Raw genomic sequence first — 57,671 nt, 5'->3', positions numbered from 1 at the left:
CTTTTAAGTGAATATGGCAAATACGATCGCCAAATTCTGTAATTAAAATTTGATAATCAAACCCCGCTGCATAGGCATGTCCTGTATCCAATAATAACCCCACCGCAGGTTTAGTAACCGCCATTAGATGACGCACTTCATCCAATTGTTGGGCTACCATCATCAAATGGTGATGATATGCCAACTTTAAACCAAACCGTTCGTATAAAATCTCTGCAAAATGTGAAAGGCGTTGACCATAATTACGCCATTGATCAACAGACAATGTTAATCGATGGGACATCTGCACATTAAGGGCATCGTCCGTCATATGGCCACACTCGCCGTAAACGAGTATTCGTGAACCACAAGATGCTAATAATTGTGCATGTGCAGTAACGGCTTCTATTTCTTGGGAAACATCTCTATTGGCTAAGAAACCACTGTACCAACCTGATGCTAACTGCAAATTATATCGATTTAATAATGACGTTAAAACGTTGGCATCAGATGGAAAAATTTTGCTAAGCTCAACCCCAGCATATCCAGCATATTGAATCTCAGATAAGCATTGTTCAGCTGTTGTATCTTTACCCAAATCGTCCAAAACCTCGTTAACCCACGATAACGGACTGATCCCCAATTTTATACTATTATGTTGCACAATTTGACCCCCTTTTAAGATTGACGCTCTATGTCAAAATTATCTAGGAAACTAAAAGTTTCCCTAGCGCCAAATTGATGGGTTCCCATCAATTTACGCCACAATAGGGGTAAGATAGATCACTTTTTTTTGTTTAAAGGTCGCCTATCATATTTGCTTGAGTTATCAATCAACCTCATAAAAAAAGGTGATACATTGATCACCTTTTTTAAAACACATTACAACTTGAAAAGATTTAATGTTCTTGCGCAGGAATTTGAATGGGAGGTTTATGCAAGAATTCTTTATCCGCTTCTAAATCTCGACCGATTGGAAAATACCACATGCACGCCACAACAATAACAAATAACAATGCTATAGCCCCACAATAAACAATTTTTTGCATGTAACTTTCTTCCTTTAAACTTCGATCGCTTGAACATCATCAAATCGATTTATGATAATAGGGTTCCAGCATTTGCATCATCTCAGTCCATTCGCGTTTTGTCAAACCACTATCTTCTTGTTGAACTTGCTCGCCATTAAGCATACGACCTAAAATTTTCATCATAGATGCCGAAAACGTTACAGCACCCCGACGATAATCTTCAAAAGCTTCACAAGCTAATGGAACCCATGCTTGAACTGTTTTTAACATGGCTTCACCATAAACACGTATTTCATATTGTGCATGTGGATCGATACGTAATTGTAAAAAGTGAAATAAATTATGTAAATTGATTTTCCAATACCACTGGCTATAGCTATTTAATGTTAAATTCATTCTGGCTAATTCTCTTGCCAAACCGTACCCCCCCTCTTGGGCAGGGTTCAACATGGTCTCATAATGATCGTAACATTGTTGTGCATCTTGTCTTAATAAAGACAAAACTTCCGCCGCCTGTTCAGAAGACAACACATCCCCTCTGCCCTGATTATTCACTTTACTTTGAGCAGCGAGAACTTCTGGCTCTGGAATATAGAATTCACGATCCATAATTGAATAACGGGCTGAATATTCATTTACACTGGCAGTACGATGACGAATCCACTGACGTGCGACAAAAATAGGCAAACGCACATGATATTTAATTTCGCACATTTCAAAAGGGGTTGTATGATGATGACGCATTAAATATCGAATTAATCCTCGATCTTCCGAAACCTTCTTTGTTCCCGCACCATAAGAAACCCGCGCTGCTTGAACAATAGAAGAATCGTCCCCCATATAATCCACCACACGAACAAAACCGTGATCTAAGACAGGTATAGGTTTATAGAGCATTGCCTCCAACCCTGGGGATACAGGACGTTTTGTTGGAATCTGAAGGTTTGATTGTGCTTCAATCTCTGCTTGTTGTTCGGAGGTAAGGGCCATAATTTGTCTCTACTATACAAAATGAAAAACACAAAACACTGATCTTAACCAAGATCAGACAATATTAGATCATACTTTTTCATACAACTAATTCTTACGAACAGCAACTATACTCATATTATTCTGATTAATCAGTTTAAAGAAATCTAAAAAATTCATATTCAATAAATTATTAATCTGTTCTGATGTAGCAAACACAAGAGAAAGTTGCATCATATTATCTGGATTGCGCAGAATATCCGCCAGTGTTTTATAAAATTGACGATCCAATTCAAAATCTTTTCCAACGGCATAAGAATCAAATTTCTTTAATGTGTCCTGCAAAATTCGCCATTTTGGTTGATCAGAACTAGCAGAAATAACACTAAATAAGTGATCTTTTAGTCCTGTGTCATACAAAGATAAGGTAAAAGATTTTAATAAAATATTACTTTTCCAATCTCCCCCTATCCATTCTGGTAAGGAAGATTTTAAATAAAACCGACTTTGTAGATTCATCCCCAGAAAATCTTTGCTAAAATATTTAAGTTGATGCAAAGCAACCAAGTGACTGTCCATATAATACGTAAAATTGGCGTGAAATGATCCCACAATGGTGGAATAACCAATTCTTTTCAAATATTCACCAAATAAACTGGTTGCTGGGGTTAAAATATATCCAAATTGTTCTCCAGAAAACTCCCCTTCCCATGTGGAAGATTGACGGGAAATATGACCATTAAATATCCCTAGTGAAAAACGCCGTTTATGAAAACGAAATCCCGTAACCCCATATGCCTTCACAGCGTAATCCGTATTCATTAAAATAGAAGCTATTCGTTCTTCTTCGTGAAACTGTCGATTATCTGACATCTCTAGTATTAATTGATCAAGATGAATCACATCCAAAAAAGACTGTTGTTTCGCCCATATCTTGGGTGCGATATCAACATTATAAAACACGTAGGGGCGTTTCTTTGCCGACCCAACACGTGATATCTGCCAAGCGCCGACACGAAATTTACCCCATTGGGTGTTAAAATATGCGCCTCTTAACGTTACCTGTTCGTATGAAATATTTAAAATATCATTTAAATTTAGAGTGTAGTTATCAGTAGCATTTTTGTTAAATAAAGGGACCGTTAAATTATTTATCGCTAATGAGGCAATCGTTCCTGAAAAAAGAGGAGAATTGATTTTTAAATCGTTTATTGACAATAATGTCATTTGCCCCCTAGCTTTTGGGAAGACTTTAACCATTCTAGCAGTGACGTGAATATCTTTATTAATAACTAAATCAACGTTATCAATATTAACAGACTGAGTTAACCAGCTGATATGAGCATTAGAAAAAGAATAATGACCCTTTGATCCTGCTAGCTGCTTTAAGCGGTCTTTGACGTGTATTAATGTCTTTTGAGCGTGGTCATGTGCAATCTGATAGGCTTTGTTTCCAACCCAAATAAATAGCGCAAAAATCACAAGGGCAAGTAATAACTTCTTTTTCATTCTTTTTATGAGCTTACTGATTGACGAACGTAATTTTATCTCAAAACTGTTTATAGATTAAATAAAGATCAAAAGCACTTTTTTATTTAACGTTTCTGTTACGAAATTAATTGATAAGTAGTAAAATCCGTTTCATTCAAAGTTTATCACTGCAAAGAACCAATGCGATTTTACACGGTCAACTTTTTTCTTGGTTTTTATTTTTCACTTTTAGAATGAAAAAGGCTATAGAAATGCAAATTTCTATAGCCTGACAAGAATTAAGATTAAATCCTGTTATTGTGCTTTAATTTGTATATCTAATTGCTTTGCAACCTGATTGCTATTTGCACCCATCATGCTGATAAAAGGCACAGCGGAAGGTGGATTAATATTAATCAATAAAGCTTTTTGTGGGTCTTGAACAATTTCGATAGCAGCTTGACATAATTGTTGAAGCACAACATCAGAGCTTTTTGCCTCTGCTCTTAATTTAATTTCTGAGATGATCCCTTCTTTTACCTGATCGACAGAAATTCCCCGTTTTTTAGCAGTATAATCAATAAAACGTTGAATAATCCCTTTACTTAATAAATTCATATTGAACCCAACGAATTTTAGATTAGGATTCAACATTAATGTCATAGGATTTTCGGACCCAAAATTAAAGGGGGCAATCATTTTAAAAGTAAGATTTAGCGCACCAAAATCTTTTATAGCAACATTGTCAAACGTATATGTCCATTGGCTGATATCTTTTTGGTATATAACATTCATCATACCAGAGAATTCTAAGGTTTTATAACCCATATCTATCAAGATTTTGACGTCCCTATCCTGATCAGAAAAATTCATTTTCAAATCATTAAGACGATAATTTGCTTTTATATCCCCTTTTGTATCTTGAGTTCCTATCACTTCAAATTTTGATAAATCTATTTTGTTACCCTCAAATCCGAAAGCAACATCAGAAAGATTAGCCGAAGTCGTCATAGCACCAAGTTTTTTCATTTCTTCGACTTGAATATCGGAAAATTGCTTGGAAAAATTGTACAAATTATCCCATTTGATTTGACTTAAATTCTTAAACGTCAAAGCAAGTAATATTTTTCCACTATCAAAAGAACCAACTTTCAAATAATTATCTGGCTTGCCATCAACGTTGTAAATATCAAGCTGATTTAACGTGATATTACCAAGTTGGTTAGTACCGTAATCCTTTATTTGAAATTGCTTTAACCCCATCGACAAATCGTTGGGTGGTTCTGATGCCAATTTAAAATCACCAATATTTAATAATGCAAAATTTACTTGGGATAAAATATTTAAGGTAGCTTTTACTTTGGCTTCTTTTGTTTGATCGCTTTGTAACTCTTGATAACGTGTTTCGATGATTTTAGAAATATCTGCAAGATTTATTTTATAAACTTGGAAATTACCAAGGGTAGCTTGATATTTATGAGTATCATCGGTACTTTTTATATCCTGTTGCTTTAGGATAATATCTGTTTTACGACCAACTCCGAAATCCTTTATTTGAAATTCGCCAAATTTCAAAACTTCATCTTTTGTAGTTGCTTGAAGCTGACCGATATTTAGTAAATCAAACTTTATTTTCGATGGATATAACTTCTCCAGATGCCCATCTTTCACAACCCATGCTCCTGGTTCAGCCTTGAAATTATCAACATCGACGTGGGCAGCACTAAATTGATTTAGATTTTCCTTGTCATGCCCAGATAATGCATTAACAGATAATTTTGATAATGAATGATCAGCACCCAACGTAATATCCACTTGATCAGCATTATAAACAGTCCCATCCTTTTGAGTATATTGGACTTTATCTAGTGTAACCTTTTGAGAAAATACGTTAATTGAGTGATTGGCAAAAGTAAGCGAGCTTCCTGGATTTGCATGCTCAATAATTTTAATTTGTTCTTGAAACTTATGTTCAACTTGCTGAGAAACATAATAATATCCCCCACCCCCAACAGACCCAACAACAACAATTATTCCACCTATTATGACTGCCTTACTCATAAAATCCCCTCCGAAATGTTATTATTCTTTTTTGTTACTCGATATTTTGCATAAGCATACAAAATACTTCCATATCAAAAACGGCATGAATATAGTACATGCCGTTTCTATTAATTGATGTTTTTATCTATAACTAACTATTTTGGTAGTTGTGTTTTAACAGTTGCATTTAAAGCATCAAAGATCTCCTTCGGAGATTTTCGCATCAAGCTTATTGCAGTGACGGGTGCCTTTGGCTGCACGTCGACCATAATCGCAGTCTTAGGATTTGTTAATACATCAATAATTGCTTGATCCCCTTGCTTTTGCAATGGAATAGGCGAATTATTCATGTCTGATTTGAAGTAATCAATCCAAGTTGCCTTTGCTTGTTCAACTGTAACACCTTTTTGTTTAGCACTACTTTCTAAAAGATGCTGCACAAGCCCCTCATTTTGTAATGTTAATTTTAATGAGACCAATGCATACTTGCTGACTATCTCTTGCGGATTATTGGCAGACAGACTTTCAGGGCCATTAAATTTAAAAGATGCTTTAACATTACCAAAATTAGTAACGTTGATATCAAGAGGATCAAAAGACCACTGGCTGGTATCGTGTTTATAATTACCTTCAATACTACCTGATAAATCCAGCGTTTTATAACCAAGCGCATTGATAGGAGCCAGTGCATAATTGGTTTGCGTGTTGATAACCATGCCATTAAATGTAGTACGGCTTTTTAAATCACCGTTACTTTCTTTGCTATTATTTGCTTCAAATTTAGCCAAGGCCCATTTCTTCCCTTGGAGTTGGGCTTCAACACCGTCTATACTGGCAAACTTCGGTTCCCCCGGAGAAGATTTAGGAGGAGTACGATGTTCGATGCTTTGAACCGCATTTGCAAATTGCATACCATCTAACTGTATCTTTCCGATCTTAAGAAAATCACCCTTGTCAGCAGCAGCGATGTTAGCAATGTTAATATTGACTTGTTTTATTAACTGATCAGACTGACGATTTAATCCATAATTTTTGATTTCGAACTGACCAATAGTGCCTGTTGTCTTATCTGGTGCGGTGAAATTAACATCTTGAATATTTAATAAATCAAAACGTGCCTTAGATGGAATAATTTTTTCAATCTTGCCGTCAGCAATAACAATCGCACCTGAATTTAAATCAAAATTATTAACGTCAATCCGACCGATATTGATTGTACCGCCGTCAATCACAGTATGAAATTTTTCGATAACGACTTTGGATAACTTATCTTCAGAATCTGGCGTAAACGCAACGCTTTCGGCGTCATATTCTTGACCCTTTGCATCCTTAAAAACAACTTTGGTTAAGGTTGCGGTTTTGGACAAAACACTAACATTCGAACCAGCATAGGTCAGCGATGCCCCTGGGGCAAGCTTTTCAATTTGCTTAATTCGATTTTGCAATGCTTGTTCTGCTTGTTGAGAGGCGTAATAGTATCCCCCACCCCCTGCAGCAGCAATAACAATAATAATACCTCCAGCGATCGCGGCTTTACTCATTCGTTTTTCCTAATAAATTATTGCGAACAATAAATAATAATATCAATTATATTTGGCATAACATGATAAACAAGTAAATCCAGCAAAAAAATATATTATGTTACTTACAATCTATAATATAAAAAAAATTACACGATCCCCCTTTTTTTACAAATCAATTACCACTATACTGTAAGTGTTGGTTTTCCAACTATGGCAATAAACGGTATATGGAATAAGCGTAGTGGACCCGGGGGCGGTACCCGGCGTCTCCACCATTTATGGGGACGAAATAGGATCGACACGCGTAGTAAAGATATATTTTTTGCTCGGTATTGTACCACCGTTATCGGGCTGTTTTTTACAAATGCCAACGATAATTTCGAGGCACACGCTGTTGCGGCCTAATAAGCCAATGTAACAAGCGCGGTTTGGGGGGCACCGGGCAACAGAAGCCCCTCGCTTGATCTATCTACTTCTATCAAGCTTTAGGTTCTTTCTTAATTTTATATTTCCCCAATTTAGAGATAATTTACGTAATGACACATTCAAATGGATCAAATAATAATGGTTTCGACGGAAATGATGGTAATCCGCCTCAAATCTTGTTACCCTATCAAGAATGGATCGAGACTGCATATCGTCAAGTTATGATCAGTGCAGTGCAGTATATCTCTATTAACGGCTTACCAAATAACCATAGTTTTTATATAACTTTTGAAACAACCTATCCTGGCGTTGACATTCCTGATCGATTAAAAGCCCAATACCCCAATGAAATCACTATTGTATTGCAGCATCAATTTTGGGATTTGATAGTTGACGAAAAAACAAAAATTATTTCGGTAGGTCTTTCTTTTGGTGGGATACCATCAACACTAGTCATTCCATTTGGATCCATTACTAACTTTGCCGATCCTGAAGCAAAACTATCCCTAGGTTTTCGACCATTGCCTGCACCTGTCTCTATAGTTACAGAGGCACCGCCCCATAAAAATGATCCAATACTTCAAAGTCACACTTCAGAGACAAAAGAAGATTCCCAAGTGGTAAGCTTAGATGCTTTTCGTAAAAAGTAATTCGTTTATTGATCACAACATAATGACTCTGAAGAGTAGAATCATTATGTTGTGTAACAACAATAAAACAAGAATAATCTTACATATAAGAAATAATATTGCAATCAAAAACCATACTTAGCACTTTTTCATTAAATTATTTGATAAATTACCAATAAAATAACAATAAATTGTCATCTATATTATCTTAAGCAATAATAACGGCGAATTCATATAAAAAGAAAATGACTTTTTAATCAATTTATAAAAAAGTGATTATATTTAACACTGTCAGTTTTAAATATTTTTACAAAATAAAAGATTATCTTTTTTTTCTAATAGAATATCCTAATAGTCATGAAATTACTTTTCATCTTATTATAAAGGTTCATATTATGTCTGCACGCATTCTTGTTTTATACTATTCTTCCTATGGCCATATTGAAACCATGGCTTATGCCATTGCCAAAGGAATTGAACAAACTGGCGCAAGCGCAGTAGTCAAACGAGTACCAGAATTAGTACCAGAAGAAGCTGCCCGCCGGCACAACTTTAAAACCGATCAAGCAGCCCCTATCGCAACACCAGATGAATTGGCTGATTACGATGGTATCATCATCGGAACAGGCACGCGTTTTGGACGTATTTCATCACAAATGGCAAACTTTCTGGATCAAACAGGGGGATTATGGGCAAAAGGTGCATTAATTGGCAAAGTTGGTGGTGTATTCACCAGCACAGGCACACAACATGCAGGCCAAGAGTTAACTTTGATGTCGTTAATCACTAATTTAATGCATTATGGTATGACAATTGCTAGCTTTCCCTTCTCTTTCCCTGGTTTATCAGAAATCAAAGAAATCACGGGTGGAACGCCTTATGGTCCATCAACCATTGCTGGCCCTGATGGATCTCGTGCAGTATCTCAAAATGAATTAGATGGTGCTAAATTTTATGGCAAGCATGTTGCTGAAATTACAAATAAGCTAGTTTCTTAACGCATATTTTTAGGTTTAGAGTAAAATCATATTCTAAACCTAAAAATAAATATTCTATCACACGCTGATCCACATTATTTTTCTAGATTTATTCACGATATTTTTCAATCAATTCAAACCTTGTATATCTGACCTTATACAATAAATTGCAATATTCAAGCCAGCTCTACGTCAAAAAATTAAATGCTTGCCTTTGACTATTTATATAAACTAATGCAATTACATTAAAATTATACGCCATTTTTCCTTCTTCATAAGAAATACTATAATAATATAGCTCCACGATACGTTGATAGCCTGGCAGATCATATTGTTGTAGGATCATCTTCCTACCCCTATTATTATAAAGTTGCTTTTCCTGCGGTATTTTGTCTATATTTGTATAACATTCAATTCCTTATTGCCTTGTAGACGAACAATCTATTATTTCCATCAGTTAACATTATGTAAAAAGCTTTCATTATAAATTTAAAATGGAATGCAGGATATTCTTTATTATGTCGTACCAAAAGTCGCATCAATTTGAGAATTTAAAACAAATTGCAGAATATTACAAAGAAAAGGGTAATTTTGAATTATTCTCTGAATATTGCCATTATCAAGAAATTGGCTTAAGAAAAATTTCATTGCAAAAAATTAATAAATTTGTTGAGAACTGTGAAGCGCTGCCTTTTGAAGATCAAAAGAAAATTGCACTTGAATTACTTCCATTACTTTATCATCACACAGAAATATACACGCTGCCGAATTATCGTTTAACAAAATATCTTCTACAATTTTTACAAGAGTGGGAAAAATTAAGCGAACCATCTGCTATCATTTATCAATGGCTTGGATTTTTAGCGCAAGATGTAAGTTATTACCAAAAAGGATTTGCAATAGATTCAAACAATCAAGTTTGCCTCAACGCAATCATCAACTTTTATCTTGAACGATTATATTTCTCGACACATCATCTGAATGAGTCTTTTTTTATCGGGGATTTAAACGATTCATTTGAAATCCTAGACATTCTTGCAGGACTTATCCCTCAAATTACATGCGAAACAGATCAACAAGCTTATATGCAAGAGTTTAAAACATATTTTGAGTTAATCCATGCTTGGAAAAAATATAGCAATCAAAAATTAACAATCCCATTTTATGATTGGTATAATCAACAAACTGAATACTGCGAAAACCCTTTAAAAAAAGGAAATCATTTTTATTATCATTCAAAAAAACCTTAATAATATGATTTATTTGAAACTTGTATCAAGCAACCATTATGAAAAAATTCCTCTTAACCTTCACGGTTTTACTTCTTCCTGTAACAGCTAACGCACAAATATCCTCAAAACAGATGTCTGCACAAAATGCTCAAAAAGTTATCAATCGATATGCACCGATTGTGTGTCAAAAAGGATTAAACGGGCTGATTAAGGATGTGCAAAAATGCTATAAAAAAACAAATATCAATAGTGCTGATATTGAGGTTTGTGTTGCTGGAGACATAATTTTAATAATGGCAAAGGATGGTCGCCAACTCCCTCCTGAACTTGACAAATCATTTATTAATGAACGCGCTTTTGAGGAACGGATTAAGAAGGTTGCTGACTCTTCTTATTTCTTTGGTGGACAGCCTGCGCAATATGCCACCGACAAAGGGGTTGGATTGCTCTATTATATTGGCGATGGTCTGGCACCTTATATTGACGATCGTAATCCATTACAAAGTCTCGCAAAACATTGTCAGAAATAAGATCGCTCTTGATTAATTCTTGTCGTTCGTTATCTATAGGCATAGTAACTCTCCGCCAGATGACAATGGATGATTTAGAATGACTGACCAAACGGCTGATTTTGATTTTGACTTACCAGAGCACTCTATTGCGCATCACCCTATGCGCCCCAAAGATCTGGCTAAGTTACTTTACATTCCTGCTCAGCATAATCTAGAAGACAAAATCATCCGTGATCTACCCTCTTTTTTTCGCGAAGGCGATATACTGGTTGCGAATGATACCAAAGTCATTCACGCAAAATTATCCGCCATGCGCGGTGCAGCCCATATTGGTATTACGTTGGATCGCCCGATGGGCGATGGTCGTTGGCATGTTTTGATTAAAAATAGCAGAAGATTAAAAGTCGGTGATAAGCTAGATTTCCCTGATGGTAATGTCTACGCAACGGTTGATGAGCTGGAAACCGGTGGTAGTGGCTTTATTCGTTTCAGCGTCGAAGGGGATACCTTTGATGAATGGTTGCGCAATATTGGTCAACTTGCCCTGCCCCCTTATATTGAACGTCCGCAAGGACCAACGGAACAAGATGAAAAAGATTACCATACCATATTCTCTCATCACCCTGGTGCAGTGGCAGCACCAACAGCTGGGTTACATTTTACCGATGAACTATTAACAGAGCTTGATCAAATTGGCGTTGAGCGATTAACATTAACCCTGCATGTGGGTGCTGGCACGTTTTTACCTGTGCGTAGTGATAATATTAACGATCATCACATGCATGCAGAATATGGCATTATTACCCCAGAAGTTGCCAAACGCTTAAATCAAGCCAAAGCAGAAAAACGCCGTATTATTGCTGTTGGCACGACCTCTTTGCGTTTATTGGAAAGTGCTGTTGATGAACATGGAATTATTCATCCATTTCACAAAGAAACCTCAATCTTTATTCTTCCAGGCTATCAATTCAAAGCGGTTGATATGCTGATGACCAATTTTCATTTACCCAGATCGACATTGTTTATGTTGGTCTGTGCCTTTGGAGGAACAGAAAAATTGCGACATGCTTATCAACATGCCATTCAAAGTGGATATCGTTTTTATTCCTATGGAGATGCTTGTTTGATTGAAGGTCAGTCTATGTAAAAGAAATTATTGTAATTTATCAAGATCAAGACAATTTTCTTTCATCAAAATTTTCACTGTTTTTATTACTGCTGTTAAACCTGCATTTTTTACATCATTTGATTCTACCAAGTTACTCATAAAATTAGGGTGTTTTGACGCTCTCATTGCTATACTTTTTGTTTGTATAAAATCTAAACTACTATATGGATCTGTTTGATAATTATTGATATATTGCTGTTGCTTTTTTTTAATTGTAACCACAACAGCCAGATCCTCTATCACACACTGATTCATATTATATTTTTCACTATCTTCATCTACTTTCGCATAACATCCCTCAACGATCTGAATTGCTTGCTTCAGATCATTCGCACAAAAAGCAGGTTTTAATTCATCCGCAGCTGCTTGAATGACTTGATCGCCACCAGATTGAGCGTGGGCTGTGGATGGGAGCAATACCAGTGATAAAGCCACAATAATTTTTTTCATTTTATTCTTTTCTATATTTTGTATATACACTCATTACATTACTAATTTTGGTGAATTTTATCAATATAATGTAATTATAGCATCTATCACACGTCTGATATAATTATGATTGTTCCTATGACAATATATGTTTGACCAAAGGACGTCTGTATAAGAAATTATTTTAATTTATTAAGATTCCAACAATTATCTTGCTTCAAAATTTTTGCGATTTTTCCACCTCCCGTTTCACCTACTTGTTTCATTCCTGAGCCCCGTTTAATATCCATAATAAAACTAGGATATTTTGTTATTCTACCAACATAATTTTTCATTTTTGCAAACTCTAAACCAGCATATGGATCAGTCTGAGCTTTATCAAAATATTGTTTTCTCTTTATTATAAATACACTCATCAAAAATATATCTTCCGTCACGCATTGATTGATGTTTTTATGTTCTGGATCTTCATCCACTTTCGCATAACATCTTTCAACAATTTGAATTGCTTGTTTCAAATCATTCGCACAAAATGCAGGCTTTAAATCATATGCTGCATTTTGAATAACTTCATCAGAAATTTGATTTTGCGCATACGCCGCAAAGGGAAACAAAGCTAGTGATAATACAATAAAAATTTTCTTCACTTTATACATCATATTTTTATTCATTAAAGTTATAATTTAATAAATGTCATTCGGATTAAAGCCGTTATCTTTATGTAATGCAAAGGCAATACGCATCGTATCATTATAAAGTTTTATACGCATTATTTCTGATGCCTTATTATTATATGAATATGAATTCTATATTTGACTAACCTCTACTGCACATGCATATTTTTTTATCCTTACAGAGATGCTTGTTTAATAAGGATGCATTTATAATGAAGTAAAGCAAGTTATTTTAAATTATAAAAATCAAAGCAACCTTTTTGTTTTAAAATAGCCGTTACATCCAGACTAACTTTATCATAGATTGCTATTACTTTCATATCATCATCAGCCTCTTGAATTTGATCCAAAAAATTAGGATATTTTGACGTGCGATCACTTATATTCTTGCTATCCATAAATGCTGAATACGGATCTTTATTATAAACATCAAAATATTCTTTTTGTTTGTGATTAATTATATACGCAACAACAATATCCGCAGCAACACATTGATTCATATTGCGATGCTGGCCGTCTCTATCAACTTGAAGATAACATCTTTCAACAATCTGAATGGCTTGTTTTAAATCATTCGCACAAAAAGCAGGTTGTAATTCATCTGCTGCTGCTTGAATAACTTGATCTTCACCAGAAGAAGCATATATCGTTAATGGAAAGAGCATCATTAATAAAACCATTATAAATTTTTTCATTTATGCTCTTTTGTCCTTTATAATTCAATGAATTTCATTCGGATTAAAACAACCACCTTTGTGTAATACAAGGGCAACACGCATTGTGTCATTATAAAGTTTTTTACGCATTATTTCTGATGCTTTATTGTCGTATGAATATGAATTTCTATATTTAATTAATCTCAACTTTACATTATCTGGATTAACAAATTCTATATCTGAATAAGGGTCTGTCTCTCCATTTTTTTCAGCTTTGGTACGTTTCATTTTTACCAATCCACTGGTCATAAAATCCTCCAGAACGCATTGATTGATCTTATCAATTTCTGCATGCCTAGATGCCTTATAACAATCTTGCGTAATCCCAATCGCTTTGCGCAAATCATTATTACATAATGCTGGCTTTAACTCCTCGGCTGCATTTTGAATAATTTCATCTGAAACTTCTGTTTGTGCTTTGGCGGTTAATGGTACAATTACAAGTGATAAAGCAAGAACTATCTTTTTCATTAATTTTCCAAAAATTATATTTTTCAATCAATCATATAATAGAATAAAAAATATAATTTTTATAGAAAACTTTAAATCATACATCTAAATATATCATTAAAATCTAATAATCCAATGCTCCTATTTGATTTACAACCCCGTCATCGCTAAAACAGCGTCGGGATAACGATTACCCTCCACATTAAAACTTTCAACCATCAAACGTATTTTCTGAATTTCTTCTGAGGTCAGTTTCACATCCAATGCGCCGATATTCTCTATTAATCGATGCATTTTTGTAGTTCCAGGGATGGGAACAATCCAAGGTTTTTGCACTAATAACCATGCCAAAGCAATTTGTGCCAATGTTGCTTGTTTTTCATCAGCAATTTGTTGTAGCAATTCGATTAACCCTTGATTTTTCTGCATTGCTTCGGCGGTAAAACATGGAAAAACGCTGCGCAAATCTTTTGGATCAAAAGTAGAATTGGCATTTAAAGTCCCCGTTAGAAATCCTCTGCCTAATGGGCTGAATGGCACCAACCCTATACCCAATTCTGCACATGTTTCCAAAATTCCATCATGTTCCACTTGGCGTGTCCACAAAGAATATTCATTTTGCAAAGCAGAAACAGGTTGCACAGCATGCGCACGCCGAACCGTTTTTGCTGCAGCTTCTGACATACCAAAATATTTAACTTTACCTGCGGCAATTAATGCTTTGACTGTTCCCGCAACCTCTTCAATTGGCACATTAGGATCAACACGATGTTGATAAAGCAAATCGATATAATCTGTTTTTAATCGTTTCAATGAAGCATCCACAACCTGACGAATATGATCTGGATGACTATTAACGCCTTTGATCTGACCGTCAACAATATTAAACCCAAATTTAGTCGCAATCACCACTTGATCGCGAATGGGATGTAATGCCTCACCAACCAATTCTTCATTTTCATACGGACCATAGACTTCGGCGGTATCAAAAAAATTAATTCCTTGATCGGCAACTTGACGAATAAACGTAACAGCATCTAATTTGATGCCACCACTATATCCCCACCCCATACATCCATATCCCAAAGCAGAGGCTTTTAATCCTTGTGTGCCTAATGAACGATAGTGCATACTTGTTTTCCTTATATTTTTAACAACTATACAAAGACTATCATTCTATAGGTAAAAAGATTAGACAAAAAATAAAGATATTATTATGAATAATAATCATCAATATAACTGTAACAATTAAGAAGAAATTTAAATTGCAGAATATTATCCCCTTTATTTAACAATAGATTTTGTCGCATTGATCTTTCTGTCGGCATATAAAACAACATCTTTGATAACCAGTTTTTGAACTGCTGATATCAAGCCTTCCATTATCTCGTAATTAGGTTCATGGTTTAGCGTTGGAAGTGATATTTTGTCATGTTGAATCTTTTTATTACTAATGCTATCACCCCATGAATATTTATGTTTTAAACTCTTGTTGATACAAGTTACTAAATATAACTGATTTAATTTACTCTTTCTTTTATCATCCTTCATATAAAGAACGAGATTATGACTATCATTTGAATAAAAATCTTTTTCTTGATAGGTTACAACGAATGTTTTTCCACCAATAAAAATACAATTCCCTTTATCTAAGTATTTATTATCATAAGAAATATAAGAACTGACGGCATTATTTTCACTACTTGCACATAAGTAAGGCGTTTGACCGCTATTTTCTTTAATATCTCTAGATAAAATATTTCTAGAATTCTTTATAGTGAATAAGTCAATAATATTGTGCTCTTCAAACATAATATTATTAAAATCATCCAAAGCTTTTTGCTCTTCTGTGGTTAGGGTATAATTCTTTAAACCCGTTACAGACAAATAAGCTTCAAGCTCTGCTACCCTTTCAGCTTCTAGCTCTGCTACCCTTTCAGCTTCTAGCTCTGCTACCCTTTCAGCTTCTAGCTCTGCTATAAAATTTTCTATAAAATCAAAATCTATTTTTCCGTTGTCAATAGGAAGTTGGATTTTTTGCGATTTAATAATATTCACATTAAAGCTAGAACTTCCCCAAGAAAACAAACTAAAAGCCCTTATCATTATAGCAATAAAAAAATGAGCATTTTTTTTATTAAATTTTTCAAACTTTGCTTTGAGTATTTTTATTTTATCACCAGTAAAATATGGTTTTTCTTGATAAAATATTGTAGCTGTATCTTGCCCAAAAGAAATTGTATTTGCTTCATTTAAATAAATATCATCTTCGTTTAGAAACCCTTTACTCCCATTATTTGTACCCATTCTTACTACATATGGATGTTTTCCATCTTTCAAAACAGATACTTTATTTGCATCAAACCGTTTTTTTGATGTTTGTACCTCAAACAAATCCCCAATTTTATACTCGCCCCACTTAACTTTTTTTAATTTCTCGTTAAGTGGGGATTCTACTTTCCCAAGGGTTTATTATTTCTCAGTAAATTACTGACCTCCCACGCCAAATAATCACTAACTGTTTTTTTGAAATCCTCCAAGGTTGGTTTTGTATCAATAGGTGCCGTTTGATTCCAATCTGCTCCGTTCGTTAGATCTATATGCCCTTCATAATATTCTGAATCAGTAAATAGTTTTAATTTACTTTTACCAAAACGCACCAAACTTACCAACTATTCATATCTGCCTTTGGCGTTATCCGTATCTTTTAAATTATTACTGGCTTTTTTACGATTGGTTCGTGTATATCCATCATTTGAAAAGTCAATAAATTTTACAATTTCGTCTTTCTCATGCTTTTCCCCTACTTTAAACACATAAACATAGGTCTGAACGCTGGACTTTCCAATAAATAAATCAATTGGCATTTTTATACTTGCCAACAACGTATGTTTTTCTAATATTCTTTTGTTATAGTCTTTGGCTTTGCCAGACCCAGCAGATCCTTGTATAATGATTGCGGCATATCCCCTGTTCATCATCCCCAGGGCTTGCTCTACAAAATTCATCCCATTGCCAGGGGCTGAATAAGGTGGATTTAATATAAAAGCATCCGCTGGAAAATTTTGAGACGTATCTCCAAAGCCATATTTCCCTGTAAAATCCACCAATGAATCCATATTTAAGATATTAGAACTGCCATCTCCCATTAAAATCATATTTAAGATTGCCAACATGTAAACACTGGGAAGCAATTCTATACCCAGCAATTGTTCAGCTTTGATCTTTATTTCTTTTTGATATAACGCATCAGGAGAGGTAATCGTTGCCCTTGCATCATTAAGCATTTCGTTCATGGCAGCCACCAACAAACCTGCCGAACCTGTGGCGAAATCCCAAACATAAGAATCTTTATTAACTCTTGTCAATTTCACTAATAGCGAAGCAACATAAGAGGGGGTAAGCACAACATCATTTAACTTATCTTGGGAGAAACCAAGCCAACTGTACATTTCATTAAACAGTTTTCCTGTAAAATCAGTGGTTAGGTTAATTTTGTAATAAATCCCTAAATCATCAATGATTTTAGTAAAAACACGTTTAAGTTGGCTTTCTCCATCTCCATTGGTAACCTTATTAAGATTTTCAGCAAGCAATACATTTTCAAACGCTCTATTAATAAAGTCTTTTTTTTCTTGTGGGATATGTTTTTCATTTAAAAATGATTTAATCTTTCTGACAATAATATCCCCATCACGGTAACCTTGTTCGTCTGATGATTTTAACTCTGATTTTTCAAGAGGTCTGACTTTGCCAGGGATACCAAGGGTTGCAATAATCGTCGCTGCAACAAGATAGACACGATCACTTTCTCCTAATCCTTTTTCATTTTTATAAATATCATTATTCAGCTTAACTAAACTGGCATCTATCTCTCTTTCACGTTGCTCTTTAAGTTTATTAATTTCCTCTGGCGATAGATTTAACGTTTTAATTTTTTCTATAAAGCTCTGAAAATTTTTCTTGGATAAAAAAGAAAAATCAGAATATTCACCTACTTTTTGTCCAATACCAAAATTAGATTTTGAAACATAGTAAACACCAATTTCATGAACAATTTTATTCCGTTCATCCTTATATCCTGTCATTCCAATCGCTATAATATCTGTATAACTGGTATGATGTAACAATGCGTTTGCATAATGAACAGCACCATTGACGGCATATGAATTAATATTTCCAAAAAGCTGTTCGTTTTTCGCATTTTTATTAGCAACTTGATTCTGGCTATCTAGTTTTACTAGCTTATCTTTATATCCTTTATATTCAATTAATATTGGATAATAATTCAATTGTTCATCTTGCAATAATAGCTTAGTATCTGGACGATTAGCGCCAACGCCACCTCTTTTAGAATGATAATCATTTAAAGCATTATCTATTTCAGCATTTAAAGATTCTTGCTCTAACCTATAAGGCAAATTATAGGATTTAAGCCAACCATTCCCTAGTTCTGCAATATTGGGTTCTATAGATTTTTTATTTTTTGTGTTCATCTTATTGTGTTATTCTAATTTCTTTAAATAATTGAATAAAAAATATTTTTAAGCTATTATAATTAGATGTGTTCCATAATTATCGTTGATTATTAATATAATATAACGATTTGAAAAATTTACACAAGTTCAGTAAATAATTGCCTAAATTTACCATTTCCATAACTTTGTTATTTCATTAGAAGTATCCTTTAATAATAGAATCCTCATCTAATAATATATAAAATTATATTTCTTTTCAGCGTATAAATTTATATAAAGAACCTTATCCATTTAATTTTATTTAAATAACTGATATGACCCAACTAAAATTCCACTGGACTAAACAAGCTCAACATAAAAATGCCCGTGCGGGAACGTTGCATACTGCGCATGGTGATGTTCAAACACCCACCTTTATGCCCGTTGGCACGGTTGGCACTGTCAAAGCCATGACAATGGATGCGGTTCGCTCTACGGGTGCTGGCATTGTATTGGGAAATACCTATCACTTGATGTTACGCCCTGGGGCTGAATTGGTTCATGAACTTGGGGGATTACATAAATTTATGGATTGGCCTGGCCCGATCTTAACAGATTCCGGTGGATTTCAAGTCATGTCTTTGGGGGATTTGCGCAAACTTGATGAAGATGGTGTTACTTTTCGTTCACATATTGACGGATCTGCACATCGGTTAACCCCAGAAAGTTCAACCGATATTCAATATTTGTTAGATGCTACTATAACCATGTGCTTTGATGAATGCCCGGCCTTGCCTGCCAGTTATGAGGCCATTGCTAAATCAATGCGAATGTCAATGCGCTGGGCGGAACGTTCACGCAAGCAATTTAAAAACCGCCCTGGTTATGCCCAATTTGGTATTATCCAAGGCGGTACTGAACCTGATTTACGTGCTGAAAGTGTCGAAGCCTTAACCAATATAGGATTTGAAGGCTATGCCATTGGGGGTTTGGCTGTTGGCGAACCTCAGGAACAAATGTTTTCCACCCTTGATTTTACCACCCATTTAATGCCGACAGACAAGCCACGTTATCTGATGGGGGTTGGTACACCTGATGATATGCTTGGGGCTATTGAACGTGGTGTGGATATGTTTGATTGCGTCATGCCCACCCGTGCTGGACGAACGGGTCGTGCCTATACCAGTTATGGCACGTTAAATATGAAAAATGCATGTCATATTCATGACCCCAATCCTATTGATCCAGAATGTGATTGTCTCGCATGTTCCAAACACAGCCGTGCTTACATTCACCATTTATTCCGTAGTAAAGAGATCCTTGGGGCAATGTTGCTGACATGGCATAATATTGCCTATTATCAACGCCTGATGCGTATTATACGACAAGCAATTATCGATGACAATCTTTCTGAAATTGCAGCAACATTACGTGCCAACTGGGCACAATAAAAATAGTTATAAAAAGTCAGTAATATTAAATTTATTTTTATAACCATGAAAATAAATTTAATATCATATACCGATAAATTAAAGGTTATATTTCACATTCATAGGAAATATCATGGGTTTTCGTTATAAACTGACCAAAAGATTATGTTACATATTTATAACTATTTTCATTATAGGGGTTACTATGATTAATACAAATAACGCAAAATCAACACCTTTACACGAAGCTGTTCGTAATCATGATGTCAAAAAAGTCATGGAACTTGTTAAAACAGAAGAAATAGAAGCACGCGATGAACAGGGCAGAACAGCATTAATGATTGCAACTCAACAAAACCATGCAAAGATTGCAAAAATATTAATTTTTGCTGGGGCGGATGTGAATGCCAAAGATAATATCCAAGATACACCTTATCTTCTGGCAGGTGCACAAGGGTATAACGATATCTTGAAATTGACCCTAGAGCATGGTGCAAATATCAAAGATACTAATCGCTTTGGTGGGAATACGATTATTCCTGCTGCTGAGAAAGGTCATCCAGAAACCGTCAAGATTTTATTAAAAGCTGGCGTTGATCCCAATCATATTAATAAACTAGGATGGACCGCATTATTAGAAACCATTATTTTAGGAAATGGGTCGCCTCTATATACTGAAATCGCTGATATTTTGATTAAGGGCGGTGCAGACGTAAATATCCCCGATGGCGAAGGCGTAACCGCATTACAGCATGCCAAGAAAAAAGGCTATCAAGAGATGGTTGATTTATTGATCAAAGCAGGCGCAAAAGAATAGCAAATCCAAGATTAAGCGCGATAAAACCTATATATGAATATAGGATAAAATCGCGTTTGATTTTATTAATTTAATCGTCATTGTTCTGTAATCTTAATCATATTTAAACAGTTTCTGAGTTTTTAAAATCTGTTAATGTTAAGTTAATTACAAACGTCCAATATTGGTTGAATAATCTCCCTCTCCATCTCTTTATAAACATTAGTTTCAAGGGTAATAAGATGGAAATTATTCCTGCTAATTAATATCTGACAATCGTAGAATTTATTCTTTTTTCTCTTGTTCTTTACGTGCTTTTATTTCAGGATTTTCTTGTGAAACCTGTTTTATTGAAATCATAAAATTATTAGGAACAAAATTCTGATCTTGTGATGCTTTATTAGGTTCAATACAACCCATATAAAAAGAAATCTGAACCGTGGGGTCTTTGTCCCATGTGTAAATATATTCTCCCTTATCACATTTCTCTTCATCAGAAGCTGGTGTCATCTTTTTTTCTAACAAAGTCAGATTTAAATCATTTTTAAAAATATTAGCATTCCAAGATGTAATAATACTATATGGCGTTAACGTTTCACGCTGTGCATCATCACTGACTAATGTAACAGAAGCATTACTCCACGGTTTTTGACGTTTGCGTAAACGGTTAATGATTTCAGCTTTTGCATTATGGATATTCTCTTTTTCTTCATCATTAAGTGTTCTGTAATATCCACCACCTCGACCAGAACCAGGAACCCAAGCATATTTATTATAATAATCAAGTTTCAGACTACTAACATACTCATAATGCTCTACAATAAGATTAAAAATACCCTTTTGATAAATGAGCTTTGCAGCTTCTGAAGAGTAATCATCCAATTCAACATCAATTTTAGTAAAAAAATCTTGTTTCCCAATAGGCTTATGCTCTGATAGCATTTGCATTGCGCTATTTAAAACATAAATTTAATCCTAATTTTCTTATGTAGTTAATACGTAACCATATTCCCAAGGTGAAGGTTTACTTTTCTCTGTTGGCTTACCATATAATGCATTTTTAGTAGGTGCATTGACAGTGTGATCTACGGCTTCAAATGCTTCAACACAAGTGACGTAAGTTATCATACAAAAAAAAGAAATCCCAATACTATACCATAAAATATATCGAAAGTTAGTTAAATCTATGAGTAATTTTCTTATAAGCCAAAATGGAGCATTAAGAATAAAATATATAATCATTTTAAGAAGTTGCATAAAAATTATTTTATCAAAACAAAAAAAATAGTTATAATCAAAGATCTTTAATATCATAATAGAAAATAAATTACATGAATGAATTAGAAAAATACCAATTTGAAATTTTAAAACGATATGTTCTAAATCCAAATGAGTTTGATCGATTGATCTTAGAATATAATTGGTCTCGCAATCAATTTGAAATTTTTATGAATATCTTAAACAATTTTGATGAAAAAGAGACTTTTACTTATCAAGATTTTGAAACTACTTTAAATAAAACACTTGGTATCAACTATCAAGGTACAAAAGTTATTATCACTTACTTATACAAAGCAAATCAATCTGACAAATTAGTATATAAATTTATTGAAAGTATGCGTAAAGAAGGTCGGCCTTTATCTTCAGAATATTTAAGCATAGAAAAAGAACTATTTGGCAAAAATATTGGTAAATAAAACGAAAGCTGTGGTCGACATTAACCACAGCTTCTCAAACCCTAGCCAGCAATCTTGGACATAAAATATCCAATGACCTGGTTATTATCGGTCAGTTCTGGATGGAAAGAGCTGACCAAGATATTCCCTTGTTCAGCCATGACAATTTTATCTTCGTAAGTTGCCAAGACTTTTACATCTTTGCCAACCGATGCAATATAGGGTGCCCGAATAAAGACGGAGGGAATGGCTTTGCCGACGTTCTCGATATCCAAATCCACTTCGAAGCTATCAATTTGACGACCAAAACCATTCCGCGTTACCGCAATATCGATCAGGTTTAATGGTTTCAATTTCTCTCCACCATCCGTAATGCCAGAACCGCACAAGATTAACCCCGCACAAGTTCCAAATACAGGATTGGTTTTGGCAAATTCCTGGATCGGTTCATATAAATTCACTTGTTGAATCAAACGACTGATCGCCGTTGATTCACCACCAGGAATAATCAGCCCTTGAACCGTTGCCAGATCAGCTGGAGTTTTAACGGCAATTCCTTGTCCGCCCAGTTGATTAATCTGACTGATATGTTCACTGACCGCCCCTTGCAGGGCTAAAACTCCAACTTTTTTAACCATTTTATTCGCTTCTATCTTGCATACGATCTGAACCGCTTAGATTTTTCATCTCAATGCCTTTCATAGCCTCGCCCAAACCTTTTGAAATTTCAGCAATCATTTTGTAATCTTCAAAATGGGTAGTGGCCTGCACGATTGCACGGGCAAATTTTTCTGGATTGTTGGACTTGAAAATACCTGATCCTACAAAGACACCATCCGCACCCAAAGACATCATCAAAGCCGCATCAGCTGGGGTTGCAACACCACCCGCAGCAAAATTTACAACAGGAAGTTTTCCCAATTCTTTAACTTGCTTTAACAATTCATAAGGGGCACCCAAATCTCTGGCAATAACCATCAATTCATCTTCTGACGCACCAACCACTTCTTTAATTTGTCCCTGCACCATACGCATATGACGCACGGCCTCAACAATATTGCCTGTGCCTGGTTCGCCTTTGGTACGCAGCATAGAAGCCCCCTCGCCAATACGGCGGAGTGCTTCACCAAGATCACGACAACCACAAACGAAAGGCACAGTATATTGGCTTTTCAATAAATGGAATTCATCATCAGCTGGGGTTAATACTTCACTTTCATCAATATAATCAACACCCATTGCCTCCAACACACGGGCCTCGGCAATGTGACCGATACGTGCTTTTGCCATTACAGGAATGGTTACCGCATTCATCACTTCTTCAACAATGGTTGGATCAGCCATACGAGCAACCCCACCCGCCGCACGAATATCAGAAGGAACCCGTTCCAAAGCCATAACCGCCACAGCACCTGCTGCCTCGGCGATTTTTGCTTGTTCAGCGTTAACAACATCCATAATAACGCCGCCCTTTTGCATTTGCGCCATGCCACGTTTTACGGTATCTGATCCAATTTTTTTGTTCATTTTTCTCTCCATTAACAAATTAACGGTATCATGAAGAAAAAAGAGTAAAAAGAAAACATCCAATTGGATTGTTTTTTACCCATCCAATTTTAAACAATAACTAACAATGCAGTCTATATTTCCTAAATATCAGTCCACTATACTGCAAACGGATTATCTTTATCACTGCTTTCAATTTATATGAAAAAACATATTGACTAAGAGTGCACTCTCAAATTTAGGATGATGATAAACGCTTAATTTTTCTTGTAAAAGGATGACAATATGCAGATGTTTTCGGCAAAGAAACTAATCTTATTGGGTTTATTAAACAGTCTGCTGTTTGGTTATCCTTTAATGTCAATCAAAGGTGCAGGCATGTCAAATAAGACCCAAAATTTTTATAGAAGTAGTCAGGTCTCTAGCCAAAAAATCACATTTTACAATCAGTATCATATGAAAGTTATAGGCAACTTATTCATACCTAATGATTTAAACAAAAATCAAAAATATCCAGCAATTATTGTCGGACACCCCATGGGTGCCGTCAAAGAGCAAAGTGCCAATCTGTATGCCACCAAAATGGCCGAACAAGGATATATTACGCTGTCCATAGATTTATCATTTTGGGGCGAAAGCGAAGGAACCCCAAGAAACGCAGTATCCCCAGATATTTATGCTGAAGATTTCAGTGCTGCGGCTGATTTTTTGGGCAGTGAACCATTTGTTAACAAAGAGAAAATTGGTGTTATTGGTATTTGTGGCAGCGGCAGTTTTGCCATTAGTGCTGCCAAAATCGACCCAAGGCTAAAAGCAATCGCAACGGTCAGCATGTACGATATGGGTGCTGCCAATCGTCATGGGCTGCGTCATTCTTTGTCACTGGAACAAAGGAAGCAGATTTTGCAACAAGCCTCTGCACAACGGGATGTTGAATATGCTGGTGGTAAAACTAAATATACCAGCGGCACACCTGAAAAAATAGACCAAAATTCTAGCCCTATTGAACGTGAATTTTACGATTTTTACAGAACACAAAGGGGTGAATTTATTCCTAAAAATCAAGATCCAGCTACAAATACGCATCCGACGTTAACCAGCAATGTTAAATTTATGAATTTCTATCCTTTTAACGATATTGAAACCATCTCTCCTCGCCCAGTTTTATTCATTACTGGCGATCATGCTCATTCACGTGAATTTAGCGAGGATGCCTATCAAAAAGCAGCAGAACCTAAAGAGTTATACATCGTTCCAAATGCGGGCCATGTCGACTTATACGACCGTGTTGATTTAATTCCTTTTCAAAAAATCACAAGTTTCTTTGATCATTATCTAAAGTAAATAGAACAACGGTTACTGCATCAAATATTATGTGGTAATCGTTTATTCAAGTATGTATCCTTAACGAATATACTCATTTATTTTTTTATAAAAACACCCTATTTGCTGTCATCATTAAATGTAAAACACTCTTTTCAAAACGCATTTGTTCATTCAAAACTTAATTGACTATTTATATTTATGTTCTACAAGAATTCGCGTTTATATGTAAATTTTGGAAAAGTTTTTTTCTTTGCTTTTACTTAATATTTTTTTTATTTAATAGCAATTTGTAATCTTTTGATATTAAGTAATAATTTACTTTACTTTTATTTTGTTTAAAGCAAATTTATGTGGAATCTTCCTTTATCTTCGTCCAAACCTCGATATCAGCAGGTTATTGACTTAATTGAACAAGCAATAATGAATGGACAATTATCACCTGGGGAGCGGTTGCCATCTGAACGGCGGATGAGTGTTTTGTTACAAGTTAATCGTTCAACCATTATCCGTGCATTAAATGAACTCACTGATCGAGGAATTATTATACGTAAAATTGGCAGTGGCTCTTTTGTTAATCCTGATAAATGGGGAGTGCAGGCCCACCCCTTAATGAATTGGCAGCCTTTGAAATCTGCGTATACTCAATTTCCCAAAGATGAATACCAATTACGCGTTCAACATTTACGTAAAGATGCTATAAAATCCAAAAAACCAATTCAAGATATGGCAACGGGTGATTTGGCCCCTTCTCTTTTCCCTAATCTTAACCTAACAGACCTACCGTTAAATCAATTACTGTCGCTTGAGCAAGATGAAGAAACTACACGATTGGGGCTGTATTCTTTTCGTCAAGCTGTGCAAAATCATATGCAGCAACGACTGGGATTATCCGTTGATTTATCAGAAATTCTGATTACGACTGGCACGCAACAGGCATTATTTCTAATTTCACAAACATTATTAAAACCTGGTGATCGCATCGGAGTTGAAGCCCCATCCTCGTTTTATCGTTTACCTATATTCCAAGCCACAGGATTACGGATTTGTGCCCTGCCCATGGATGAACACGGAATAACCCTGGCAGGATTAAAAGAACTGGTTGAAAAACATCCGATTAAAATGGTGTTTGTAAATCCTTTGTTTCAAAATCCAACGGGGACTTACATTCCACTCAAACGCAGGAAACAGATTTTAACCTATTGCCACCAATACCAAATCCCCATCATAGAAGATGACGCATGCAGTATGCTATCCTTTTCCCCAACCATTGATATCACCCCCATTAGGGCCCATGATACCCATCAACAAGTAATCTATATGGGGTCTTTATCCAAATATATGGGCAAAAATATTCGCGCGGGTTGGATTATCGCCCCCAAAGCCATTATTGCCCAGTTGGCGCATATTCGCCAACAAATTGATGGAGGGTTAAGTGTTTTACCGCAATTATTGGCCGAACATTATTTACGGCATCAATTAGATCAACATTGTGATTGGTTGACATCGCAGTTATCCCAAAAATCCATACAATTATGTCAATGGTTACAAGATTTTCACGCACAAGACCTTTCTTTTACCCCACCGCAAGGGGGATTATATTGTTATGCTAAATTTCACGAAAATCAAATCAAAGCAATGCCCAAAATATTACAAAATTGGCTGGATCAAGGAATAACCATTGCCAAGGGCGAGGAATTTGGTGGAAAAGCAGGAGAGATCCGTTTTAATATTTCCCAATTCTGATCAGCTTTTGATATGATATGCCAATCCATATCAAAATCATCTGTATTCAAATAATTAAGCCAAAGGCATGGTTGATTTTTCAATAATAGGAATTGGTTGATCGGATTTTCCTTTTCCCCTCACCCGATCCACCCAACATTTTTTTAAATTTAATTCCGCACGCGACGATATATTAGGCCCCAGATAAATTTTCTTTAGATAATTATGAGATTTTTTATCTTGATCATATTGATCGGCCAGATCAACTGCATATTCAACATATACCCTTTCATTATTTCGTTGTATGATTGTATCAAAGATTGAGGTCATATATAAAATACGGCATTCTGCCTCTTCTTCAAATGCAGCGTGTTTGGTTAAGTAAATAATGGGTAATAAAATAGTGGCCAAAGCATCATAGATCTCGTTTTGTTGGCAAATTCCGTCTTGTTCGATTAGGTCAACAATCTTTTTGATACTCTCTTTTATTTTATTCAGTTCGTTTTTGACATCTTGGGTAATTTTATTTATTTTCTCACTATATTCCAACCATGTTGTTTCGGGATCTTTGTCATCATTTTTTAAATAAAATGACAGTTTGCTTTTCTGTGCCACACTGATGTAATCCGTTCGTGGATTCATGTAGATACATCGAAATAAGGGTAATTTCTCTGATATTCTTTTTCGATCTTTTTGATCCGTCTTTACTGTTGAATAATCTTCTGAAATTTATGGTTTCTGTATGCTATTCATAGCTTTTGTCATTCCACCAGATAGCGAAGCCATATTAATATAAGATAGGGTTTGTGGATCCAGCGCAGCGTTAAAAAATGATGGGGCGACCACCAGACTGATCCCAGAGCCGTCAACATGATCTGTTTTTCCATACAGTCTGAATTGATTTAACGAATTTTCGTTCAGCGTAAAACTGGTTAAAAATGCCAACAAATCTGTGTTATAATTGGATGGAATATTTAATTCATTTAATAAGACTTTGCCCTCTGATGGATCATTCATATGATTGGCAACGCCCAAATGAAAACTGCCATTTTTAATGATAATCTCAGCGACCTTGGCACTGGTATAATGTGCGAATTGATCCTCTGCTTGTATTAAATTTGAGTGGGAATTAATATGCAAGCTGCTCCATATATTTGTTACACAGTCCTGGATATCTGTCAGACTGAAAATTAAATCTTTGCCTTTTGATAATTCACCCTTTAATTGATTCCCTAACAGAAAAACAGCGACTTGCTGAATGCTATAAATCGCTAGATCTCTTTGATAATTACCTGCTTCAAAGTCACACTGAATTTTGATTATTTCTTTAAAATGCTGCCTTGCTTGCTCTACTTGCCCTGCTTCATCAAAAGAAAGACCTAAATAGAATTGTGCCCAAACATATAACTGTTTGTCATCGTTGCGTTGAATATTAGCCCAATGCTGTCTTGCTTGCTCTACTTGCCCTGCTTTATTAAAAGAAAGACCCAGATTGAATTGTGCCAAAGCATATAACTGCCGATCATCGTCGCGTTGAATATTGGCCCAATGCTGCCTTGCTTGCTCTACTTGCTCTGCTTTATTAAAAGAAAGACCTAGATTCAATTGTGCCAAAGCATATAACTGCCGATCATCGTCGCGTTGAATATTGGCCCAATGCTGCCTTGCTTGCTCTACTTGCTCTGCTTTATTAAAAGAAAGACCTAGATTCAATTGTGCCTTAGCATAGTACTGTTTGTCATCGTCGCGTTGAATATTTTCCCAATGCTGCCTTGCTTGCTCTACTTGCCCTGCTTCATCAAAAGAAAGACCTAGACCGAATTGTGCCTCAGCATAGTGCTGCTGATCATCGTCGCGTTGAATATTTTCCCAATGCTGCCTTGCTTGTTCTACTTGCCCTGCTTCATAAGAAGAAAGACCTAGACAAAATTGTGCCAAAGCATAGTGCTGTTTGTCATCTTCGCGTTGAATATTGGCCCAATACTGCCTTGCTTGCTCTACTTGCCCTGCTTTATTAAAAGAAAGACCTAGACAAAATTGTGCCCAAGCATAGTGCTGCTTGTCATCGTCGCATTGAATATTTTCCCAATGCTGCCTTGCTTGTTCTACTTGCCCTGCTTTATTAAAAGAAAAACCTAGATAGAATTGTGCCTTAGCATATTGTTGCTGATCATCGTCGCGTTGAATATTGACCCAATGCTGCTTTGCTTGTTCTGCTTGCCCTGCTTTATAGCAATCACGACCCAGATCAAATTGTTTTTCTGCGTACGTCTTTTTGTTTTCATCTTTTTCTGGATCACTCATGTATATAGCTTCTCTTTATCGCGGGGAAAGTTACGCATCGGCCCCCTACATATATATCGGGTTTTTGATTAAAAACGGTTCTTTCTGCTATTTTTTAATCAACACCGACCCGTTGCAAAATAAAATTGAGATCGTAATAAATACTAATAATATATGGTTGTATTCGCAAGGCCCCTTAATTGAATAACATCGTTAATTAATTTAGTTATAAATGATGCTGTATAAAAATACCTGTGTTGTCGTATATACCCACAGGTAATTGTACACAGGGCTTTTGCTTAAAAAATTATCGCAACAATAATGCTGTCAAATACATGCCCAAGGCAAAGAAACTGTGAGCAATCAAATTTAAAATACGCACAGTCCAGGCATTAGGTAATTTTGATGCCGCAAATCCAATACCCAGGCCTGGTTGCAATAAAAACCACCCCGCCCCAACGGTCAAAATACCCCAGATCCAAGCAGGTAAAAAGGTCGGGTTGGTAAACCATGCCGCGCCACCATATAGGGCGAAAATAATACCGTATAAAATTCCGACTAAATAATGGCATGTCCAACCCAAAGCCAGCTCGTGCTGATAGGGTTCGGCCTGATTGATATCATTGTGGAAAATTTTCCCACTTTTTAAATGCCAAAACCATCGTCCAATCGGTGCCCAATTTGATTGCGATTGTCCTGGCAAAGTGCCAAAAACGACATCCCAAATATCCATCACAACCGTGGCACCCACCCCAATCAATACCCCACCAACAATAATATTCATTTTCCTGTTCCCAGACCTACATGATTAAAATTTATTCTTAGCCAGTCTATATTAAATTAACAAGACGATTTTTCTTTTTGAAATCTTAATATTATCAACTCTTTGATAGGCCAGTTACGAAGTAATCCAAAGCACACAATACGCTAATGTCTGTTATAAATTTGTCGAACAAGAAATTACTGATAAAATCTAAGTAATATTATAAATTTAATGACATATATTAATATGTTTGATAAAATATAAGTATATACTATAAAATTATACGTATATTTAATTAAAATATGTATTTCTACAAATAAATACCAATACATATTTATCTTATTTGAAACAATTATTTCATTTAGACTTCTATTTTAATTAGAACAGTTATCTTAAAGGAATTTATTATGTCTACACAATCTTTGCCTAATAATGCCAATTTGGCTTGTACATCGCTTATTATTAAAGACAAATCCAACAATGTTTATCACGGCAGAACGTTAGAATTTTCCGTCGATTATCCTTCTTATCTCAGCTTTTATCCATGCAACACCGTTTTTACCACCGTAGCCCCTGATAATTCTGCTGGTCTGACCTTTACCTCCAAATATAATATTTTGGGCATTACCATGCCTGCATCTAGTAAAGATGACCTTTGCTTTATTAATGGTTTTAATTGCGCTGGATTGGCTTTTGCCGCAAATATGTACAGCAGCTCTGTCACTCCAGATTTAAATCCAGAAGATTACTGCCGTTCGATCCCTGTGATCAAAATTGGGGATTGGGGTCTTGCCAGTTTTGCCACCGTGGACGAAGTTAAAGCAGCATTGCAAAAACAACCTGTATGGTCACCTGTTTTAGCCTCTATTGGTAATCGCACATCGCCTTTCCATTTTATCTTTTACGATAAAACTGGAAAATCAATTGTTATCGAATATGATAATAAGAAATTAAATATTTACGATAATCCAACAGGCGTCCTGACCAATGGTCCCGAATTTCCATGGCATCTAACAAACCTGAATCATTATACGATGTTAACAAACAAGGATGTGCCAACTTCAACAGCGTTGGGGAATCTTACATTGAAACAACCAGATTTAGGAAATTCTACTGCGAATTTACCTTCTGATGAAATGTCTGTTGGTCGATTTGTTAGAGCTGTATATTATTCGTCTTTTGTTAATAAAGTGGATAACCCTGATACAGCCTTAGTGGAATTATCCCATATTATGAATAAATTTGACCGTCCCAAAAATATTACTGTTGGCACAGACGGAGTTTACGAATATTCGGAATGGACTGCCCTTGCTGATTTAAGTCGTGGCGAGTTATTTATTCGGACTTATAACGATATCAATTATACGAAATATAGTTTATGCGACTTTAGATGTAAGCATGTACCCTATCATACCCAAGTAATTTAATTGTCATTAAACAATTACTTCTTTGAATATTCATTATAAATCCTAAAAACGATCATTGTTGTGGTGTTTTTAGGATTTTACCTTAATTCGAACTTTACAATTTTACTTTTAAAGAAGATTCAATAAAGGCATGAATATAGGGTAAATCCTGATCTTTCTTTCGCACCCCAACATGAATATGTTTGGCAATACCTACTTTGCCCAAGCGCACTGGGGTTATTTTAAATTTTTGCATATTTTCTAAAACCAGCCACAAAGGTAAAGCCGTCACCCCACGATGGCTTTCAACCATTTGCAAAATAATATCCGTGGTTTCAATCGTTTTGTGTTGGCTGGGCACAATCCCCGCGGGAATTAGAAATTGACTATAAATATCCAAACGATCTGTCGGTACTGGATAGGTTATCAATACTTCGTTCAACAAGTCAGCAGGTTCGACAGTTTTCTTATGTTTTAAACTATGGTTTTTACCAATCACCAGCACCTGTTCATAATCAAAAACAGGTTTAAATTGCAAATCTGTCTTAAACACCGGATCAGGGGTGACCAACAAATCAATTTCGTAGTTTTCCAGTGCATCCAATCCACCAAATTTAAATTTTTGCTTCACATCGATATCAATATTTGGCCAAGCCTCTAAATAAGGGGATACCACCTTTAATAACCATTGATAACAAGGGTAACATTCCAAACCAATACGCAATGTACCCGCTTTTCCCGCAGCATATTGCTGCATCATCATTTCCCCGTGATTTAGCTGGGGTAGGATACGATTAGATAAAGCAAGCAAATACGAACCTGCTTGGGTTAAACGTAAATAACGTCCATCCCTGATCCACAAAGAAACCCCTAATACCTGTTCTAATTTCTTCATTGTATGGCTTAGCGCGGACTGGCTAAGGCATAATGTATCTGCGGCCTTGGTTAAAGATTTCTGTTTGTCTAATTCTTGAATAATTTCCAAATGAATCCGCTCTATCATATTCCCTGCCATACTATGAATAATATTCATCGTTCAATGAATTAATATCATTTTCATTTCTAGATTATTCTTCATATCATACCCCTAATTTCACTCAAACAGGAAAATATATCATGGTCACTACACATAATTTGGGATTTCCACGCATCGGTGGGAAAAGAGAACTCAAATTCGCCCTTGAATCTTATTGGAATGGCTCCATCACCCAATCAGCACTATTACAAACTGGTGTTAATTTACGAAGCACACATTGGCAGTATCAAAAAAATCTTGATTTTATTCCTGTTGGTGATTTCTCTTATTATGACCATGTGTTAGATATGAGTTTTCTGTTGGGTAATATCCCAACCCGTTCCATCAAAGATCAAGATACAAGGTTAGATCAATATTTTCGTGTAGCCAGAGGCCGTTCTGCCAATGACGAACACAATGAAAACTCTGTTTTCGCTGGTGAAATGACAAAATGGTTTGACACAAATTATCATTTTATTGTTCCAGAGTTTACCAAAGAGACACATTTCACCCTGAATGCAGAACATTTACTAGCCCAGATCCAAGAAGCACAACATATTAATCCTGCTATCAAACCTGTATTGGTTGGGCCAGTCACTTATCTATCTTTAGGAAAGACTTATGGAGATTTAAACAAACTTGACTTGTTGCCCCAATTGGTTAAAACCTATGCTGAACTATTATCGTTGTTGGCACAGCGTCAAATTCAATGGGTACAGTTAGATGAACCGATTTTAGTCACTGAATTATCCAAAGAATGGCAAGATGCGTTTCTGTATACTTATAAACACCTACAAAATGACCAATTAAATATTCTTGTAGCGACTTATTTTGGTCAATTACAGGATAATCTTGAGATTTTATGCAAATTACCAGTACAAGGGGTGCATTTGGATACGATCAACGGATTTGATGAAATACAATCCCTAATTGATACCATTGACGCGAATAAAATTATTTCCCTAGGTATTATTAACGGACGCAATATATGGAAAAGTGATTTAAATACTATTTTAGATTGGTTAGAACCTATCTATCAAAAATTGGGCAAGCGGTTATGGATTGCCCCTTCATGCTCTTTATTACACGTACCTGTTGATCTGCAAAATGAAAGCAAAATAGATCCACAAATAAAATCATGGATGGCTTTTGCCCTACAAAAACTCGATGAACTGACTATCATTGCCCACGCTCTTAAAGATGGTCGCACCTCTGTAAAACAGGATTTGAACGATAATCACCAAGCCATTCAAAGCCGTAAAACATCAACCCTTACCCATAATCCCCACGTGCGTGACTTGTGTAAAACCATAACTCCAGAGCTTGGAAACCGCAACAGCCCTTATACAGAACGGTTTAAAATCCAGCAAAAAATTCTAAATTTACCCATTTTCCCCACAACAACGATTGGATCTTTTCCACAAACATCAGATATTCGTAAAGCCAGAAATCAATTTAAAAAAGGCAATATCGATTTCCAAACCTATGAAGCCGCAATGCACAAAGAAATTGCTCTTTGTATTCAACAACAAACAGATTTAGATTTGGATGTCTTTGTTCACGGTGAGGCAGAACGCAATGACATGGTCGAATATTTTGGTGAACAATTAGAAGGATATGTTATCAGTCAACACGGATGGGTGCAATCATATGGTTCACGTTGCGTTAAACCCCCCATTTTATATGGTGATATCCACCGTAACCAAGCTATGACCTTGCCTTGGATTAAATATGCCCAGTCATTAACCGATAAAACAGTTAAGGGCATGTTAACAGGCCCAGTAACGATTTTAAACTGGTCTTTTGTTCGCGATGATCAACCCAGATCAGAAACCTGTTATCAACTGGCCTTGGCCATCCGCGCAGAAGTATTGGATTTAGAACAAGCAAATATTAAAATCATTCAAATTGACGAAGCAGCTTTAAGAGAGGGATTGCCCCTTCGGCGTTCACAATGGGATAATTATTTGTCATGGGCGGTGGGTGCGTTTCGTATCGCAGCGAATGGGGTAAAGGATCAAACCCAAATTCATACCCATATGTGTTATTCAGAATTTAATGATATTATTGCAGCTATCGCCAAGATGGATGCGGATGTAATTACCATTGAAACCTCACGTTCGAATATGGAGCTGCTGGAAGTATTTGAAGAATTCAACTATCCTAACAGTATAGGCCCTGGTGTGTATGATATACATTCCCCCAATATTCCATCCAAAGCACAAATTATTGCCCTGATGGACAAAGCCAGACGATTAATTCCTGTTCAGCATTTATGGGTTAATCCAGATTGCGGGTTAAAAACTCGCCAGTGGTCAGAAGTTATTCCTGCATTACGTCACATGGTTGATGCTGCCAAACAATTGCGCAAATCAACTATTAATAGTGATTTTTATTCATCCATCATACGTCATTAAAAACTTGATTAAAAATAAATCTTAATTTTATAGTGACCCCTCTTTCATCGTGAAAGAGGGAATTTATTTAAAGTCTTTATGCATGCCTTCTAATTCTACTGTATCTTACCGTTTACAATCCATTGACATGTTACGGGGACTGGTCATTTTAATCATGATTATTGACCACATACGTGAAACCTTTTATTTACACTTACAGCTTTCAGATCCTATTGACATTTCTTCTACAGAACCTGCTTTATATTTCAGTCGTTTTATCGCGCATTTATGCGCCCCTGTCTTTATCTTTTTAACAGGATTATCTGCATATTTATACGGACAAAAACATTCCAACAAATACCATATCAGTAAATACTTGCTGGTACGGGGTTTATTTTTGGTGATATTGGAAATTACAGTCATTAACTTTGCGTGGACTTTTCAATTCCCACCCCATAAAATTTTTTTACAAGTTATCTGGGCGATTGGATTAAGTATGATTGCCCTATCTGCCCTGTTATGGTTGCAAAAATCCCTTCTTCTTCTGACCGGAATTGTGATTATTGCTGGCCACAACTTACTGGATTCAATTCATTTTTCCCCTCACTCTGTTTTTTATATTCCTTGGGCCATCTCACACGATCGCTGTTGGGTTACGCTCAATAATTTTATGGCCTCGCGCACCTCTTATCCAGTATTACCGTGGATCGGCGTTATTTGTGTTGGATATTATTGTGGGCAGTGGTTTAATAAATCATATTCACCCCGTCAACGTCATAGAAACCTGATAATTACTTCGATTAGTTTACTTGGATTATTTACTGGGTTACGAACAATTAATATTTATGGCGATAAATCGTGGCATTATGGAAATACAACCGTAGAAACAATAATGAGTTTTTTAAACATTACCAAATATCCGCCTTCATTACTTTTTTTATTAATTACATTGGGGACAGGGTTATTCTTGCTGTGGACATTGGAACGAAAGCAACATTTTTCAATCTTGAAATATTTAGCCGTCTTTGGCAGCGTACCATTATTTTTTTATATTATTCATCTTTATAGCTTGAAAATTATGTACTTAAGTGCAGAGTATCTTTTGGGAAAAAACAAAGGGGAGTATTTTGGTTTTGACCATGTTTGGCAATTATGGGGATGCTGGCTTTTTTTAGTGCTTTTACTGTATCCTTGCGTTAAATGGTTTTCCAATTATAAAGCAACACACAAGCATCTTTCTTGGTTAACCTATTTGTAGCGAGTGCGCATTATGAACAAAAAACGCACCTGTAAAGCATGGGTTCCACCAATTATAGTATTACACTCTTTGGGCTGCACCTGTGCTTATTGTAATGATTTAGATGAAAAAGCCAAGAAAAAACACGGCTTTTGGGCAGACAGTGTTACCTCTATCATAAATCGTAGTGTTTACGAATACAGACGCTTTAATGGTGTTCAACAAATCCCCAAATATACCAAAGAATGGGGGTATGGATTTATGGCAAATTTTCAATCAGGATTCACAACAGGCCTGGTTGGATTGGGTCTAGATGCACAAAGCTACACAGGTATTAGATTAGATTCCAGTGGACGCATAGGACGCATTCGATTGTTAAGTGTAAGCAAAAATGGTCGTGTACGTTCAGTTTATAATCGCACAGGCGGCGCGGCAAAACTGAAAATTTCATCGACCATTTTCAAATATGGAATTATGCGTCCTAAGACCCCTATCTTCAGTTCTTCTGATATGCGATTATTACCTGAAACCTCGACAGGGTTTTTAATCACCAGCAATGAGCTTAAAAATCTTAACGTCCAAATTGGTCGTTTTACCGCCAGTGCTGATCGAAATGCCAATTCCAGTCATGGAGATATGGTGGTAAATTATCTAAATCCAGCTTATCAAAATGGACGCTATTTTGATTTTATAGGGGGCACCTATAAAGGATTTAAATCCCTTGCATTAAGCACCTATATCGGGCGATATGAACATAATTGGCTAACCTGCTATGTCAGTGCAAATTACGGATATACCTTTAAAAACACAGATCGTTTAATCCTTGATTTCCAAGGATACCACAGCAAAAACATTGGTAAATCCTATGCAGGTAAAATCAATAATACAACAGGCAGTATCCTGGGGACTTATCAAACCGGCCCGCATCACTTTAGTTTGGCATATCAAAAAGTACACGGTGATACTCCTTTTGATTATGTCACACGTGGGGCGATTTGGCTGGCTAATTCAACCCAACTGTCGGACTTTAATGGCCCTCATGAACAATCATGGCAAATTAAATATGAATTAGATATAAGTCATTGGGGAATTAAAGGGTTGGTAATTAACAATGCTTTTATTCGTGGTACAGGAATTAATGGCACCAAAATAGATAAAAATAACGGATATTATTGGCTGGGATATGGTAAAAATGGGCATCATTGGGAATATGAATTTTCCGCCAAATATGTTGTTCCCAAAGGGATAGCAAAAAACCTAACAATTATATTTAAACAAAGTATTCACAAAGCCAACAAAGCCCAAGCAGAATTAAACACCAACCAGACCCGAATTGCCATAGAATATCCATTAATTTGGTAATTCTACTAATAAATTATTGATTAATAATTACCGAGCTTTCTTACGGAAAAAGTCAGCAATTATTGCGCTTAGTCCCCGCCATATTCCCAATATTTGCATTTGGTGGCGACGGTACAAATACAAATGTGCCAATTGAGCGATCAATCCCTTAACTGCCATGCGATTGCCAAATGTTCCAAAAGAGGCATAACGACCAACGCTGACCAAAGCACCGTAGTCTCGATATTCAAATGGGGGAATATTAGGACGTCCATCGATAATATCTCCAAAATATTCACTAAGGTAAATGGCCTGTTGACTGGCAACCTGGGCAGTAGGAGGCAGTGGTTTGTTCTGCATCTGCGAACAGTCACCGATGGCAAAGATATCCGCATTATCCAACAGTTGGAATTTATTATTTACCACTAATTGAGAAATCTTGGATTGTTCGACACCAGCTAATTGCTGCAAGACATTTGGTGCTTTCACCCCTGTCGTCCAGACCACTTGATCGGCGGGTAAAACCTCGCCCGATTCTAAAACAACGCTATCTTTGGTTACCTCAGCCACACGTTGTGATAACAATGTGCGAATACCAATACCATTCATTGTTTCTTTTACAGCCTGACTGATTTCTTGTTTAAAGCTGGGCAATACACGATCACCAGACTGTACCACCGTTAAATCAATGTTTTTGGCAAAATCATGATCTGAGTATTGTGCAGATTGTTTTAATTCGTTAATGATTTCACCACTTAGCTCAACGCCTGTAGCCCCAGCCCCAACCACAACTAAATAATGTTTTTCTTCTAAGATAGCAGCTTGAATAATATAATTTTTTAGATCGTCGTAAAATCGTAATGCTTTTCCCAGATCATCAATGGTATAAGCGTAATCTTTTACCCCTTTTGTATTAAAATCATTGGTTTGACTGCCCAAAGCAACAACTAAATAATCAAAATTTACGTGACGTTCTGGTAAGATCTTTTTGCCATATTTATCCACATAAGCTGCTAACGTTATTTTCTTGTTTTTAATGTTTAGCTCTGACACTTCGCCAGGTTCAAACACAAAATTATATCGTTTTGCCTGTATCAAAAAAGGGATCCCTTGTTCAGAAGGCGCATTACTGCCTGCGGCAAACGTGTGTAACATGGGTTTCCAAATATGAAGTTCATTTTTATCAATTAAACATAACTGGTATTTGGAATGATCAATTTTTCGAGTAACACGACTTAAAAACTCGAGCCCTGCTATTCCACCTCCGAGTACTACAATTCGTTTTTTACGCATATTCGTGTTCCTTAAATTAGATTTATGTATTTGAATGGTTGCTGAACATTCATAAAAAAAGTTTTAAATTCAATTTACTATCAGATACTGTGGATTAATTATTATTTTTACTCATATATAATAATTAAAGAATTATGATATTTATGTAACTTTTTTAATCAGCTATCTTATACCGTTAAAAAAATATGACAAGATTAGTACTATATTTGATTTAAATGATCCATTGCAATTTTAATCACAACTTTACGAATTTTCATAGGATTATTCATACAACAACACGGACGATGAATATCAGTTGGAAAAACAATCAAATAACTACCTGGTATTTGCTTAATAAAAACTTCATGTTCGGCAGCCTCATAAAATAATATATCTTGTTTAGGCATTAATGATTTAAAAAGAGTGTTATTTCCCAGATCAGGTGCCACACCGATATACTCAATGCCGGAAACACAATAATGAATATCTAAATATTTGGCATGAGCTTCTGGTTTAGCCGTGTCTTTATGATAAGTCATCCTATCAATAATTTCAGCAAATATACGATCCCCATCGATTGGGACTTTTCCAGCTGACAGAACCTCAAAATTGGTTTGTCGTAAAAATGTTAATCCTTTTTCTATAATCTTTGGTAGCGGAAAAGGACTAGGTGTTGAAAGATGACCAGCAATCATAATATTTCCCCCTTAAATTTAACTCATTGCACTGATTACTGTTGTTAATAAACCATATTTTGTGACAGCTTTACAAAACCTTATTGATATTTCTTATAACCACTTCTACATTTAACTGAAACTCTCTTTCATAACGCAAGATATTATGAACACCAATATCATTCTTAAATCGAAAGAATTGTCACAATGAAATTTAAAGCTTTTTCTGCAGCAATTTTATTAACGCTTGCAGTCAGTGGTTGTTCAACACAACCCTTGACCTTTAATCAACTAGGCGATTTCACAACATATCCCTTAAACACAAATACATTTCGTGTTTCCTATATCGCCAATGATAACATTACTTATACTGCGGCTCAAAACATTGTCTTGGTTAAAGCTGCCCAGACAACGGTTTTGAACGGTTATCAATATTTTACAATAGTCGGTGGCCCTAGTGCTGTTCATGACAAACCACAACGAACAGTAACCTATCCTTATGGAACATGGGGATCATATGGATGGGGGGGGCCAGGTTGGTGGGGCCCAGGACCAGGTTGGGGTGATCCATTCTATGGAATGCCCCAAGTTGTTACAACAGGACCCGCAGAAATTGCTTATAATATCCAGTGTTATCACAATGCACATGATGCCCCTGCAAATGCCTATAACGCCAGTATGATTCTAGAAACCCTGGGTCAACGCTATGGTGTTTTGCCGACAGGACAAGTTTTGTCTGCCTTCCCAGTTAATAAAAATTAAAACCATATTTTAAAATGAGAAATAGCAATCAAATTATAAAATCTGGTTGCTATAGTGCTCTTAAAATCTCATCCGTAATGGATTCTATTAAAATTTCTATAAAAAAAACACTTTCGTTGTGAAATACAACACACAATGCTAGAAACCTTCACAAAAAAAATATTTATTAAAAAAAATTAATTTTGATGATTTTTTATTTGAATTATCGTAACTAATATGTATACGTAATAATTACAATATATTTGTTAATAGTGTTTTTACTTTAATTTACAATGGTAACAACGTTATTCAGTATAACAAAAATATCATTTAACTAACATCAAAGCCCCCAAAGGATTCATCATGAATTATCATAACAAAGTTATTATTATCTCTGATGGCACCAATTATATTGGAAAAAACATTATTGAAAAAGTTTGCTCTTTGGGGGCTTCTGTGGTCGTTACAGGTGAAAACCTACCTTTAGGAAAGCAAATTGAAGCAGAATTTGCATATAAAGGTTTAAAGGTTGCTTTTTTCCACACCGCCTTACGAACAGAAAACGAGGTCAATGGTTTAATTGCGTTTACGAAACGTATGTTTGGAAAAATAGATACGATATTCGTCAATCCAGTATTATTTGATGAATATCTTCCTCAAAATCAAGAAAATCAATATTGGCAACGTATGATTCTACTTCACGCAAATAAAACACATTTATTAAACCAAAACATAACAAATTTCTGGGCAAAAGATGATTATCCCGGCGTCATTATTAATAGTGGTTTTATCGATCGCCTTGATGATGGTCCTTGTATCATTGCAGACATGACAAAAAAAGATTCAATTTTACTAATCACACAGCAATTTGCACGAAAGTACAAACAATCCTCTATTCGCATCAATGCCATTTGCACACGATATCTTGATATGAAATTACTCAATATTTCAGGACTGAACCAAGATCACACTGGAATATTCGACCCTATTCGTCAACTTGGCAAAGCAAAAACTATTGCTAACGTTATTGCTTTTTTAGGAAGTTCGGAAGCATCTTGTATTTCAGGCGAAGCCTATCCAATTTGTGACGATTATCGAGAGCAAGTCGATCATTTTCAGTCCATACAAGGACAAATTGCTTAAAAATTTATTTACCAAATAATAAAATAATGGCTATTTGCATTATCAGGTTTTGCAGATAGCCATTGTTATTTTAACCTCTTTCTATTAAAAAAATTAAATCTATTTATTGAAATTATTGTAAATATTATTAATGTTGCCAGCCTCTTTCACTCATCTGATTTGTAAAAAAGCCTTTGAACTGGGTTTCGATCAGTGTGGTGTTAGTAAAGCAGAATTGTCCCCGTCAAAAGCTAAACAACTAAAAGAGTTTATTGAATTAGATCGCCATGGAGACATGCAATGGTTAAAAGAACGTATTTATCAACGTTCCAGTCCCCACCATTTATGGCCAGACGTAAAATCCGCCATCACGGTTGGGGTCAATTATGGTCCTAACCAAGATCCATTATATAACTTGCAACACCCCTCAATCGCTAATATCTCTGTTTATGCACGTAACAGAGATTATCATGATATGATCAAGGGATGGTTAAAACATCTTGCACAATATATTTTAAAAGAGGCTAAGCCCTTTACTCAAAACGAGCAAATAAAAGTTTTCGTTGATACTGCCCCCATTATGGAAAAGCCATTAGCTCAACAAGCAGGCATCGGTTGGCAGGGAAAACACACCAATCTGGTATCGCGCCAATTTGGCAGCTGGTTGTTTTTAGCTGAAATCCTGACTACTATTGAACTACCTGTTTCTACAGCATCAAAAAATCACTGCGGCAGTTGTCAAAAATGCTTGGCGGCTTGTCCAACCAACGCATTTCCAGCACCTTTCCAACTGGATGCGCGACGTTGTATTTCATATTTAACCATTGAGTATCATGGCAGCATACCCCATGAATTTCGTCGTGCCATTGGTAACCGTATTTATGGGTGTGATGATTGTTTAGCTGTTTGTCCTTGGAATCATTTCGCACAACATTCTCGTCATATCAAATTACAAGCTAGACCTGAGCTTCAATCCCCTCGTTTAAAAAAATTCGCAGAATTTAATGAGGAACAATTTCGTCAATTCTTCGCTGGATCTCCAATTAAACGCATCGGGCACATACGCTTTATACGTAACGTTTTAATTGCAATTGGTAATTCAAATCAACAAGACTTGCTGCCCCATGTCCAAAAGTGGCATAATCATGAAAACCCCATTATCCAAGAAAGCGCCCATTGGGCCATCCAACAATTAACAACATGACCAACCCTTACCTTCAAAAGCGCAGTTTACAATTATCAGGGCATAAAACCAGTGTTGCTTTGGAAACAGAATTTTGGCAAATTCTTGAAGAAATGGCTGATATAAATCACAACACCCTTGCTGCTTTTATTGCAACCGTTGATACGACCCGTAACCCTGATTTACCCTTATCTTCTGCATTACGATTAACAGCCTTAAAATTTGTCATGAATAAACCATGATCATGAATCATATTGCCTTTTAATAAATAAACATTAAAATTAAATTTTATTTTCTTATTTAACTGTTATAGGCACAATGGCATTTTTTGGAAAAATATTTGGCACAGTTGCAGGGTTTGCCGCAGGTGGACCAATGGGGGCATTACTTGGGGCCGCATTGGGTCATGCCGCAGATAAAAATACATTACTTGACCCCCCTCCTGGTGGATGGACGCAACAATGGAAACGTAGGATTTCCCCTGATTTTGCAGGTGCTGCCAGCTATATTGCTGTCAAATTAGCTGCGTCAAGTGGCAAAAAAGACCAGTTACTTGCATTATGTATGATTATTTTATCAGCCAAAATTGCAAAATGTGATGGTCCCGTCAATCGAAAAGAAATTGATACTTTCAAACGGTTCTTCCCCGTTCCTGCCCCCCAGCAAAAGCAAATTGGTAAGTTATTTGACCAAGCCCGACAGCGAACAGATGACTACCATAAGTTTGCTGAAGAATTGGCCAATGCCTTCCAAAATGAGAAAAGTAAACTTGAGAATTTTCTGATTTTACTTTTTACAATTGCTAAGGCTGATTTAAATACTGATGAATCTTTACATCCAGCAGAACTTAAGTTCCTGCGCCATGTGCACAGTATTTTCAAACTTTCAGAAAATTCATGGGATTATGCTTTTAATGGGGGAACCCCAAGAAGTGCTTCTTCGGAACCAGATGCGTATATTACTTTGGGAATAAGCCCAACTGCAAGTGATGAAGAAGTCAGACAACAATGGCGAAAATTGGTTCGTGAACATCATCCCGATGTAGTGGCAGCCAAGGGGGCATCGGCAGAGGAAATGGAAGCATCATCGATTAAAATCGTTAAAATTAATGCAGCTTGGGATCATATTAAACGTAATCGAGGGTTGTAATTTACGCATTCCCCGCAACTGTATTTTTCTTATATAGCTCATTCTAATTTAGAATAAGCCTGAAATAAATTTTGTTGTTTAATTACCACAATTAAACCAATACCATCAGTTTTTTAAATAAAACAGAACGTTTTTTCTGTTGTTTACTCATGAATCTGATATGTTCTAACGGCGTTCTGCCCTGTCAAAAGAGCAATCAATATACTTGATTAAAGAGGGATTTTCCCTCAAAACTGGTTTTTAAATATTTTAAAGGTCGATTTGAGGACTATATGAATTTGAATCCATCCATTTTTTTCAATTCGTTATCGCCTCATATAAAGAAGATAAAAAAAATGCGTCGTCTCTCCTATTTAACTTTAGCCTTTGGTTTAAATCTATTTGTTGGGGCATGTACCGCCCCTGTTCCCAAGGATCCAGAAGCATTAGCTGAATACAAACGCAACAATGATAAATTCGAACCAACGAATCGTGAAATGTACAAAATCACCACAACTGTGGACAAATATACATTACGACCAGTTGCAAAAGCTTACGTATGGGCAGTACCAAAAGTAGTCAGAAAATCCCTAAGTAACATGATCACCACAATGAATGAACCCGTTGTGTTTTTCTCTGATGTCGGGGCAGGCAAACCCAGACGTGCTGGTGATATTTTTGCTAGATGGTGCATCAATATGGTAGCGGGTATTGGTGGTTTTATTGATGTTGCCGAGATGGTGGGATATAAACATCACGACACAACCCCAAGCATGACGTTGGCCACATGGGGAATAAAGTCTGGTCCATATTTGTTTGTTCCCTTCATGGGACCATCCAGCTTTCGTGACGCGGGTGGAACAGTTATTTCAACAGGATTATCCCCTTTGAATTACGTTCCCAGAGGATATGGCTTGATTACTTTTAACTGGGCCTATAATATCTTAGGGGTAATTAGCTCTAGATCAGATTATCTTGATGCCATGGATCAGTTACAAAAGGATTCGCTTGACCCCTATGCAACCATCAGAAGTGCATACCAACAACAACAAAGTGCTGAAATTAAAGCTTTAATTAATGACCACAGAGCCACCGTTCCAGCATGGTATCTTAAATAACAGTTAGGAATTGTATTATGAAAACCTACTCTTATCGTTTTCTTTTATCTGCTTTTGCAGTTTCTGGCTTGCTATTATCAGGAAACATTACTTCCCTTTCTCCTTTTTACGCGCCTGCAGCGTTGGCACAATCTAGCTATAATGACGGCCAACTTCGTCAATGGTTACAAAATACCGGTAATCGGATGGTATCCATTGTTAATAGCAACCTTTCCAAAAAAGAACAAAAAGCCAAATTTCTTACCATCTTGAACAACGATGTTGATGTCGATACCATTGCAAAATTTTGTTTAGGACGTTTTTGGCGTGTTGCAACACCCGAGCAACAAAAGCAATATGTACAACTATTCCATCAAGTTTTAATTAATTCTATTACCAGCCGTTTAGGGGAATATAAAGGCGTTTCCTTTGAAATAGGTAAAATTTCTACCATTGAAAATGGTAGAAAATCTATTGAAACCATTTTACACCGCCCCAAACAACCTGATATTAGTATTCAATGGATTTTAAGTACAGAAAGTGGCTCCCCCAAGGTTGTTGATATTATCGGTGAAAATGCTTCCCTTTCCGTTACGCAAAGGGGTGATTACACCTCCTTTATTGCAAGACACGGCAACAGTGTTGATGCTTTAATCACAGCACTAAAAAAACAAATAGCCAATCATTCTTAATTAAATATGATGAGTTTACTTTTAAAAAACCAGAGCGTTTAAACCCTCTGGTTTTTTTATATTATTTATCTTGGGGAAATGATGCACGAACCACAATTTTCGCATGATTTTATACGCACGCTCGAAACTTTATTTTCTTGGCGCAGAGATGTACGCCATTTCAAAAAAGATCCTATTCCAGACGTAATATTAAATCATCTTTTATCTATTGCTTGCATGGCACCCTCTGTAGGGCTAAGTGAACCATGGCGTTTTATTCAGGTAAAAACCCCAAAAATTAAGACAGAAATTTACGATTTGTTCAAAACAACCAATAAAGAAGCTGCCCAAAACTATACCTCAGAACAACAAATTTTATATAATAATCTAAAATTATCTGGACTAGATGATGCCCCGCATCATATTGCTGTTTTTTCAGAAGAAAATCCAACACAAGGTATGGGATTAGGTAGGCAAACCATGCCTCAGACCACAGCCTATTCAACAGTAATGGCCATATTTAGCTTTTGGCTGGCTGCCAGAGCCTATGGTATTGGCGTAGGCTGGGTTTCTATTTTACCCCCACAACATGTTAAAGAGATTTTAAAAACGCCTGATCATTGGAATTTTATAGCGTATCTATGTGTAGGTTATCCACAATTCACACAAGACACTCCTGAATTAGAGAACAAAGGATGGGAGCAAAGAAACCCTAAAAGAAAAGAATGGATTATCCGATAACAATTTTTTGATCGCCATAATCCATAAATTTTTCACGATCCTATATTATAATCACTTTCCATCTTATTTTTTTGTAATATTCTACTTATATATCCTTTGCTTATTATACCGCACTACAAATACTTAAACTCTATTTTAAGCATTTTACGAGCATATTAAAGTAGGAAAATTATGAGTACTTCACCACAATCAACCCCTGATAATACCAATGGGAAATTTACCTATTATCCCGTTGCGCTAGGCGTCATGACGACTGTTTTTTTTATGTGGGGATTTTTAACCTGTTTAAATGATATTTTAATCCCACATTTAAAAACTGTTTTTGAATTAAATTATGCCCAAGCCATGCTGGTGCAATTTATCTTTTTTGGCGCATATTTTTTAATGTCTATCCCTGGTGGAAAAATTGTTTCCAAACTGGGATATAAAAAAGGTATTGTCACAGGATTAATTATTGCAGCACTTGGGGCTTTTGGTTTTTGGCCTGCTGCAATTTCTTATAACTATTACGTCTTTTTATTAGCCCTTTTTGTTCTTGCAACGGGGATTACCATTTTACAAGTTGCAGCCAATCCTTATGTTACTCTATTAGGGTCAGCAAAAACCAGTTCTAGCCGCCTGAATATGGCACAAGCGTTTAATTCACTTGGAACAACGGTTGCTCCTTATCTTGGGGGGTTATTGATTTTAACAGGGGCATCATACAGTCTGCCAGCCCAAGTTGGCAATGCTCCGGAAACCGTTCAGTTAGTTTCAACGTTAAATAATAAACCGTTAAACGATATCAAACCCGCTCTTGAACATGCGGAGCCACAAGCCGTTGCCTACGCCTTAAAAAATATCCCACCCTTTATTTATGAAAAATTACCTGACACTCTTTTATTAGAGCAAGCTGAACGCCTTTCTCCAAAATTATTGGGAACAGTATTAGGGGATATCCCAACAGATAAAAAACTATTTATCCTTAGTCAATTTTCTGCTGAAAAACTGGAACAGCTGTCCCCCTCCGTTTTGGTTCAAGCACTAGATAATTTTGCAACCGTAAGCTTAACCTCAGAACAAACGCAACAATTCCAAAAACTTAAGAATACTTTAAATGCAACTACAGAGCAAAATATGCAGTCTTATCGAGACAATCAGGCCAAATCTGTTCAAATGCCTTATGCTGTCTTGGGATGTATTTTACTGCTTCTTGCAGGATTTGTGGCAATCTTCAAACTACCAGAAAATCGATCAGAAGAAGCAAAATCAACAGCAAACACATACCGCCTAAAAGATGTTTTTGGTTATTCACATGCAGTACTTGGAGCCATTGGTATTTTCTTTTACGTCGGGGCGGAAGTTTCTGTTGGAAGTTTTATGATCAACTACTTAACCCTGCCTGATATTGGACGCATAACTGAACAAGCAGCATCTCAATATGTGGCTTATTTTTGGGGTGGGGCTATGGTTGGAAGAATCATTGGATCTGCATTAATGGTAAAGATTTCACCACGTAAATTGTTGTCTCTTTTTGCCATTATCAATCTATGTTTATTGACCACTACTATGATAACATCTGGCACTGTGGCGGTTTATTCGATTATTTCTATTGGTTTGTTTAATTCAATTATGTTCCCAACCATTTTTGCTTTGGCTATTACAGGCATGGGTGCGTTAACAGAACAAGCCTCTAGCCTAGTTGTTATGGCAATCGTAGGTGGCGCAGTTATCCCCTTTGCCCAAGGGTTCATCGCAGATAGTATTGGTTTACATCACGCATTCTTGTTACCACTAGTATGCTATTTTTATATTTTGTATTATGGACTGCACGGTGCGCAACCTCGTAAAACAGTCGAACAATAAAATTTGATTAAAAGGGGGTAAGAAAATTATTCTGAGTCCCCCTAGATTTTTCGAGTAATCACGATAACATGAAGTAATAAGTAATTTTATAAAAGAGAAATTACTTAATTTTCTATTTTTATTTCGTTACTTAACTCAACCTAATGTCTAATTTAATATTTCTTTTAATATTTTAAGAGATTTTAAAATGACCTAGTATTTTATTATTAATTGTATCAGGAGTGCCTATGTCCGAAAATACCACCCTTCATCGTACGCTTGGGACGTTTCATCTGTGGGGAATTGCCGTTGGATTGGTTATTTCAGGGTCTTTTTTTGGATGGAGCTATGGTTGGGCTAGTGCTGGAACCCTCGGTTTTCTTATCGTGGTTCTTTTAATTGCATCAATGTATTGTTGCTTTATTTTCAGCCTAACCGAACTCAGCACGGCTATTCCTCATGCTGGCGGTCCCTTTGCCTATGCCTTACGTGCCTTTGGTCCGACTGTCGGATTTTTTGCAGGATTTGCAACGTTGATCGAATTCGTTTTTGCCCCCCCTGCCATTGCTATGGCCATTGGTGCATATATCAACGTTCAATTCCCTTTTATTAATACCAAATTAATTGCTTGCGGTGCATTTTTACTGTTTATGGCACTAAATATTATTGGTGTTCATATTGCTGCTACTTTTGAATTAGTTGTGACTTTACTGGCAATATTTGCATTAATTGTTTTTATGAGCGTGGTGGCACCAACCTTTTCATGGGAACATTTTGCCAGCCACGGCTGGGCTGGACAAAATCAATTTCACTTTTCTACAATTGAAGGTATGTTAGCGGCAACCCCTTTTGCCATTTGGTTTTTCTTGGCCATTGAAGGGGCATCTATGGCTGCAGAAGAGGCCAAAGACCCACAACGCACCATTCCAAAAGCTTTGGGTGCTGGGATTATCACGGTTACTTTGCTTGCTTTGTTTATTATGCTGTTTGCGGGGGGAGCCAAAGGTGACTGGCGTTTGCTGGCAAATATTAATGATCCCCTGCCCCAAGCAATGAAAGTTATCGTAGGGTCGCAAAGCATATGGCTACAAATATTAGTATGGCTGGGGCTGTCTGGGCTAATCGCCTCGTTACACGGAATCATCATGGGATATTCCCGTCAGATTTTTTCATTGGCCCGGGATGGATACCTGCCTAGATCTTTGGCCAAAATAAACAAATATACGCAGACCCCTTATCTCGCAATCTTGGTCGGTGGATTTATTGGTATTGGTGCAATTTTTTCTGACTCTTTAATCATTATCGCGAACCAACCCCTAACTGCCAGTATCATGACGGTTGCTGCCTTTGGTGCATTGGTAATGTATATTATCTCTATGGCATCTTTATTTAAACTGCGTCGCAGTGAGCCAGATTTACATAGACCTTTTAAAGCTATTTTGTATCCTTTTGCTCCTTTATTTGCGATGGTTATGTCCACTATATGTCTTATTACAATGGCGTTATATAACCTTGAACTTGCTGCTTTCTTCATTTTATTTATGGGTGCCGGATATGTATATTTTCTAATGACAAAATCATCCAGAAAAACAGTAGTTGAACAAGAAACTGCCAAAGTCATTCATAATATTAACGGGTAATGCCATGTATAAAACAATTTTAGCCAATCAAACGTGGGTTTTCGAAGATTTAAAAACCGTTATGGCCAAAGCCTCTCCTGCTCGTTCTGGGGATGTATTGGCTGGCATTGGCGCCAGCTGTGACGAAGAACGTGCCGCTGCTAAATTAGCATTGGCAGATATTCCACTCGCAACTTTTTTAGAAGACCAATTAATCCCCTATGAACAAGACGAAGTAACCCGCTTAATTGTTGATAGCCATGATCATGACAATTTTAAAACCATTCGTCACCTGACAGTTGGTGGATTTCGGGAATGGATATTAGACGATAATACAACTTCTGAAATTTTAAGTAATACTGCCAAAGCAATTACCCCAGAAATGGCAGCAGCCGTCAGTAAAATTATGCGCAATCAAGATTTGATTATTGCAGCAAAAAAATGCACCGTCATTACCCGTTTTCGAAACAGTATTGGTTTACCAGGACACATTACCACCCGTTTACAACCAAACAGTCCCACCGACAATATACAAGAAATTGCTGCAGGAATGTTAGATGGGTTATTATATGGCAGTGGGGATGCTGTTATTGGAATTAATCCAGCCAGTGACAGCCTGCCCATCTTGGGAAAACTAAATACTATGTTGGACGAAGTTATTCAACGTTTTGAAATCCCAACGCAATCTTGTGTCTTGACCCACGTGACCAATACCATTCAGTTAATGGAGCGCGGCATTCCTGTGGACTTGGTGTTTCAATCTATTGCAGGAACTGAAAAAGCCAACACCAGCTTTGGCATTAATTTAAATATCTTGCAAGAGGCCTACGACGCAGCGTTACAGCTCAATCGTGGGACTGTTGGTAATAATGTTATGTATTTCGAAACAGGCCAAGGCAGTTGCCTATCGGCCAATGCTCATCACGGTATTGATCAGCAAACCTGTGAAGCCAGAGCCTATGCCGTGGCCAGACATTACAATCCGCTGTTGGTAAATACAGTCGTTGGATTTATCGGTCCAGAATATTTGTATGATGGCAAGCAGATTATTCGTGCAGGACTGGAAGATCATTTTTGTGGAAAATTACTAGGGCTGCCTTTGGGATGTGATATTTGTTACACCAATCACGCTCAAACTGATCAAGATGATATGGATACCTTACTTACTTTACTAGGGGCCGCGGGGATTCCCTTTATCATCAGTGTTCCAGGTGCAGATGATATTATGTTAAACTATCAAAGCACATCATTCCATGATGCTTTATATATTCGGCGGTTACTAGGATTAAAGCATGCACCTGAATTTCGAATATGGCTAGAAAAAATGCATATTACAGATCATGAAGGTATATTAAGAGTCCCCGCCCCCAACCATCCTTTACTTAGTGCTTTACCCACAGGAGAATAAACATGTCTCTTACCGATAATTGGTCGTTTTTAAAGGATTTTACCAAAGCACGTATTGCTCTGGGGCGTAATGGGGTCAGTCTCCCAACCAAAGAAATTCTAAATTTTAGTCTCGCCCATGCCCAGGCACGCGATGCAGTACACAAACCTTTTGATAGTCAAGCATTGCAAACCCAACTGACCCCATTAGAATTGACAAGCCTAACAGTACACAGCTGCGCCAAAGATCGTAATGAATATTTACGCAGACCCGATCTAGGTAGAACTCTAGATCAAGACAGTATTAATTTATTAAAAAATAATATCGAGCTTACCCCTGCGGATCTAATTATTGTTATTGGCGATGGCCTATCCTCTTTCGCAGTTGATCGACAGGCCATTAAAGTCGTAAAGGCTCTGTTGCCTTATTTAAAAAAATTAAATATTAGTCTTGGCCCCATCGTTTTGGCCCATCAAGCAAGAGTGGCACTTGGGGACAAAATTGGCAGTATTTTAAAAGCAAAAGCAATCGTCATGCTGATTGGGGAACGTCCAGGCTTATCTTCTGCTGACAGTTTAGGCATTTATATGACTTGGCATCCTGATGATACCCGCACTGATGCAGATCGTAACTGTATTTCTAATGTGCGCCCAGAAGGGTTAACATATGACTTAGCTGCTTTTAAACTAGCGTGGCTATTAGAACATAGCTTTGTTCGGCAACTGAGCGGTGTTCAATTAAAAGATGAAAGCGATTATGCTGCTTTGCCTAGCAATAAACCACTTTATATTGACCACTCCTGATTTATAAAAGTGATTGGCAACAAAATTTATTTTAAATATTCGTTGCCTTTGTCTATTTGTGCAGAAAAGATAGTATCTTCACCCTTTCCTTATCAAAATAACCCTTAATTCCTCGACATTTATAAGCCATTAATAAAATATGACTTATACAAATCGCCCTTGGATAAAAACTATTCTTTAGAATGAAATCATTTTTCCTGGCGCGAGCATATTTTGCATACCAAGTAATGATTTCGCTAAAGGAATTGCCACGGGGGCAAGTTGTCTGCCTAATAAAATGGACCGATGCTCAATTGAGGTTAACATTGAAAAATCATCATTATAGTTTAAAAAATCATCTCGTATGGCTTTACCAATTCGTACGGTTTGTGCAATGCCATGACCACTCCATCCCTGCACAACATAGGTTGGAACGTTGCCCTCTGTTTTTCTGCAATCTGTTGCACCATTTAACGTCAAATCAGTTGTACCACTCCATGCAAAGTCAAATTCAATATCATCCCTATGAGAAAAAACAGTTCGTAAACGTGTTGTCAAATAATCCAAGGTTTTTTGTTCATCCCAACGAGTACCTGTTCCTTGACCACCAAATAATATTCTTTGTTTTTTAACAGGACGATAATAATCGATTTGAAACTGTGTGTCGTAAACTGCCATATTTGTTGGCAATAATGGCTCTGTTCCATCAGTGATAGGATGCGTTACTGCAACATAGGTATAAAATGGAATAGTGGAATTTGCTTCTGATAATAATTTAAACGTGGATTCATGAACGGCCAAAACGACTGCTTTTTTAGCAAGGACAGTCCCTTGTTCTGTTCTAACCAAAGTCCCTTGTGGTGTTTCTTCAAGAGCTAAGACTTCACTATCTTCATAAACCTGTCCACCTTTTTGAACAAATCCATAAACCATTCCACGTGTCAATGCTAAAGAATGGACTTGACCACCAATGGTATCTAATGCACCGCCGTGGTATAAATCTGTATTGATATGATCTTTGATTTCATAGGGACCTAATATACGAACAGTATCATCACCCAGATATTTTCGTGCATCTGCCCCTTTGGTAAGTGCATTTATGTGGCCTGGATGAATCGCTGCAGTAAGATGTCCCTTGCGTAAATCAATGGATAATCCATAACGATCTGCAATTTCGTCAATTAAATCAAAAGATTCAACAGACGTAAATCTCCATAAACGGCAGGCTTCATCAAAATCAAAATTTTCAATCATGGTCTCAGCTTCCCAACGGGCCAACCCTGGGGTTAGCTGTCCACCATTTCTGCCAGAAGCAGCTGAACCGATACGGTTTTTTTCAAGTAAAACAGTATCTACCCCTGCCTCTGCAAAATGTAGGGCTGTTGATGATCCTAACAAACCACCACCAATAACAACAACGTCGCATTCGATGTCTTGTTCCAATTTTGGGAAACCAGACCAAGGCAAAAGAGTGGATTCATAATAATTTGCAGGATTTTCTGGTCCTATATCACTTTTAATCCAATTCCAGTCATCTTGTTGTGCTTCAATATTTCTTGAGGGCACAAATGCAGCATCATCAATGAATTCTGGTTTTTCAATTTTTTGTTTTACAGACATTTTATAAACTCGAAACGCATTATTTTCTAAGAAGCATGAACAAAATTGTTATTACAAAGGAATTTCTTTTTTTGTAAAAAGCGATTTCTTATATTTTTTCAAATATAATAAATATAACAGCCCTAGTATTGACCAAGATATACCTAATATAAAGGCATCCTCTTTTAAATTCAACCACATTACCCCAACAGTAAATATCCCCAATATTGGTAAAATGATATTCAAGCATTTTTGTTTAAATGTCTTGAATTCTTTTCTTTGTATAACAAACAAAACAAATACTGAAATATTTACAGAACTGAACGCAATCATCGCCCCAAAACTAATTAAAGATACCGCTGTATCCAGTCTGAAGAAGGCAGCACTTAAGGATAGCACACCGATTAAAATGACACAGTAAAATGGCGAGTTATATTTAGGATGCAAATATCGAAATATCTTTCCTGGGATAAAGTTTGTTGATCCCATAATGTATAATAAACGGGCCGCACTGGCATGTGAGGCCAAAGCAGACGCAAAAGTATTAACCAAAATTGCAACTAAAAAAATGGATTGAAACAGCAAACCGCCAACATATAAAACGATTTCTGGCATTGCTTCTATAGGATCTTTAAAACGAATATTGGTTGGATAATATAATTGAATAAACCACGCGCTGATAAAAAAAATCACCCCACCACAAAACACCGTAATAATAATAGCTTTTGGAATAGTCCGACGAGCATTTTGAGTTTCATTAGAAAGTGTTGAAACTGCATCAAACCCTAAAAATGAAAAACATAAAACAGCGGCCCCACTAACCAAAGGGATAATACTGCGATCTCCGTTAAATAGAGGGTTTATCGTTAATACATGTTCGTAACCAGAGGTCAAAGTGATATTATGAATAACCAAATATATAAAATACACCATTAAAACCAATGGTATACCGACAAAAAGGAAATTCAAATTCGCCAGAAATTTAATACTGCGACAATTAATAAAAGTAACAATAAAAATGAATATTGAAATTAATATCCATGCTGGGATATTGGGAAATAATGCCTTCAAATAAATCCCTGAAAGCAAACTGTTAATCATTGGCAACAAAATATAATCTAGTAATGTTCCCCATCCCACAAAAAACCCGTTTTCTTTCCCGCATACGGTGCTGGTATATGTGTAGGCTGATCCGAATTCAGGAAAAACACTGGCCAATCTGCTGTAACTTAATGCTGTTAGCATAATTGCAACCAATGCCAACAGGTAAGCCATGGGCACGCGACCATTCGTAATGCCAGAGACAATACCGAATGTATCAAATACTGTCATTGGTGTCATATAAGCAACACCAATAATCACAACCTGCCATAAAGATAAGTGAGTATTCAATTTCTGATGTTGATCCATTAATTAGATCTTTGCTTTGATTAGTGAAAATAAATGTGCGAATATTACGTTGGCAAGCAACAACATTGATTTATGATAGTTTATAATAATTCAAAATTAAATTTTTTTTTTATTTTCTTACAAAAAATTAATATTTAAGGAATTAAAGTGTTGTGTAAACACAATATAATTTTTCATAAATTTTAAAAAATTCTAGGCTTTTACAATATTGAATATTTATATTATTTAGAAAATTTCAGTAATGAACGAATAAATTATTATTTTATTCACTAACATACAAAAACATTTTATGCCCTGCGCGTATGAAACTATCTTGCACTGTCATTCCAATTCCCCCTAAAACACGACGAGAGGCAACATTATCTTCTCTTGAAACTGCAACAATCCGTTTATGACCACGTGCGTGTGCTTCCATTAATGCAGCATAAGCTGCTTCACGTGCATATCCCCTACCTTGCGCCCATGGCCATAACGAAAATCGTAGCGCATATCCACGCCCATCAGGACGATAATGTATCCCTGTAATCCCTAAGAATCGATAAGAACCATATTTAGGATTTTCGCGAATACTATACATCCCAATGCGATGCTGCCCCCAATACAAAGTATCTTCTGCCATTTCAGCACTGGCTTGTAAGGGAGTACGAACCCCACCCAACATATGGCCAAATGCCTGAAAATCTGTTTTCAATCGTATGACATCCTCCATATCCTGCCAACTGATGGGGGATAATATTAATCTGGGAGTATAAAGTTCGGAAGAAATCACACTATATCTCGGGTTCTATAAAAAAACCCATTTCATAATTTTTTGAAATGGGTAAAAATATTCATATTGTTAGTCTTGTTTATATTTACCGTGAAATTGGTTTATATTTAATCCGACTTGGTTCCGTTGCATCAGGACCAAGGCGACGACGTTTATCGGCTTCGTATGCTTCGAAATTGCCCTCGAACCATTCTACGTGACTATCCCCTTCAAAGGCTAAAATATGCGTTGCCAATCGATCTAAGAACCAACGATCATGGCTGATAACCACCGCACAACCTGCGAATTCTTCTAATGCTTCTTCTAGTACGCGCAAAGTATCCAAATCCAAATCATTTGTTGGTTCGTCAAGCAACAATACATTACTTTCTTTTTTCAACATTTTTGCTAAATGCACGCGGTTACGTTCCCCCCCAGAAAGAATACCGACTTTCTTTTGTTGATCGGAACCTTTAAAGTTAAACGCTCCTACATAAGCACGAGACGCAATAGAACGTTTACCAAAATACAACACATCGGTTCCGCCAGAAATTTCTTCCCATACGGTTTTGTTTGGATCTAAATCATCACGAGATTGGTCCACATATCCTAATTGAACCGTTTCACCGATGCGAATCTCGCCTTGATCTGGCTTTTCAACACCTGTAATCATTTTAAACAACGTTGATTTACCCGCACCATTAGGGCCAATAACCCCAACAATACCCCCAGGTGGTAATTTAAAATTCAAGCCATCAATTAATAGACGATCATTAAACCCTTTGCTCAGATTTTCAGCTTCAATAACGACATTTCCCAAACGAGGGCCTGGGGCAATATTAATTTCAGCAGTGCCCCCCACTTTTTCTTGACTTTGCGCCAGCATTTCTTCGTATTTTGCAATACGAGCCTGACTTTTTGCTTGTCTAGCTTTTGGGGATGCGCTGATCCATTGCTGTTCAGCAGCCAAGGCACGTTGACGTGCGCTTTCTTCTTTTTCTTCCTGGGCCAAACGTTTACGTTTTTGATCTAACCATGAAGAATAATTTCCTTCAAATGGATAACCACGTCCGCGTTCAATTTCCAAGATCCAGTTTGTAACATTATCCAAGAAGTAACGATCATGGGTAATTAAGATCACTGTACCTGTATATTCACGTAATGTTTGTTCAAGCCAAGCAACACTTTCTGCATCCAAATGGTTGGTTGGTTCGTCTAATAACAAAATATCTGGCTTTTCTAGCAATAAACGACATAACGCGACGCGACGACGCTCACCCCCAGATAATTTTTCAACACTTAAATGCGCGGGCGGACAACGTAAGGCGTCCAAAGCAATTTCAATTTGACGATCTAAATCCCAGCCATTACCCGCGTCAATAATTTCTTGTAATTCTGACTGTTCAGCCAGCAAGTTATTCATTTCATCATCATCCATGGGTTCTGCGAACTTCATAGAGATTTCATTAAAACGATCAACGGCTTTTTTTAAAGGGCCAAAGCCTTCAGCAACATTTTCCCCAACATTTTTAGTTGGATCAAGTTGTGGTTCTTGTTCTAAATATCCAACCTTAATACCATCGGCAGCCCATGCTTCACCGCCAAATTCTTTATCTTTACCAGCAATGATTTTTAACAGGGTTGATTTACCCGCACCATTTACCCCAAGAACACCAATTTTAACCCCAGGTAAAAAAGATAAAGTAATTCCTTTAAAGACTTCTCGCCCACCAGGATAAGCCTTGGTCAAATCTTTCATTACATAAACATATTGAGGCCCAGCCATCGTCGAGAAGCTCCTTTAAACAATCCATCAAACATATACTAAGGGGGAAAACACGCCCGCCCAATTCTTTGCTTCAGGCGAAATAAAATAAAAAAGCGTCTGCGCCCGGCAGGACTCGAACCTGCAACCAGGCCGTTATGAGCGGTCGGCTCTAACCAATTGAGCTACAGGCGCATAGACGCCACCTCTATTTGCCGTAAAATGATCTTTTTTGCAAGGGTTTTCTTTGGGAACATATAAAAAATAATGTTCTGAATTATCAAGAGGTGTTTTTTATTGTTTAATATAAATCATATGATTATATA

Annotated in this window: 54 protein-coding genes, 1 tRNA gene, 1 other RNA gene and 1 pseudogene (1 of these 57 only partly in view); 27 read left to right on the top strand and 30 right to left on the bottom strand. The window is 36.5% G+C overall.

Annotation, left to right across the window (positions count from 1 at the left end; genetic code table 11):
- The 6 genes from iolE to QJV27_RS10690 all read right to left on the bottom strand — a co-directional run.
- Positions 1-643 carry the 5' portion of a myo-inosose-2 dehydratase gene (iolE, locus tag QJV27_RS10715; protein WP_281448917.1) on the bottom strand. The gene continues 272 nt to the left of window position 1, outside the view, so only the first 643 of its 915 coding nucleotides appear in the window; its start codon is at positions 641-643; the stop codon falls past the left edge of the window.
- 235 nt (positions 644-878) lie between these two features.
- Entirely contained in the window at positions 879-1,028 is a 150-nt protein-coding gene (locus QJV27_RS10710) for a hypothetical protein (protein ID WP_281448916.1), read from the bottom strand.
- A 39-nt stretch (positions 1,029-1,067) separates the two neighbouring features.
- Entirely contained in the window at positions 1,068-2,000 is a 933-nt protein-coding gene (thyX, locus tag QJV27_RS10705) for an FAD-dependent thymidylate synthase (RefSeq protein ID WP_281448915.1), read from the bottom strand.
- An 87-nt stretch (positions 2,001-2,087) separates the two neighbouring features.
- Positions 2,088-3,488: a hypothetical protein gene (locus QJV27_RS10700; RefSeq protein ID WP_281448914.1), complete on the bottom strand. Its 1,401-nt coding sequence runs from the start codon at positions 3,486-3,488 to the stop codon at positions 2,088-2,090.
- A gap of 276 nt (positions 3,489-3,764) precedes the next feature.
- Positions 3,765-5,510: a hypothetical protein gene (locus QJV27_RS10695; RefSeq protein ID WP_281448913.1), complete on the bottom strand. Its 1,746-nt coding sequence runs from the start codon at positions 5,508-5,510 to the stop codon at positions 3,765-3,767.
- Positions 5,511-5,647: 137 nt separating this feature from the next.
- Positions 5,648-7,033 (bottom strand): DUF945 family protein, encoded by a 1,386-nt coding sequence (locus QJV27_RS10690; protein ID WP_281448912.1) that lies wholly within the window; start codon positions 7,031-7,033, stop codon positions 5,648-5,650.
- A 138-nt stretch (positions 7,034-7,171) separates the two neighbouring features.
- On the opposite strand from QJV27_RS10690, the gene ssrA reads away from it, so the two are divergent.
- From ssrA to queA, 6 genes are all read left to right on the top strand, one after another.
- Positions 7,172-7,476, top strand: a transfer-messenger RNA (tmRNA) gene (ssrA, locus tag QJV27_RS10685).
- Between the two features lie 75 nt (positions 7,477-7,551).
- Positions 7,552-8,091, top strand: a complete 540-nt coding sequence (locus tag QJV27_RS10680) for an SspB family protein (protein ID WP_281448911.1) — start codon at positions 7,552-7,554, stop codon at positions 8,089-8,091.
- Between the two features lie 374 nt (positions 8,092-8,465).
- Positions 8,466-9,068 carry an NAD(P)H:quinone oxidoreductase gene (wrbA, locus tag QJV27_RS10675; protein ID WP_281448910.1) on the top strand — a complete coding sequence of 201 codons (603 nt, stop codon included), beginning with the start codon at positions 8,466-8,468 and terminating at the stop codon, positions 9,066-9,068.
- A 626-nt stretch (positions 9,069-9,694) separates the two neighbouring features.
- Positions 9,695-10,297, top strand: a complete 603-nt coding sequence (locus tag QJV27_RS10670; RefSeq protein WP_281448909.1) for a hypothetical protein — start codon at positions 9,695-9,697, stop codon at positions 10,295-10,297.
- Between the two features lie 38 nt (positions 10,298-10,335).
- Entirely contained in the window at positions 10,336-10,809 is a 474-nt protein-coding gene (locus QJV27_RS10665; protein ID WP_281448908.1) for a hypothetical protein, read from the top strand.
- Between the two features lie 79 nt (positions 10,810-10,888).
- A complete protein-coding gene (gene queA, locus QJV27_RS10660; RefSeq protein ID WP_281448907.1) occupies positions 10,889-11,938 on the top strand; it encodes a tRNA preQ1(34) S-adenosylmethionine ribosyltransferase-isomerase QueA in 1,050 nt (349 codons plus the stop codon).
- A gap of 6 nt (positions 11,939-11,944) precedes the next feature.
- Here the strand turns inward: queA and QJV27_RS10655 are convergent, their stop codons facing one another.
- From QJV27_RS10655 to QJV27_RS10615, 9 genes and pseudogenes are all read right to left on the bottom strand, one after another.
- The gene (locus QJV27_RS10655) at positions 11,945-12,409 is read right to left on the bottom strand and encodes a hypothetical protein (RefSeq protein ID WP_281448906.1); all 465 of its coding nucleotides are present in this window, start codon (positions 12,407-12,409) and stop codon (positions 11,945-11,947) included.
- 158 nt (positions 12,410-12,567) lie between these two features.
- A complete protein-coding gene (locus QJV27_RS10650; protein ID WP_281448905.1) occupies positions 12,568-13,047 on the bottom strand; it encodes a hypothetical protein in 480 nt (159 codons plus the stop codon).
- Between the two features lie 242 nt (positions 13,048-13,289).
- Positions 13,290-13,757, bottom strand: a complete 468-nt coding sequence (locus QJV27_RS10645; protein ID WP_281448904.1) for a hypothetical protein — start codon at positions 13,755-13,757, stop codon at positions 13,290-13,292.
- 24 nt (positions 13,758-13,781) lie between these two features.
- Positions 13,782-14,249 (bottom strand): hypothetical protein, encoded by a 468-nt coding sequence (locus tag QJV27_RS10640; protein ID WP_281448903.1) that lies wholly within the window; start codon positions 14,247-14,249, stop codon positions 13,782-13,784.
- A gap of 129 nt (positions 14,250-14,378) precedes the next feature.
- Positions 14,379-15,359, bottom strand: a complete 981-nt coding sequence (locus QJV27_RS10635; protein ID WP_281448902.1) for an aldo/keto reductase — start codon at positions 15,357-15,359, stop codon at positions 14,379-14,381.
- A 153-nt stretch (positions 15,360-15,512) separates the two neighbouring features.
- Positions 15,513-16,040 (bottom strand): restriction endonuclease subunit S, encoded by a 528-nt coding sequence (locus QJV27_RS10630; RefSeq protein WP_281449012.1) that lies wholly within the window; start codon positions 16,038-16,040, stop codon positions 15,513-15,515.
- A 141-nt stretch (positions 16,041-16,181) separates the two neighbouring features.
- A pseudogene (locus QJV27_RS10625) lies at positions 16,182-16,640 on the bottom strand (restriction endonuclease subunit S); the annotation flags it as partial.
- Between the two features lie 41 nt (positions 16,641-16,681).
- Positions 16,682-16,888, bottom strand: a complete 207-nt coding sequence (locus QJV27_RS10620) for a hypothetical protein (protein WP_281448901.1) — start codon at positions 16,886-16,888, stop codon at positions 16,682-16,684.
- Between the two features lie 12 nt (positions 16,889-16,900).
- Entirely contained in the window at positions 16,901-18,724 is a 1,824-nt protein-coding gene (locus tag QJV27_RS10615; RefSeq protein ID WP_281448900.1) for an HsdM family class I SAM-dependent methyltransferase, read from the bottom strand.
- A 296-nt stretch (positions 18,725-19,020) separates the two neighbouring features.
- Here QJV27_RS10615 and tgt point away from each other — a divergent pair, with 296 nt between their 5' ends.
- Positions 19,021-20,136 (top strand): tRNA guanosine(34) transglycosylase Tgt, encoded by a 1,116-nt coding sequence (gene tgt / locus QJV27_RS10610; protein WP_281448899.1) that lies wholly within the window; start codon positions 19,021-19,023, stop codon positions 20,134-20,136.
- Between the two features lie 184 nt (positions 20,137-20,320).
- Entirely contained in the window at positions 20,321-20,932 is a 612-nt protein-coding gene (locus QJV27_RS10605) for an ankyrin repeat domain-containing protein (protein WP_281448898.1), read from the top strand.
- A gap of 264 nt (positions 20,933-21,196) precedes the next feature.
- Here the strand turns inward: QJV27_RS10605 and QJV27_RS10600 are convergent, their stop codons facing one another.
- Positions 21,197-21,853, bottom strand: coding sequence for a hypothetical protein (locus QJV27_RS10600; protein WP_281448897.1), 657 nt, complete (start codon positions 21,851-21,853; stop codon positions 21,197-21,199).
- Positions 21,854-21,895: 42 nt separating this feature from the next.
- Complete coding sequence (locus QJV27_RS10595) at positions 21,896-22,039, bottom strand: hypothetical protein (protein ID WP_281448896.1); 144 nt, start codon at positions 22,037-22,039, stop codon at positions 21,896-21,898.
- A 203-nt stretch (positions 22,040-22,242) separates the two neighbouring features.
- Between QJV27_RS10595 and QJV27_RS10590 the strand changes: the two genes are divergently transcribed.
- Positions 22,243-22,608 (top strand): hypothetical protein, encoded by a 366-nt coding sequence (locus QJV27_RS10590; protein WP_281448895.1) that lies wholly within the window; start codon positions 22,243-22,245, stop codon positions 22,606-22,608.
- 41 nt (positions 22,609-22,649) lie between these two features.
- On the opposite strand, the gene pdxT is transcribed toward QJV27_RS10590, so the two are convergent.
- Together pdxT and pdxS are read right to left on the bottom strand one after the other, a co-directional pair.
- Positions 22,650-23,225, bottom strand: coding sequence for a pyridoxal 5'-phosphate synthase glutaminase subunit PdxT (gene pdxT, locus QJV27_RS10585; RefSeq protein ID WP_281448894.1), 576 nt, complete (start codon positions 23,223-23,225; stop codon positions 22,650-22,652).
- A gap of 1 nt (position 23,226) precedes the next feature.
- Positions 23,227-24,114: a pyridoxal 5'-phosphate synthase lyase subunit PdxS gene (pdxS, locus tag QJV27_RS10580; RefSeq protein ID WP_281448893.1), complete on the bottom strand. Its 888-nt coding sequence runs from the start codon at positions 24,112-24,114 to the stop codon at positions 23,227-23,229.
- A 264-nt stretch (positions 24,115-24,378) separates the two neighbouring features.
- Here pdxS and QJV27_RS10575 point away from each other — a divergent pair, with 264 nt between their 5' ends.
- Together QJV27_RS10575 and QJV27_RS10570 are read left to right on the top strand one after the other, a co-directional pair.
- Positions 24,379-25,437 (top strand): alpha/beta hydrolase, encoded by a 1,059-nt coding sequence (locus QJV27_RS10575; RefSeq protein ID WP_281448892.1) that lies wholly within the window; start codon positions 24,379-24,381, stop codon positions 25,435-25,437.
- 330 nt (positions 25,438-25,767) lie between these two features.
- Complete coding sequence (locus QJV27_RS10570) at positions 25,768-27,162, top strand: aminotransferase-like domain-containing protein (protein ID WP_281448891.1); 1,395 nt, start codon at positions 25,768-25,770, stop codon at positions 27,160-27,162.
- 54 nt (positions 27,163-27,216) lie between these two features.
- Here QJV27_RS10570 and QJV27_RS10565 read toward each other — a convergent pair whose 3' ends face one another.
- The 3 genes from QJV27_RS10565 to QJV27_RS10555 all read right to left on the bottom strand — a co-directional run bounded on the left by QJV27_RS10565 (position 27,217) and on the right by QJV27_RS10555 (position 30,208).
- On the bottom strand, positions 27,217-27,783 hold the full coding sequence (locus tag QJV27_RS10565) for a hypothetical protein (protein WP_281448890.1): 567 nt from the start codon (positions 27,781-27,783) through the stop codon (positions 27,217-27,219).
- 87 nt (positions 27,784-27,870) lie between these two features.
- A complete protein-coding gene (locus QJV27_RS10560) occupies positions 27,871-29,445 on the bottom strand; it encodes a tetratricopeptide repeat protein (protein ID WP_281448889.1) in 1,575 nt (524 codons plus the stop codon).
- A gap of 286 nt (positions 29,446-29,731) precedes the next feature.
- Positions 29,732-30,208, bottom strand: a complete 477-nt coding sequence (locus QJV27_RS10555) for a DUF2938 domain-containing protein (protein WP_281448888.1) — start codon at positions 30,206-30,208, stop codon at positions 29,732-29,734.
- A 386-nt stretch (positions 30,209-30,594) separates the two neighbouring features.
- Between QJV27_RS10555 and QJV27_RS10550 the strand changes: the two genes are divergently transcribed.
- Positions 30,595-31,614, top strand: a complete 1,020-nt coding sequence (locus QJV27_RS10550; RefSeq protein WP_281448887.1) for a linear amide C-N hydrolase — start codon at positions 30,595-30,597, stop codon at positions 31,612-31,614.
- A gap of 94 nt (positions 31,615-31,708) precedes the next feature.
- Here QJV27_RS10550 and QJV27_RS10545 read toward each other — a convergent pair whose 3' ends face one another.
- A complete protein-coding gene (locus QJV27_RS10545; protein WP_281448886.1) occupies positions 31,709-32,626 on the bottom strand; it encodes a LysR family transcriptional regulator in 918 nt (305 codons plus the stop codon).
- Between the two features lie 83 nt (positions 32,627-32,709).
- Between QJV27_RS10545 and metE the strand changes: the two genes are divergently transcribed.
- The 3 genes from metE (at position 32,710) to QJV27_RS10530 (ending at position 37,603) form a co-directional block, all read left to right on the top strand.
- Positions 32,710-35,025 (top strand): 5-methyltetrahydropteroyltriglutamate--homocysteine S-methyltransferase, encoded by a 2,316-nt coding sequence (gene metE / locus QJV27_RS10540; RefSeq protein WP_346771191.1) that lies wholly within the window; start codon positions 32,710-32,712, stop codon positions 35,023-35,025.
- Between the two features lie 82 nt (positions 35,026-35,107).
- The gene (locus QJV27_RS10535) at positions 35,108-36,262 is read left to right on the top strand and encodes a DUF1624 domain-containing protein (protein WP_281448885.1); all 1,155 of its coding nucleotides are present in this window, start codon (positions 35,108-35,110) and stop codon (positions 36,260-36,262) included.
- A 12-nt stretch (positions 36,263-36,274) separates the two neighbouring features.
- Positions 36,275-37,603 carry an OprD family outer membrane porin gene (locus QJV27_RS10530; RefSeq protein WP_281448884.1) on the top strand — a complete coding sequence of 443 codons (1,329 nt, stop codon included), beginning with the start codon at positions 36,275-36,277 and terminating at the stop codon, positions 37,601-37,603.
- Positions 37,604-37,630: 27 nt separating this feature from the next.
- On the opposite strand, the gene QJV27_RS10525 is transcribed toward QJV27_RS10530, so the two are convergent.
- Both QJV27_RS10525 and QJV27_RS10520 read right to left on the bottom strand, forming a co-directional pair.
- Positions 37,631-38,875: an NAD(P)/FAD-dependent oxidoreductase gene (locus QJV27_RS10525; protein ID WP_281448883.1), complete on the bottom strand. Its 1,245-nt coding sequence runs from the start codon at positions 38,873-38,875 to the stop codon at positions 37,631-37,633.
- Positions 38,876-39,075: 200 nt separating this feature from the next.
- The gene (locus QJV27_RS10520) at positions 39,076-39,549 is read right to left on the bottom strand and encodes a YhcH/YjgK/YiaL family protein (protein WP_281448882.1); all 474 of its coding nucleotides are present in this window, start codon (positions 39,547-39,549) and stop codon (positions 39,076-39,078) included.
- Between the two features lie 186 nt (positions 39,550-39,735).
- On the opposite strand from QJV27_RS10520, the gene QJV27_RS10515 reads away from it, so the two are divergent.
- The 12 genes from QJV27_RS10515 to eutC all read left to right on the top strand — a co-directional run bounded on the left by QJV27_RS10515 (position 39,736) and on the right by eutC (position 51,844).
- On the top strand, positions 39,736-40,290 hold the full coding sequence (locus QJV27_RS10515) for a CC0125/CC1285 family lipoprotein (RefSeq protein ID WP_281448881.1): 555 nt from the start codon (positions 39,736-39,738) through the stop codon (positions 40,288-40,290).
- Positions 40,291-40,632: 342 nt separating this feature from the next.
- A complete protein-coding gene (locus QJV27_RS10510; RefSeq protein ID WP_281448880.1) occupies positions 40,633-41,412 on the top strand; it encodes an SDR family oxidoreductase in 780 nt (259 codons plus the stop codon).
- A 130-nt stretch (positions 41,413-41,542) separates the two neighbouring features.
- Entirely contained in the window at positions 41,543-42,595 is a 1,053-nt protein-coding gene (queG, locus tag QJV27_RS10505) for a tRNA epoxyqueuosine(34) reductase QueG (protein WP_281448879.1), read from the top strand.
- Positions 42,592-42,816, top strand: coding sequence for a ribbon-helix-helix domain-containing protein (locus QJV27_RS10500; RefSeq protein ID WP_281448878.1), 225 nt, complete (start codon positions 42,592-42,594; stop codon positions 42,814-42,816). Before queG ends, QJV27_RS10500 begins: the two co-directional genes overlap by 4 nt.
- 76 nt (positions 42,817-42,892) lie before the next feature.
- Complete coding sequence (locus QJV27_RS10495) at positions 42,893-43,723, top strand: TerB family tellurite resistance protein (RefSeq protein WP_281448877.1); 831 nt, start codon at positions 42,893-42,895, stop codon at positions 43,721-43,723.
- Between the two features lie 335 nt (positions 43,724-44,058).
- Positions 44,059-44,820, top strand: a complete 762-nt coding sequence (locus QJV27_RS10490) for an MlaA family lipoprotein (protein ID WP_281448876.1) — start codon at positions 44,059-44,061, stop codon at positions 44,818-44,820.
- Positions 44,821-44,837: 17 nt separating this feature from the next.
- Complete coding sequence (locus QJV27_RS10485; RefSeq protein WP_281448875.1) at positions 44,838-45,491, top strand: MlaC/ttg2D family ABC transporter substrate-binding protein; 654 nt, start codon at positions 44,838-44,840, stop codon at positions 45,489-45,491.
- Between the two features lie 81 nt (positions 45,492-45,572).
- A complete protein-coding gene (gene bluB, locus QJV27_RS10480; RefSeq protein ID WP_408869641.1) occupies positions 45,573-46,211 on the top strand; it encodes a 5,6-dimethylbenzimidazole synthase in 639 nt (212 codons plus the stop codon).
- A 171-nt stretch (positions 46,212-46,382) separates the two neighbouring features.
- A complete protein-coding gene (locus QJV27_RS10475) occupies positions 46,383-48,056 on the top strand; it encodes a sugar MFS transporter (protein ID WP_281448873.1) in 1,674 nt (557 codons plus the stop codon).
- Between the two features lie 227 nt (positions 48,057-48,283).
- Positions 48,284-49,675, top strand: coding sequence for an ethanolamine permease (gene eat, locus QJV27_RS10470; RefSeq protein WP_281448872.1), 1,392 nt, complete (start codon positions 48,284-48,286; stop codon positions 49,673-49,675).
- 4 nt (positions 49,676-49,679) lie between these two features.
- A complete protein-coding gene (locus QJV27_RS10465) occupies positions 49,680-51,062 on the top strand; it encodes an ethanolamine ammonia-lyase subunit EutB (protein ID WP_281448871.1) in 1,383 nt (460 codons plus the stop codon).
- Positions 51,063-51,064: 2 nt separating this feature from the next.
- Complete coding sequence (gene eutC / locus QJV27_RS10460) at positions 51,065-51,844, top strand: ethanolamine ammonia-lyase subunit EutC (protein ID WP_281448870.1); 780 nt, start codon at positions 51,065-51,067, stop codon at positions 51,842-51,844.
- 177 nt (positions 51,845-52,021) lie between these two features.
- Here the strand turns inward: eutC and QJV27_RS10455 are convergent, their stop codons facing one another.
- The 5 genes from QJV27_RS10455 to QJV27_RS10435 form a co-directional block, all read right to left on the bottom strand.
- Positions 52,022-53,443: an NAD(P)/FAD-dependent oxidoreductase gene (locus tag QJV27_RS10455; protein ID WP_281448869.1), complete on the bottom strand. Its 1,422-nt coding sequence runs from the start codon at positions 53,441-53,443 to the stop codon at positions 52,022-52,024.
- 51 nt (positions 53,444-53,494) lie between these two features.
- Positions 53,495-54,832, bottom strand: coding sequence for an APC family permease (locus QJV27_RS10450; protein ID WP_281448868.1), 1,338 nt, complete (start codon positions 54,830-54,832; stop codon positions 53,495-53,497).
- Positions 54,833-55,094: 262 nt separating this feature from the next.
- Positions 55,095-55,601, bottom strand: a complete 507-nt coding sequence (locus QJV27_RS10445; RefSeq protein ID WP_281448867.1) for a GNAT family N-acetyltransferase — start codon at positions 55,599-55,601, stop codon at positions 55,095-55,097.
- A gap of 85 nt (positions 55,602-55,686) precedes the next feature.
- Positions 55,687-57,366 (bottom strand): energy-dependent translational throttle protein EttA, encoded by a 1,680-nt coding sequence (gene ettA, locus QJV27_RS10440; RefSeq protein WP_281448866.1) that lies wholly within the window; start codon positions 57,364-57,366, stop codon positions 55,687-55,689.
- Between the two features lie 100 nt (positions 57,367-57,466).
- Positions 57,467-57,540 (bottom strand) — tRNA-Ile (locus tag QJV27_RS10435).
- Positions 57,541-57,671 lie beyond the last annotated feature (131 nt).

This window comes from Commensalibacter oyaizuii (assembly GCF_029953265.1).
Taxonomy (GTDB): domain Bacteria; phylum Pseudomonadota; class Alphaproteobacteria; order Acetobacterales; family Acetobacteraceae; genus Commensalibacter; species Commensalibacter oyaizuii.
The sequence above is the reverse complement of the archived record's forward strand: the minus strand, read 5'-3'. Positions and strand labels throughout refer to the sequence as shown.

Coding starts and splice junctions, on each gene's coding strand:
- QJV27_RS10710 (WP_281448916.1), bottom strand. CDS start 1,028: ATGCAAAAAATTGTTTATTGTGGGGCTATAGCATTGTTATTTGTTATT.
- thyX (WP_281448915.1), bottom strand. CDS start 2,000: ATGGCCCTTACCTCCGAACAACAAGCAGAGATTGAAGCACAATCAAAC.
- QJV27_RS10700 (WP_281448914.1), bottom strand. CDS start 3,488: ATGAAAAAGAAGTTATTACTTGCCCTTGTGATTTTTGCGCTATTTATT.
- QJV27_RS10695 (WP_281448913.1), bottom strand. CDS start 5,510: ATGAGTAAGGCAGTCATAATAGGTGGAATAATTGTTGTTGTTGGGTCT.
- QJV27_RS10690 (WP_281448912.1), bottom strand. CDS start 7,033: ATGAGTAAAGCCGCGATCGCTGGAGGTATTATTATTGTTATTGCTGCT.
- QJV27_RS10680 (WP_281448911.1), top strand. CDS start 7,552: ATGACACATTCAAATGGATCAAATAATAATGGTTTCGACGGAAATGAT.
- wrbA (WP_281448910.1), top strand. CDS start 8,466: ATGTCTGCACGCATTCTTGTTTTATACTATTCTTCCTATGGCCATATT.
- QJV27_RS10665 (WP_281448908.1), top strand. CDS start 10,336: ATGAAAAAATTCCTCTTAACCTTCACGGTTTTACTTCTTCCTGTAACA.
- queA (WP_281448907.1), top strand. CDS start 10,889: ATGACTGACCAAACGGCTGATTTTGATTTTGACTTACCAGAGCACTCT.
- QJV27_RS10655 (WP_281448906.1), bottom strand. CDS start 12,409: ATGAAAAAAATTATTGTGGCTTTATCACTGGTATTGCTCCCATCCACA.
- QJV27_RS10650 (WP_281448905.1), bottom strand. CDS start 13,047: ATGATGTATAAAGTGAAGAAAATTTTTATTGTATTATCACTAGCTTTG.
- QJV27_RS10645 (WP_281448904.1), bottom strand. CDS start 13,757: ATGAAAAAATTTATAATGGTTTTATTAATGATGCTCTTTCCATTAACG.
- QJV27_RS10640 (WP_281448903.1), bottom strand. CDS start 14,249: ATGAAAAAGATAGTTCTTGCTTTATCACTTGTAATTGTACCATTAACC.
- QJV27_RS10635 (WP_281448902.1), bottom strand. CDS start 15,359: ATGCACTATCGTTCATTAGGCACACAAGGATTAAAAGCCTCTGCTTTG.
- QJV27_RS10630 (WP_281449012.1), bottom strand. CDS start 16,040: ATGTTTGAAGAGCACAATATTATTGACTTATTCACTATAAAGAATTCT.
- QJV27_RS10615 (WP_281448900.1), bottom strand. CDS start 18,724: ATGAACACAAAAAATAAAAAATCTATAGAACCCAATATTGCAGAACTA.
- tgt (WP_281448899.1), top strand. CDS start 19,021: ATGACCCAACTAAAATTCCACTGGACTAAACAAGCTCAACATAAAAAT.
- QJV27_RS10605 (WP_281448898.1), top strand. CDS start 20,321: ATGATTAATACAAATAACGCAAAATCAACACCTTTACACGAAGCTGTT.
- QJV27_RS10600 (WP_281448897.1), bottom strand. CDS start 21,853: ATGCTATCAGAGCATAAGCCTATTGGGAAACAAGATTTTTTTACTAAA.
- QJV27_RS10595 (WP_281448896.1), bottom strand. CDS start 22,039: ATGATAACTTACGTCACTTGTGTTGAAGCATTTGAAGCCGTAGATCAC.
- QJV27_RS10590 (WP_281448895.1), top strand. CDS start 22,243: ATGAATGAATTAGAAAAATACCAATTTGAAATTTTAAAACGATATGTT.
- pdxT (WP_281448894.1), bottom strand. CDS start 23,225: ATGGTTAAAAAAGTTGGAGTTTTAGCCCTGCAAGGGGCGGTCAGTGAA.
- pdxS (WP_281448893.1), bottom strand. CDS start 24,114: ATGAACAAAAAAATTGGATCAGATACCGTAAAACGTGGCATGGCGCAA.
- QJV27_RS10575 (WP_281448892.1), top strand. CDS start 24,379: ATGCAGATGTTTTCGGCAAAGAAACTAATCTTATTGGGTTTATTAAAC.
- QJV27_RS10570 (WP_281448891.1), top strand. CDS start 25,768: ATGTGGAATCTTCCTTTATCTTCGTCCAAACCTCGATATCAGCAGGTT.
- QJV27_RS10565 (WP_281448890.1), bottom strand. CDS start 27,783: ATGAATCCACGAACGGATTACATCAGTGTGGCACAGAAAAGCAAACTG.
- QJV27_RS10560 (WP_281448889.1), bottom strand. CDS start 29,445: ATGAGTGATCCAGAAAAAGATGAAAACAAAAAGACGTACGCAGAAAAA.
- QJV27_RS10555 (WP_281448888.1), bottom strand. CDS start 30,208: ATGAATATTATTGTTGGTGGGGTATTGATTGGGGTGGGTGCCACGGTT.
- QJV27_RS10550 (WP_281448887.1), top strand. CDS start 30,595: ATGTCTACACAATCTTTGCCTAATAATGCCAATTTGGCTTGTACATCG.
- QJV27_RS10545 (WP_281448886.1), bottom strand. CDS start 32,626: ATGAATATTATTCATAGTATGGCAGGGAATATGATAGAGCGGATTCAT.
- metE (WP_346771191.1), top strand. CDS start 32,710: ATGGTCACTACACATAATTTGGGATTTCCACGCATCGGTGGGAAAAGA.
- QJV27_RS10535 (WP_281448885.1), top strand. CDS start 35,108: ATGCCTTCTAATTCTACTGTATCTTACCGTTTACAATCCATTGACATG.
- QJV27_RS10530 (WP_281448884.1), top strand. CDS start 36,275: ATGAACAAAAAACGCACCTGTAAAGCATGGGTTCCACCAATTATAGTA.
- QJV27_RS10525 (WP_281448883.1), bottom strand. CDS start 38,875: ATGCGTAAAAAACGAATTGTAGTACTCGGAGGTGGAATAGCAGGGCTC.
- QJV27_RS10520 (WP_281448882.1), bottom strand. CDS start 39,549: ATGATTGCTGGTCATCTTTCAACACCTAGTCCTTTTCCGCTACCAAAG.
- QJV27_RS10515 (WP_281448881.1), top strand. CDS start 39,736: ATGAAATTTAAAGCTTTTTCTGCAGCAATTTTATTAACGCTTGCAGTC.
- QJV27_RS10510 (WP_281448880.1), top strand. CDS start 40,633: ATGAATTATCATAACAAAGTTATTATTATCTCTGATGGCACCAATTAT.
- queG (WP_281448879.1), top strand. CDS start 41,543: ATGTTGCCAGCCTCTTTCACTCATCTGATTTGTAAAAAAGCCTTTGAA.
- QJV27_RS10500 (WP_281448878.1), top strand. CDS start 42,592: ATGACCAACCCTTACCTTCAAAAGCGCAGTTTACAATTATCAGGGCAT.
- QJV27_RS10495 (WP_281448877.1), top strand. CDS start 42,893: ATGGCATTTTTTGGAAAAATATTTGGCACAGTTGCAGGGTTTGCCGCA.
- QJV27_RS10490 (WP_281448876.1), top strand. CDS start 44,059: ATGCGTCGTCTCTCCTATTTAACTTTAGCCTTTGGTTTAAATCTATTT.
- QJV27_RS10485 (WP_281448875.1), top strand. CDS start 44,838: ATGAAAACCTACTCTTATCGTTTTCTTTTATCTGCTTTTGCAGTTTCT.
- bluB (WP_408869641.1), top strand. CDS start 45,573: ATGCACGAACCACAATTTTCGCATGATTTTATACGCACGCTCGAAACT.
- QJV27_RS10475 (WP_281448873.1), top strand. CDS start 46,383: ATGAGTACTTCACCACAATCAACCCCTGATAATACCAATGGGAAATTT.
- eat (WP_281448872.1), top strand. CDS start 48,284: ATGTCCGAAAATACCACCCTTCATCGTACGCTTGGGACGTTTCATCTG.
- QJV27_RS10465 (WP_281448871.1), top strand. CDS start 49,680: ATGTATAAAACAATTTTAGCCAATCAAACGTGGGTTTTCGAAGATTTA.
- eutC (WP_281448870.1), top strand. CDS start 51,065: ATGTCTCTTACCGATAATTGGTCGTTTTTAAAGGATTTTACCAAAGCA.
- QJV27_RS10455 (WP_281448869.1), bottom strand. CDS start 53,443: ATGTCTGTAAAACAAAAAATTGAAAAACCAGAATTCATTGATGATGCT.
- QJV27_RS10450 (WP_281448868.1), bottom strand. CDS start 54,832: ATGGATCAACATCAGAAATTGAATACTCACTTATCTTTATGGCAGGTT.
- ettA (WP_281448866.1), bottom strand. CDS start 57,366: ATGGCTGGGCCTCAATATGTTTATGTAATGAAAGATTTGACCAAGGCT.